The sequence below is a fragment of the Parasphingomonas puruogangriensis genome (assembly GCF_036663635.1).
Lineage (GTDB): Bacteria > Pseudomonadota > Alphaproteobacteria > Sphingomonadales > Sphingomonadaceae > Sphingomonas.
Genome location: NZ_JAXOJI010000002.1, coordinates 114698 through 172368 on the forward strand (window position 1 = coordinate 114698; position 57671 = coordinate 172368).

The 57671-nt window shown below is 64.2% G+C and carries 43 protein-coding genes and 2 pseudogenes (2 of these 45 running past the window's edge); 26 read left to right on the forward strand and 19 right to left on the reverse strand.

Annotated elements, in window-relative coordinates; translation table 11 throughout:
* Positions 1 to 1491, forward strand: partial view of a TonB-dependent receptor gene (locus U1739_RS06120; RefSeq protein WP_332705155.1) — the 3' portion only. 885 nt of this gene lie to the left of the window's left edge; 1491 of the gene's 2376 nt are visible here — the last part of the coding sequence; its start codon lies beyond the left edge, outside the window; its stop codon occupies positions 1489 to 1491.
* Positions 1492 to 1815: 324 nt separating this feature from the next.
* Here the strand turns inward: U1739_RS06120 and U1739_RS06125 are convergent, their stop codons facing one another.
* From U1739_RS06125 to U1739_RS06130, 3 genes and pseudogenes are all read right to left on the reverse strand, one after another.
* Positions 1816 to 4305, reverse strand: a complete 2490-nt coding sequence (locus U1739_RS06125; RefSeq protein WP_332705158.1) for an ATP-binding protein — start codon at positions 4303 to 4305, stop codon at positions 1816 to 1818.
* 72 nt (positions 4306 to 4377) lie between these two features.
* A pseudogene (locus U1739_RS21140) lies at positions 4378 to 4785 on the reverse strand (winged helix-turn-helix domain-containing protein); the annotation flags it as partial.
* Positions 4786 to 5105: 320 nt separating this feature from the next.
* The gene (locus U1739_RS06130; RefSeq protein ID WP_332705161.1) at positions 5106 to 5462 is read right to left on the reverse strand and encodes a response regulator; all 357 of its coding nucleotides are present in this window, start codon (positions 5460 to 5462) and stop codon (positions 5106 to 5108) included.
* A gap of 415 nt (positions 5463 to 5877) precedes the next feature.
* On the opposite strand from U1739_RS06130, the gene U1739_RS06135 reads away from it, so the two are divergent.
* The 4 genes from U1739_RS06135 to U1739_RS06150 all read left to right on the forward strand — a co-directional run bounded on the left by U1739_RS06135 (position 5878) and on the right by U1739_RS06150 (position 16042).
* A complete protein-coding gene (locus U1739_RS06135; protein WP_332705164.1) occupies positions 5878 to 9021 on the forward strand; it encodes an autotransporter outer membrane beta-barrel domain-containing protein in 3144 nt (1047 codons plus the stop codon).
* A gap of 826 nt (positions 9022 to 9847) precedes the next feature.
* Positions 9848 to 12070, forward strand: a complete 2223-nt coding sequence (locus tag U1739_RS06140) for an alpha-galactosidase (protein WP_332705167.1) — start codon at positions 9848 to 9850, stop codon at positions 12068 to 12070.
* A 112-nt stretch (positions 12071 to 12182) separates the two neighbouring features.
* Positions 12183 to 14978: a TonB-dependent receptor gene (locus tag U1739_RS06145; protein ID WP_332705170.1), complete on the forward strand. Its 2796-nt coding sequence runs from the start codon at positions 12183 to 12185 to the stop codon at positions 14976 to 14978.
* Positions 14979 to 15037: 59 nt separating this feature from the next.
* Complete coding sequence (locus U1739_RS06150) at positions 15038 to 16042, forward strand: aldose epimerase family protein (RefSeq protein WP_332705173.1); 1005 nt, start codon at positions 15038 to 15040, stop codon at positions 16040 to 16042.
* On the opposite strand, the gene U1739_RS06155 is transcribed toward U1739_RS06150, so the two are convergent.
* The 5 genes from U1739_RS06155 to U1739_RS06175 are packed head-to-tail and all read right to left on the reverse strand — an operon-like array spanning position 16039 to position 21388.
* Complete coding sequence (locus tag U1739_RS06155) at positions 16039 to 16737, reverse strand: SDR family NAD(P)-dependent oxidoreductase (RefSeq protein WP_332705176.1); 699 nt, start codon at positions 16735 to 16737, stop codon at positions 16039 to 16041. The two genes, U1739_RS06150 and U1739_RS06155, sit on opposite strands and share 4 nt — an antisense overlap.
* A 17-nt stretch (positions 16738 to 16754) precedes the next feature.
* On the reverse strand, positions 16755 to 17900 hold the full coding sequence (gene dgoD / locus U1739_RS06160) for a galactonate dehydratase (protein ID WP_332705179.1): 1146 nt from the start codon (positions 17898 to 17900) through the stop codon (positions 16755 to 16757).
* Complete coding sequence (araH, locus tag U1739_RS06165) at positions 17893 to 18882, reverse strand: L-arabinose ABC transporter permease AraH (protein ID WP_332705182.1); 990 nt, start codon at positions 18880 to 18882, stop codon at positions 17893 to 17895. Before araH ends, dgoD begins: the two co-directional genes overlap by 8 nt.
* The gene (gene araG / locus U1739_RS06170) at positions 18879 to 20393 is read right to left on the reverse strand and encodes an L-arabinose ABC transporter ATP-binding protein AraG (protein WP_332706566.1); all 1515 of its coding nucleotides are present in this window, start codon (positions 20391 to 20393) and stop codon (positions 18879 to 18881) included. Before araG ends, araH begins: the two co-directional genes overlap by 4 nt.
* 5 nt (positions 20394 to 20398) lie before the next feature.
* Complete coding sequence (locus U1739_RS06175) at positions 20399 to 21388, reverse strand: substrate-binding domain-containing protein (protein WP_332705185.1); 990 nt, start codon at positions 21386 to 21388, stop codon at positions 20399 to 20401.
* Positions 21389 to 21480: 92 nt separating this feature from the next.
* Between U1739_RS06175 and U1739_RS06180 the strand changes: the two genes are divergently transcribed.
* On the forward strand, positions 21481 to 22341 hold the full coding sequence (locus tag U1739_RS06180) for an SMP-30/gluconolactonase/LRE family protein (RefSeq protein ID WP_332705188.1): 861 nt from the start codon (positions 21481 to 21483) through the stop codon (positions 22339 to 22341).
* A gap of 52 nt (positions 22342 to 22393) precedes the next feature.
* Entirely contained in the window at positions 22394 to 23179 is a 786-nt protein-coding gene (locus tag U1739_RS06185) for a FadR/GntR family transcriptional regulator (RefSeq protein WP_332705192.1), read from the forward strand.
* A gap of 6 nt (positions 23180 to 23185) precedes the next feature.
* Here the strand turns inward: U1739_RS06185 and U1739_RS06190 are convergent, their stop codons facing one another.
* Complete coding sequence (locus U1739_RS06190; RefSeq protein WP_332705195.1) at positions 23186 to 25402, reverse strand: penicillin acylase family protein; 2217 nt, start codon at positions 25400 to 25402, stop codon at positions 23186 to 23188.
* A gap of 78 nt (positions 25403 to 25480) precedes the next feature.
* On the opposite strand from U1739_RS06190, the gene U1739_RS06195 reads away from it, so the two are divergent.
* Positions 25481 to 26842, forward strand: coding sequence for a M24 family metallopeptidase (locus tag U1739_RS06195; protein WP_332705198.1), 1362 nt, complete (start codon positions 25481 to 25483; stop codon positions 26840 to 26842).
* Between the two features lie 613 nt (positions 26843 to 27455).
* On the opposite strand, the gene U1739_RS06200 is transcribed toward U1739_RS06195, so the two are convergent.
* A complete protein-coding gene (locus U1739_RS06200; protein ID WP_332705201.1) occupies positions 27456 to 28109 on the reverse strand; it encodes a DUF2726 domain-containing protein in 654 nt (217 codons plus the stop codon).
* A 262-nt stretch (positions 28110 to 28371) separates the two neighbouring features.
* Between U1739_RS06200 and U1739_RS06205 the strand changes: the two genes are divergently transcribed.
* On the forward strand, positions 28372 to 28779 hold the full coding sequence (locus U1739_RS06205) for a hypothetical protein (RefSeq protein ID WP_332705204.1): 408 nt from the start codon (positions 28372 to 28374) through the stop codon (positions 28777 to 28779).
* A gap of 548 nt (positions 28780 to 29327) precedes the next feature.
* Here the strand turns inward: U1739_RS06205 and U1739_RS06210 are convergent.
* Complete coding sequence (locus U1739_RS06210; RefSeq protein WP_332705207.1) at positions 29328 to 29540, reverse strand: DUF7336 domain-containing protein; 213 nt, start codon at positions 29538 to 29540, stop codon at positions 29328 to 29330.
* Positions 29541 to 29984: 444 nt separating this feature from the next.
* Between U1739_RS06210 and U1739_RS06215 the strand changes: the two genes are divergently transcribed.
* Entirely contained in the window at positions 29985 to 31901 is a 1917-nt protein-coding gene (locus U1739_RS06215; protein ID WP_332705210.1) for a beta-propeller domain-containing protein, read from the forward strand.
* Positions 31902 to 32057: 156 nt separating this feature from the next.
* Here the strand turns inward: U1739_RS06215 and U1739_RS06220 are convergent, their stop codons facing one another.
* The gene (locus U1739_RS06220; RefSeq protein WP_332705213.1) at positions 32058 to 32765 is read right to left on the reverse strand and encodes an acyl carrier protein; all 708 of its coding nucleotides are present in this window, start codon (positions 32763 to 32765) and stop codon (positions 32058 to 32060) included.
* A gap of 55 nt (positions 32766 to 32820) precedes the next feature.
* Here U1739_RS06220 and U1739_RS21145 point away from each other — a divergent pair, with 55 nt between their 5' ends.
* Entirely contained in the window at positions 32821 to 33111 is a 291-nt protein-coding gene (locus U1739_RS21145; RefSeq protein ID WP_443025513.1) for a DUF6980 family protein, read from the forward strand.
* 278 nt (positions 33112 to 33389) lie between these two features.
* Positions 33390 to 34139, forward strand: a complete 750-nt coding sequence (locus U1739_RS06225; RefSeq protein ID WP_332705216.1) for an SDR family oxidoreductase — start codon at positions 33390 to 33392, stop codon at positions 34137 to 34139.
* Between the two features lie 527 nt (positions 34140 to 34666).
* Here the strand turns inward: U1739_RS06225 and U1739_RS06230 are convergent.
* Positions 34667 to 34745, reverse strand: a pseudogene (locus U1739_RS06230).
* Positions 34746 to 34943: 198 nt separating this feature from the next.
* A complete protein-coding gene (locus U1739_RS06235; protein ID WP_332705219.1) occupies positions 34944 to 35309 on the reverse strand; it encodes a hypothetical protein in 366 nt (121 codons plus the stop codon).
* A 535-nt stretch (positions 35310 to 35844) separates the two neighbouring features.
* On the opposite strand from U1739_RS06235, the gene U1739_RS06240 reads away from it, so the two are divergent.
* Genes U1739_RS06240 through prfH form a run of 3 tightly spaced genes read left to right on the forward strand, consistent with a single transcriptional unit; the run spans position 35845 to position 38050 of the window.
* On the forward strand, positions 35845 to 36348 hold the full coding sequence (locus tag U1739_RS06240) for a hypothetical protein (protein ID WP_332705222.1): 504 nt from the start codon (positions 35845 to 35847) through the stop codon (positions 36346 to 36348).
* Positions 36345 to 37436 (forward strand): RNA ligase RtcB family protein, encoded by a 1092-nt coding sequence (locus tag U1739_RS06245; RefSeq protein ID WP_332705225.1) that lies wholly within the window; start codon positions 36345 to 36347, stop codon positions 37434 to 37436. The genes U1739_RS06240 and U1739_RS06245 overlap by 4 nt, the downstream gene beginning before the upstream one ends.
* Entirely contained in the window at positions 37433 to 38050 is a 618-nt protein-coding gene (prfH, locus tag U1739_RS06250) for a peptide chain release factor H (RefSeq protein WP_332705228.1), read from the forward strand. The genes U1739_RS06245 and prfH overlap by 4 nt, the downstream gene beginning before the upstream one ends.
* 192 nt (positions 38051 to 38242) lie before the next feature.
* Here prfH and U1739_RS06255 read toward each other — a convergent pair whose 3' ends face one another.
* Positions 38243 to 38821 (reverse strand): RNA 2'-phosphotransferase, encoded by a 579-nt coding sequence (locus U1739_RS06255; RefSeq protein ID WP_332705231.1) that lies wholly within the window; start codon positions 38819 to 38821, stop codon positions 38243 to 38245.
* 120 nt (positions 38822 to 38941) lie between these two features.
* On the opposite strand from U1739_RS06255, the gene U1739_RS06260 reads away from it, so the two are divergent.
* Genes U1739_RS06260 through U1739_RS06280 form a run of 5 tightly spaced genes read left to right on the forward strand, consistent with a single transcriptional unit; the run spans position 38942 to position 45529 of the window.
* Positions 38942 to 39373, forward strand: a complete 432-nt coding sequence (locus tag U1739_RS06260; RefSeq protein WP_332705234.1) for an AAA family ATPase — start codon at positions 38942 to 38944, stop codon at positions 39371 to 39373.
* Positions 39327 to 40226 (forward strand): hypothetical protein, encoded by a 900-nt coding sequence (locus U1739_RS06265; RefSeq protein ID WP_332706568.1) that lies wholly within the window; start codon positions 39327 to 39329, stop codon positions 40224 to 40226. Before U1739_RS06260 ends, U1739_RS06265 begins: the two co-directional genes overlap by 47 nt.
* Positions 40226 to 40675: a hypothetical protein gene (locus U1739_RS06270; protein WP_332705237.1), complete on the forward strand. Its 450-nt coding sequence runs from the start codon at positions 40226 to 40228 to the stop codon at positions 40673 to 40675. Before U1739_RS06265 ends, U1739_RS06270 begins: the two co-directional genes overlap by 1 nt.
* Positions 40672 to 42627: a hypothetical protein gene (locus U1739_RS06275; protein WP_332705240.1), complete on the forward strand. Its 1956-nt coding sequence runs from the start codon at positions 40672 to 40674 to the stop codon at positions 42625 to 42627. Before U1739_RS06270 ends, U1739_RS06275 begins: the two co-directional genes overlap by 4 nt.
* A complete protein-coding gene (locus tag U1739_RS06280) occupies positions 42620 to 45529 on the forward strand; it encodes a hypothetical protein (protein WP_332705243.1) in 2910 nt (969 codons plus the stop codon). The genes U1739_RS06275 and U1739_RS06280 overlap by 8 nt, the downstream gene beginning before the upstream one ends.
* Before the next feature lie 593 nt (positions 45530 to 46122).
* On the opposite strand, the gene U1739_RS06285 is transcribed toward U1739_RS06280, so the two are convergent.
* Entirely contained in the window at positions 46123 to 46371 is a 249-nt protein-coding gene (locus U1739_RS06285; RefSeq protein WP_503647077.1) for an ACT-like domain-containing protein, read from the reverse strand.
* A gap of 2 nt (positions 46372 to 46373) precedes the next feature.
* Positions 46374 to 47435 (reverse strand): Glu/Leu/Phe/Val family dehydrogenase, encoded by a 1062-nt coding sequence (locus U1739_RS06290; protein ID WP_332705249.1) that lies wholly within the window; start codon positions 47433 to 47435, stop codon positions 46374 to 46376.
* A 124-nt stretch (positions 47436 to 47559) separates the two neighbouring features.
* Here U1739_RS06290 and U1739_RS06295 point away from each other — a divergent pair, with 124 nt between their 5' ends.
* On the forward strand, positions 47560 to 48021 hold the full coding sequence (locus U1739_RS06295) for an Lrp/AsnC family transcriptional regulator (protein ID WP_332705252.1): 462 nt from the start codon (positions 47560 to 47562) through the stop codon (positions 48019 to 48021).
* Position 48022: 1 nt separating this feature from the next.
* Here the strand turns inward: U1739_RS06295 and U1739_RS06300 are convergent, their stop codons facing one another.
* Together U1739_RS06300 and U1739_RS06305 are read right to left on the reverse strand one after the other, a co-directional pair.
* On the reverse strand, positions 48023 to 49270 hold the full coding sequence (locus U1739_RS06300; protein ID WP_332705255.1) for a dipeptidase: 1248 nt from the start codon (positions 49268 to 49270) through the stop codon (positions 48023 to 48025).
* On the reverse strand, positions 49267 to 49956 hold the full coding sequence (locus U1739_RS06305) for a helix-turn-helix domain-containing protein (RefSeq protein WP_332705258.1): 690 nt from the start codon (positions 49954 to 49956) through the stop codon (positions 49267 to 49269). The genes U1739_RS06300 and U1739_RS06305 overlap by 4 nt, the downstream gene beginning before the upstream one ends.
* Positions 49957 to 50076: 120 nt before the next feature.
* Here U1739_RS06305 and U1739_RS06310 point away from each other — a divergent pair, with 120 nt between their 5' ends.
* The 5 genes in view from U1739_RS06310 to U1739_RS06330 are tightly spaced (at most 56 nt apart) and all read left to right on the forward strand, a layout consistent with a single transcriptional unit that may run on beyond the window.
* Positions 50077 to 52071: a serine hydrolase domain-containing protein gene (locus U1739_RS06310; RefSeq protein WP_332705261.1), complete on the forward strand. Its 1995-nt coding sequence runs from the start codon at positions 50077 to 50079 to the stop codon at positions 52069 to 52071.
* Positions 52071 to 53084: a dipeptide epimerase gene (locus U1739_RS06315; RefSeq protein WP_332705264.1), complete on the forward strand. Its 1014-nt coding sequence runs from the start codon at positions 52071 to 52073 to the stop codon at positions 53082 to 53084. Before U1739_RS06310 ends, U1739_RS06315 begins: the two co-directional genes overlap by 1 nt.
* A complete protein-coding gene (locus U1739_RS06320; protein WP_332705267.1) occupies positions 53081 to 54358 on the forward strand; it encodes a peptide MFS transporter in 1278 nt (425 codons plus the stop codon). The genes U1739_RS06315 and U1739_RS06320 overlap by 4 nt, the downstream gene beginning before the upstream one ends.
* Before the next feature lie 56 nt (positions 54359 to 54414).
* A complete protein-coding gene (locus tag U1739_RS06325; protein ID WP_332705270.1) occupies positions 54415 to 56670 on the forward strand; it encodes a TonB-dependent receptor in 2256 nt (751 codons plus the stop codon).
* Positions 56671 to 56692: 22 nt separating this feature from the next.
* Positions 56693 to 57671 carry the 5' portion of an N-acetyltransferase DgcN family protein gene (locus tag U1739_RS06330; RefSeq protein ID WP_332705273.1) on the forward strand. Its footprint extends 59 nt past the window's final position, so only the first 979 of its 1038 coding nucleotides appear in the window; the start codon lies at positions 56693 to 56695; its stop codon lies off the right edge, out of view.

Below are 57671 nucleotides of genomic sequence, written 5' to 3' on the forward strand. Positions count from 1 at the left end.
TTGCGCGTCGTCGGCTACGGCCTGTCGGAAGGTGGCTACGTCGACAACCCATTGCTCGGCCGCGACGACATAAACCGCGTCCGCATCGCCGGCGGACGCGCCGGGCTGCGCCTGGACGCGGGAGAGGGCTGGACCATCGACATCGGCGGCGTCGGTCAGTGGACCCATGGCGCGGACAGCCAGTATGCAGACCGCTCCGGTCCACCGCTCACGCGCGCCAGCGCGGTGGTGCAGGGCTTCGATGCGAGCTACGTCCTCGGCCAAGCCGTGCTCACCGGCGAGATCGGCGACGTGCGCATCAAGTCGTCGACCGGCATCGTCGGCCAGACGCTGCGGGAGCGCTACGACGCGACGGAGGCGGGCGGCACGCCCCGGGTCTTCGCGCAGCGGAACGACACCGCGCTGATCACGAACGAGACGAGGGTGTGGCGGCCGGTGCACGGCGGCGTCGGCTGGGTGGTCGGCGGGAGCTTCACGCGCAACCGCACCAGCCTGGCCCGGACGCTGGGCCCCGATGGCGCGCCCGAACCGGTCACCGGCGTGACGAACCGGATCGACGAGACGACGCTCTATGGGGAGGCGAGCCTGCGCGTGATGCCGGGCGTGACCGTCACCGGCGGCCTGCGCGCCACGCATGCGGCATTGTCGGGCGTCGCAGACGACGTTCCCGCCGCCGTCGCCGTCGCCCTCGCCCGCGCCCGGGTGACCGCCGACCGGAGCGAGACAAGCGCCCTGCCTTCCGCCTCGCTGATCGCCGCCATCACTTCAACGCTGTCGCTCTACGCGCGCTACCAGCAAGGCTTCCGCCCCGGTGGGCTTGCGATCGAGCGGGATTTCGTTCGGCGCTTCCGCAACGATCGGGTGAGCTCGGTCGAGGCTGGACTGCGCTACGGCGTCTCCGGGGTGGACCCGGTCCACGTCTCGGCCAGCCTGTCGCACACCCGTTGGCAGGACATCCAGGCCGACTTCATCGACGGCTCCGGCCTGCCGAGCACCGCCAACATAGGCGACGGGCGGATCTGGACGGTCAGTGCGACAGCCGGCTGGCGTCCTGTAACGGTGTTGAGCCTCGACGTGGGCTTCACCTACAACGACAGCCGCGTGACCAGCCCGACCGAAGCGTTCTGGCAAGCGTTCTCGCGAATGGGCCAGGTGCCGAACATCGCACGTTATGCCGGGCGCGTCGGAGCGGTCTACCGACAGCGGGTCGGAGGCGAGCTTGAGCTGCATGTGGATGGGTGGGCGCGCTACGTGGGACGCTCGCGGCTCGGCATCGGGCCGGTTCTGGGAGAGGCGCAAGGCGACTACTTCGACAGCGCCATCACTGCACGCCTGGGGCGCCCGGACCTAGGCTTGACGATTGGAGTGACCAATCTCACCGACAGCGTCGGCAACCGCTTTGCGCTTGGAACGCCGTTCCAAACCGGAACCCGCCAAATCACTCCGCAACGACCACGAACGGTCCGGCTTGGGGTCGATGCCTCTTTCTGATGTTGGCTTCGTTCTGATCCACAATCGCTGGAACTTCACATGATATGGCCGGCGGCAGCCGAGCGGCGAGGTCCAGTCGTCAACGGCCATGTCCCTACATGCCTCCCCAATGCCGGCCGGTCATCAATGCACCAGGAAGGCCATCACCGGCTGCCTACCGCAGCGTGGCCCACCTGCTTCCTCCCAGGCACCGTCAGCGCCTGCACGGCCAGCCGTTTCGCCTCGAGACGGATCGGCCAGCGAGCCCGCTCGATCGACACTGGATCACACGCTTCTCAACCGGACCGGCTCAGAGGCGCGGCGGGTCGTGGTAGCAGCTCATCATCAGCAGTGCAGTTGATTTAAAAGCGCCCTCGCCTCGATCAGATCTCCTGTATCGAAGCCTTCTGTGAAACGATCGTACGTCTCGCGGAGGAGTTGAACGCCCCGCCCGGATCCATCTGCCATCCCGAGACGGGTGAGGCTGGTCGCCACACGAATCTTAAAACCAAGAGCACTCTGACGTTCAGCGAGACTCATCGCCGCATCAAACCTATCCAGCGCCATTGCAGAACATCTAGCTCCCCCCTCCAAGAGCAAGACTTCTCCTTCAAGGCGCAGCAGCTCGACATAAAACCAACGCTCGTCCTGTTGATCGCATATCGTCAGCGCCCTCCGAATGTTAGCCAAACCGGCGCTCACATCCCCTGCCTGCGCAAGCGCGTAGCCAAGCTCGCCGAGGAATCTGGTGTGGTGTAAGCCGAAGGATCCCTCCGGCACTTGCTGCAAGGCGTTGGACAGGTGCTCACTCCCGGCATGGGCATCCCCTTGCCGGCTCAGCAAGGTGCCTTTCCAGCATTGCGCAAACAGACCCCATTGCAAGCCGGGGTCGGCGGCCGAGAGTTGCGACAACTCCTCTATGTAAGCCGCTGCTTTCGAAAACGCTCCGGTCATGATCGCAATACGGATTGCTCCGAAACCCAGCGTATAATTAATGGAGAAGTCCTGCTCCAGGCTTCTCGCATGTTCAAGACCGCGTTCCGCGGACTTCTTCGCTTGATCAGCAAGTCCCAATGACCAGAGCGTCTTCGCAATTATCGTGTAACCCATTACACTTTGATCAAGCTGAAATCGGACGACATCGGATCCCCGAGATGTACGCAGCGAACTATGCAAGGCCGCCTGCTGGTATGCCGCCGCTTCCTCAAAGCGACCTCGATAAAACAAGGCCATCCCACGCATGCGGGCGAGGACCATTGCGTCCTCCAATGAAGGGGTTGCCCCAACCAGTTCATGGTACTGTTGCTCAAACACCTCCGCTGCCTTGACGTCCCCTGCCCTGAAGAAGGCGGACCACTGACCCCGCAGAGCGCTTACCTGATAATCAACATCCCCGATCTCCTCAGCCACTGATAAGGAATCGTTCAAGGTGGCAGCCGCTTCGGCAAACCCATCATGGGTGAACAGCAACAAGTTGCCGAGAGCGTCGAGTAGCAGCGTTTTCGTGTGGCTGTCAGGTGCCGCCCAGGATGGGCGCACTGCCAGCGCGAGGCTGATCCTCTCCCGACATTCCTGCGTAAGTGAGAGGCTCGTGAGAAGAGGAATGGCCGCGACGGTCAGCGCATCTCGCAGTCCGAACTCCCGGACCTCATTTGCCCAGTCAATGGCGCCGCGGATATTGTCCAGCTGCGGCCTTTGCGCCTTCGCCCATTCCAGACTTGGCCAATTAGAGCGATCGATGTTGGCCTGCGTGAAATACTGCAGGAAGTAATCGGCATGCCGCCGCAAGGTCTGGTAGCCCTCTTTACACTCCAGTACCCTTTCACGTCCAAATGCGCGAGCCGAGTCTAGCAGGCGGTAGGACGGCTGCCCGCTGATCACATCCGCGACCACAAGCGACGCCGAAATCAAGTGATCGAGTTGCTCCGCCACCTGCGACGCTGGAGTTATGCCGTCAGTCGCTACCGCTTGAGCCGCTTCCAACGAAAAGCCGCCGGCGAAAGCGCTCAGGCGGCGGAAAACGCGTTGCGACGCTTGCGGCAGAAGCCGATAGCTCCAATCAAAGACAGCGTGCAGGGTCCGATGGCGCGGTGTTGCCGTACGTAGCCCTTTGGTTAGTAGCTGGAAGCGATCATCGAGCTGCGCCGCGACGCCTCTCACTCCGAGCATACTCACTCGGGCGGTGGCCAGTTCAATCGCCAACGCAATGCCGTCGAGCCGGCGGCAGATCTCCCCTACCGCCTGAACGTCATCGTCCGAAAGAACGAAATCGTCGAGCAAGGCCTGGGTGCGGTCTACAAATAGCTGAACGGCCGAAAAGCCCATTGCCGCTTCGGCGGACAGGCCTGGTTGGTCAGGCGGGACGTCCAGCGGCCCGAGGCGATAAAGAAACTCTCCGGCTACACGGAGCGGTTCACGACTTGTCGCTAGAACCTGGACATGCGGAGCTTCCGCCAGAATGGTCGATGCCAAAACCGCGACCGAATCGAGTAGATGCTCGCAATTGTCGAGAAGGAGAACCAGCTGTTTTTCGCGTAGCAGGGAAATCAAGTCGGGGGTCGGATCGGACGACACCACAGCAAGCCCGAACACAGATGCAACAGCACTGGGCACGAGAGCAGAATCGCTGATCGGTGCTAGATCTATGAGCCAGATGCCATGTTCATAGTTCGGCTGCATCCGTCGCGCGGCAGCTACAGCTAGAGTGGTCTTTCCGATACCACCAGGACCCACAACTGTTATCATCCGCCGATGGGGCAATCCTGCTTCGATCGCATCCATCGAACTCTGACGGCCGAAAATGCGGGCCACGCTTGCAGTCAGGTTGCCGACCACGACGTCTCGAGCGCCCACGACCCGTTGCCGCCCCTGACCACTCCGCGTTACGGGAAAGGTAAAGCGGTATCCGCGACCGGCGTCGTTAACGATGTACCGACGCTTGTCTCCCCCGTCCCCGAGACACCTCCTCAATCCGGCAATCTGAACTCGGAGGCTACCTTCCTGCACGAATATGTTGGGCCAAGCGGCTACAAACAACTCCTCCTTAGTCACGACGCGCCCAGCTCGCCGGATCAGTGCTTCCAGTATGTCAAACCCACGGCCGCCTAGCGACAAGGGAAGGTCGCCCTTTAGAAGAAGCCGTTGCGAAGCAAGAAGTCGGAACTCACCGAACGTGAAGACCTCCTCGTCGCCTTCCACCGGATCCTCAAGGCTATACCCTCGCTCTGCACCTTTGCTCACGGTACGCAGCCTGGACCTGATGGCACGGCGCGTTCGCTGCTGACACGGTAGTGCGGCGAGCGACTGGCGCCGCACTGATGCTCGTGAAGCGTCAGCCTCGGATAGTACGGCATTGACGCACGGGTATCGAGCATTGCTACATCCACCTTGCCATCAGCCGGAACATACCCCCGGAGAGGCTGATCATCAACCAATCGCCGGGCGCTGAGAGGTGGTCATGGCTCGCGCGCCGATCGACGGTGACGTTCGACAGCGAAATCCTCGTGCGTATGCCAAGGCAGCTAAGCCGGTGCTGGGCTAGACTCTCGGATTTCGCCCTGCCCTGCCCTCTCGCGCCGGATGATATATGCTCCGCCGCCACAGGTCGCGAACAGCGCGATGGAAGAGGTTGTGCGCTAGCCGGACGTGCCCCCAATCTTTTCGAGAACCTGCACGAGGACGTCCTTCGCCACTGGCCTGTGGATTAGACCGTTCGCTCCGAAACAGACGCAGAGCACGCGCATCCCGGGCGAGACGGTCGGCGAGAGCGCGTAAATGACGGTCCGCGGCACGCACCTGCTCCTCAATTGGGCCAGTCCTGTCAGTCCAACGACCCTCATGTCGACAAGCAACAGCTGGACATCGACGTTTTCGAGGATGGCGATACCATCTTCGAGCGTCTCCGCCTCGATCAGGCGTTCACCTGCGGTCGCGAGGATGTCCTTGACGGCCGAGCGGACAGCCGGTTCGCGGTCGAGATAGAGAATGTTCATTCTGACCCGACGGACTCGGCGCTGCGATGCCTTAGCCTCGCCTAAAAAATTCGGGCGCGGCTCATGGCAGGCCGCATGTCCAGTCCCATCTCGGATCGTCGGACGCTTCTCTCTCTGCTCATCGTCCTGCGGTGGCCGATCACAGCCAAGGGTAGGTGGCGTGCGAGACCAGGCTTGTCCCCAGGGTCGGAACGGCGCGCGAACCATTCGAACGGCGTGACGTCTGACGACGGCCGGGGCCCTCATCGCCCACGTGCTTTGAAGTCTGGCGCGCCGCGAGCAAAGAGAGCCCGCCTTCAAACCGCTGCTATCTCAGCCCGGACGAATAAAACCGCAGCCTTGGAACTGCCTATTCAAGGCCCGACGGCCTTGCCTCCGTCTGGGTGTCAGAAGACATCCAAAGGGGATCCGATTCGTGCACCGTCTGCTTCTCGCCTCATCCGCAACACTCGCCCTTGTCGCCGCTTCATCCGCTTCCGCGCAGACGGTGATCGATACCAAGCGGACGACCGCCGTCCGCACCTCCACGGTGAAGAACGGCGCGCCCGACAACATCAGCATCGCCGCCTCGGGTAGCGTCGTCCCCGTCAACGGAACCGCGGTGACGATCGATGGTAACAACACCGTCGCCAATGCCGGCACCATCCAGGTGACCGATGCCAACGGCGCGACCGGCATCCTCGCCCAAGCCGGCGTGCAGAGCACGATCACCAACACGGGCAAGATCATCATCGACGAAAGCTACGCGCCGACCGATCCGGACAAGGACGGCGATCTCGACGGCCCCTTCGCGCAGGGGACGGGTCGCACGGGCATCCGCACCGCCGGCGCGTTCGTCGGCACCATCACCAACGGCGGCGAGATCACGGTCGAAGGCAACGATTCAGCCGGCATCCGTCTCGGCGGTCCACTGACCGGCGCTCTGGTCCATTCCGGCAGGACCACCGTCGTGGGCGACCGCTCCGTCGGCGTGCGGGCGGAGGCGGTGACCGGCAACGTCACGCTGGGGGGCACGATCACGGCGCAGGGCCGTGACGCGATCGGTGCCCGTCTGGACGGCAACATCGGCGGCGCGCTGGTGATCGAAGGGGTGATCGGTGCGACCGGCTACCGATCCACCACCGTCCCCGCCGACGTCTCCAAGCTCGACGCCGACGATCTGCTGCAGGGCGGCCCGGCCTTGCTCGTCGCAGGTGACGTGGCCGGCGGCATAACCCTGTCGAACGCGACCGGCAAGGTCGCCGACGTGATCTCGTACGGCTCCGCGCCGGCATTCCAGATCGGTGCGGCCGACCGCGCCGTCACCATCGGTGCGGTCGCCGGCACGACGCCAGCTGCCGGGCTTGTCGTCAACGGTAGGGTGACCGGCATCGGCGTCTACAGCGGCGTCAACGCGACCGCCCTGTCGATCGGCGGGCTGGGCGGCCGCGTCACCATCGCGCAGGGGGTCGCGGTCGGCGGGACAGTGCAGGCGTCCGCCTCAGGCGCTGCAGCCACAGGCATCCGCTTCGGTGCCGGCTCCGCCACGCCGGAACTACGTGTGAGCGGCAGCGTCACGGCGGCCGGCGGCGGCGGCCAGGCGACGCAATCAGCTGCCGTGCTGATCGATACGGGAGCGTCAGTCCCGACGATCCGCAACACGGGCACGATACGCGCTAGCGCGACAGGCGCCACCGCGGTCGCGATCCTCGACCGCACCGGCACGGTCACGCTCATCGAGAACAGCGGCACCATCGGCGCGATCGGCGCCGACGCCACCCGCTCCGTCGCGATCGACCTCTCGGCGAACACCAGTGGCGCCGTCATCCGTCAGACCGCGGCCACCGGCGGCGGCGCACCGGTCATCAGCGGCGCGATCCGCTTCGGCTCGGGCAACGATCGCCTGGAGGTTGCGGCCGGCACGGTCGCCGGAGAGGTGACGTTCGGCGCGGGCAGCAACCGGTTCGACCTGAGCGGCGCGAGCGCCTTCGCAGGCACGGCGACCTTCGGCAGCGGGGGGGACACGCTGGCGATCGGCGGCACGGCGCGGTTCGATGGCACCGCGGACTTTTCGGGAGCGGGGCAGGACGTGCTCGCCATCACCGGGAAGGGCGTGTTCGCCGGCAAGCTGACCAACGCCGGCCATCTCGTGGTGACCGTGGCGCCCGGCGGCGGCACCTTCGCGGCGACCGGAGGTGCGACGATCGGCTCGCTGGCGCTTGGCGAACAGTCCATCCTGAGCGTCGCGCTGGACAAGGCGAACCCCAATGCGAACCTCATCCAGGTGACGGGCGCCACCACGATCGGGGCGAACAGCCAGCTCGCGTTGCGCGTCACCGGCGGCGCCGACGTCGCCGGGCGCTACGTCGTGCTTCGTTCGGGGACGTTGACCGGTGCAGCCAATCTGACGCTGGGCGCAGCGACTATGCCGTTCCTCTACAAAGGGGCGCTCGTGGCGACCACGCCCAACGAGATCGCGATCGACGTCGCACGCAAGGCCAAGACCGAGCTGGGGCTCAATCGCGCCTCCACCAGCGCCTTCGATGCGATCGACGCGGCGATCGGCAGCGACGCGAAGCTCGGTGCCGCCATCCGCGGCATCTACGACGGCGCGGCCTTCCGCGCTGCGGTGGATCAGATGCTGCCCAACTATGCGGGCGGCGTGTTCGAAAGCGTCACCCTGGCTTCGCGCGCGGCGGCGGCGCAGCTGAACGAGCCGGCCGGCGAGTATAGCGAGGAAGGCTCCTGGGGCATGTGGCTGACCCCGGTCGGGTGGGACGCATCGAAGGCGCAGCGGAGCAGCACCAGCTACGACGTGCGCGGCTGGGGGATCAGCGGCGGCCTCGAGCGCAAGTCTGGCATCGGCAACTTCGGCGTCTCGCTCGGCTATCTCAGCGGCCGCGCCAACGAGGGGCTCGCGGTCAATCGCGTCGATCATAGCCAATATGAGCTAGCCGGTTCCTGGCGGGGCCATTGGGGCGGGGTCGCGGCGCAGCTGCGCGGCTCCGCGGCAATCGTGTCGTTCGACGCCCAACGCCAGTTCGACGGCGTCGTCGGCACCGAAAAGGTCCAGCGCCGGGCGACATCGGACTGGAACGGCGTGCTCTATTCGGGTTCCGGGGCGGTCTCATACGAGCACGTCGTGAACCAGTTCAGCCTGCGCCCGGTGCTGGCGTTCGACTATTACCGGCTCAACGAGGACGCCTATAGGGAGGCGGGCGGCGGCACCGGCTACGACCTGACCGTGCGCAAGCGGACCAGCGACGAACTGGCGCTGACCACCAGCCTAGCCGTCGGCATGAACTTCGGCGGCGACCATCGCTACGACCTTTGGAGCCGCATCGAGGTCGAGGGCGGCCGACGCGAGCGCGTAGCCGGAGCGCTCGGGCGCACGACAGCCAGCTTTGGCAGCGGCGCCGCGTTCACGATCGATCCGGAAGCGCGCGACAGCGGTTGGACCGGCAAGATCCGCGCGATCACCGGCACCACAGAGGGCCGACTGAGCGGCGAAGTGGGAGCAGAGCAACGGCTTGGAGACGTTGCGTTCACCGCGCGCGCCGCCCTTCAGATCGCCTTCTAGACCAAGCGCACGCGCGTGCGACGCTTCGGAGCTCCACCCGGCCCCCGGGTGGGGCTCCTTCTCCCACGATCACGGTACGGCTGATGGCCGATCGTCAGCCCGATGCGCGCTCATCGGTCCACCGCCCGCCAGTCGCGCTCTGAATAACCCGTCATCATGGTTCGTCACCTGCCTGGTATCGTCCGGACTACGCCAGCCACTTGCCAGTTGACGCTTGCCGTGCGGTATCGTCGAGGATGAAAGCACGCTGCTGATGGCGTCGGTCGACGGCCTTCTCGCCAAGCCCCGAAGCAGCGCCCGCGGATTTGGCGGCGCGAACCGGCCCATCTCATTCGACCTGCGCTTCGAGCCGACAGCGGCGCTTCGAGCTGCGATCGAGATCCTCGCAGCTACCTCACTCTTCCCATAGCGGCCCTAATACTTCGGCACGTGATCAATCGGATTAAGATAGGCAGCTATGCGCCATTTGTCGTCGTTCGTGGCAGACCAGACGGATCCTGAAAGCTGCCGTACATTCAGACGCGACATCGACATCAAAGACGACCTACATTTGGGATTAAGCGCCGTCACCACCCCGTGAGCGAGAGCCGATCGGTGACGCACTTGGTGCGATAGCTACCAGCATGCGTCCGGGGCAATTGGCAGCCTCATACAGAAGGATGGATTTCCAAGCCACGCCGTCTTGCTGATTGCCGACGGCTTCAAAAATCACGTCACTGGTTTAGTGGCCCAGGCAAATGGATTCGGGTTAAGACCACCTGTCGCTTGCGAAATTAAATATGACTTTATAGGGTGGGTCATTGAATGTGTTTTCAGAGGAAGCAACATGGATAAGCGCCAGGGGTTCAATGCTTGGATGCGGGCGCTCTGCGCACTCGGCGCGTTGGGCGCCCCGGCAACTGCCTTTGCCCAAGCACGCTACGACACGGAGAACAAGATCTTCCGGCTGGATGGTGGGGACGTCACCTACGCGTTCAAGGTCAATGTCGCGGGGATCCTCCAGTCGGTCTATTGGGGCAAGCGCTTGCCGGATCGCGCGCCGCTCGCCGCGCCGGAGCTTTCGGGATTGAGCGGCTTCGACGTCACTACCAACGTGGTGCCGCAGGAATATGCCGGCCAGGGCGGCGGACTCTATGCCGAGCCGGCGCTGAAGGTCACCTATCCCGACGGCAACCGCGATCTCGTCCTCTATTATCGCAGCCACGAGGTGTCGGGCGATACGATCCGCGTAACGCTCAGCGATCTCGACCGGCCGTTGTTCGTCACGCTGATCTACACGATCGACCGCGCCACCGGGGTGATCGCCCGCTCCGCTGTGATCGAGAATCGCGGCGCCGGCGACGTGCGCGTGGATCAGGCTTCCGCGGCGGGGCTGACGCTGCCGGTCGCCTATGATTATCGCCTGCACTATTCCACCGGGCGCTGGGCGGCGGAATGGACGCTGCAGGATCGCCCGCTGACCGCCGGCTCGACCGTGCTGGAAAGTCGCCGCGGCTCGACCGGCAGCCAGAACAATCCGTGGTTCCAGATCACCCGCGCCACCACCACCGAGGAGGACGGCCCGGCCTGGATCGGCGCGCTGGCGTGGAGCGGATCGTGGCGGCTGAGCTTCGATCAGGACGTGACCGGGCGGATCCGGATCGTCGGCGGCTATAACCCGTTCGACTTCGCCTATCGCCTGAAGCCGGGTGCCATGCTGGCCACGCCGACCTTCTATGTCGGCTTCTCCGATCACGGTCGCGGCGGCGCCTCGCGCCTGTTCCACGCCTTCCAGCGCGAACGCATCCTGCCCCGGCACGACGGCCGCGTGCCGTTGCGCAAGGTGTTGTACAACAGCTGGGAAGCGACCGAGTTCGACGTCAACGAAGCAGGGCAGATCGCGCTGGCCGAACGCGCCGCAACACTCGGCGTAGAGCGCTTCGTGATGGACGATGGCTGGTTCGGCGCACGCAACAACGACAAGGCCGGGCTCGGCGACTGGACCGTCAACCCGACCAAATTCCCCAATGGCCTCACCCCGCTGGTCAGCCGCGTCAAGGCGCTGGGCATGGATTTCGGCCTTTGGGTCGAGCCCGAAATGATCAACGAGGATAGCGACCTGTTCCGCGCGCACCCTGATTGGGCGATGCAGTTTCAGGGCCGGCCGAAGACCCAGGGGCGCAATCAGCTGGTACTTAATCTGGCGCGCACCGACGTTCGCGATCATGTCCTCGAACAGCTCGACGCTTTGCTGACGAAGAACGACATCGCCTTCCTCAAATGGGATTATAACCGCAATTGGTCCGAGCCAGGCTGGCCGGATGCCGACGTGAACGACCAGCAGACCATCTATGTGGCCTATGTCCGCAACCTTTATTGGATCATCGACGAACTGCGGAAGCGGCATCCGGGGGTCGAGATCGAAAGCTGTTCCGGCGGCGGCGGTCGAGTCGATCTCGGCATCATGGCGCGCACCGATCAGGTATGGCCGTCGGACAATACCGATCCGCTCGATCGGCTGTCGATCCAGGACGGCTATACACAGGCCTATGCCCCGGGCGCGATGATGGCGTGGGTGACCGACAGCCCGAACTGGGTGAACAAGCGCCAGACCGCGCTCTCGTTCCGCTTCCTTTCGGCGATGCAAGGGGGGCTCGGCATCGGCACCAATCTCAACAAATGGCAGGATTGGGATTTCCTCGTCGCGCGGCGCTACGTGCAGTCATACAAGCGGATTCGGCAAACGGTGCAGCGGGGACAGCTCTATCGCCTCAACCGCGCGAACGAGGCCGATCGGCGCTGGACCAACCTGTATGTCGCCGCCGATCGCAGCCAGGCGGCGCTGTTCACGCTGATCGGATCGACGCAGAAACTGGATGTCATGCCGACGATCGCGCTGCGTGGTCTCGATCCGGACGCGCAATACCAAGTGGAGACGATGGATGGCGCTCCCCCGCCGGTGACGATGCCATTGCTGGCCAGTGGCGCGTATTGGATGAACCACGGCGTCGATGTCACGCTGCAGGGTGACTTTCAGGGCGTCGGCTTCATCCTGACACGGACCAAATAGGCAGCGCCGGGCGCCCCGCCGAAAGATTTCAGCGTGTGTCTTTTTTCACTAGACAGCATTTAATGTCATATTTATTCTGCTCTCAACTACAAACGTTCAGGGGAGAATCATCGTGCAAAGGTTGCGCCGTCCAATCGTCGCTCTGTTGTCGGGGGTGTGTCTCACCGTCCCCGCTTTGCCTGCCTTCGCCCAGTCCGGCGCTGCCGCGTCGAGCCCCGAGGGGCAGGCTTCAAATCCGGATACCGGCGCGCAGATCGATCCGAATGCGGCGTCGACCGACGAAGGCGGCGACATTGTCGTCACCGGCATCCGCGCCAGTCTGGCTAACGCGTTGGAGATCAAGCGCAACACGATCGGCGTGGTCGACGCAATCTCGGCCAAGGACATCGGCGACTTCCCCGATGCCAATATCGCTGAATCGCTGCAGCGCATCAGCGGTGTGTCGATCGACCGCGTCAACGGCGAAGGCCGTGGCATCACGGTTCGCGGGCTGGGGCCGGAATTCAACACCGTCCTGCTTAACAACCGCCTGCTGTCGACCGAGGCCGGTGGCCGATCCTTCTCGTTCGACATCCTGTCGTCGGAGCTTATCTCCGGCGCCGAAGTCTACAAGTCGTCGGAAGCGCGGCTGCAGGAGGGCGGCATCGGATCGACCGTAATCCTGCGCACCGCCCGCCCGACCGACCGAGCCGGCCTGCATTTCGCCGGCAACGTCGCCGGCCGCCACGACAACACATCGGACAAGGTCACGCCGTTCGCCTCGGGCGTGTTGAGCGGATCGAACGAGGATCGTACGTTCGGCGCACTGGTTAGTTTCGTCTATGACAAGCGCAAGTTCAATCTCACCAACATCAGCACCGACGGATGGATCACCAATCAGACGATCGATACAAATGGCGACGGGATCAAGGACCGCACCGGCGTCGCCCTGCCCCGTACGACCAACTTCACCGCCACCAAGAGCGAGCGCGAGCGGATCGGCGGGACCTTCGCCGTCGACTGGAACGTGTCGGATACGCTGAAGCTTAAGCTCGATGCGCTCTACACGCAGCAAAAGGTGGAAAGCCGCACCAATCAGCTGGGTTATTATACCGATCCGGATCGCATCACCACCGCAACGGTCAATGACAACGGCACAGCGACGCAGTTTGCCGTGCTCCCGGCCACCGCGACATCCGGTCTCGCCTCGGACAATATCGTATCGACCGCGCCACAGGACGCCCGCACCTACCAGATCGGCTTCAACGCCGAATGGAAGCCGAGCGAGGATCTGACGCTCGTGTTCGATGCCGCACATTCCAACTCGCGCGATGCCGCCGACCAGCTCTTCTACGTCGTTGGCACGCGCCAGGTCGGTGTCACGCCGACCTTCACGCTGGATGGCCCAGGCGGATTGCCGTCGATCACCAACACGCTGGCGACCAACGACAAGTCGGCGCCGCGGCTGCACTGCTGCTCGGAACGCGGCGGGCGCAATGGCGATACGGTCAATCAGGGCACGTTCGATGTGACCTGGGATCTCGGCGGGCTGCTCAACAAACTGCAGGGCGGCGCGTTGTTCACCAACCGCAAGAAAATTACGGTATCGCGTGAATCGCCAGAGCCGCTCGGCTGCTTCTATTGCGGTTATCAGGCGCTGGCTCCTGCAAGCCTGTTTACGGATTTCAGCTCCAACGTGCAGGGGCGCAACTTGACGTGGCTCGATTACGATGGCGCCGCGCTAGCACAATATTACGGGTCGGCTGCCGCCGTGAACCAAGTTGGCGACAATTCACCGGAAGCAATCGCCGCGCGCAACCGTTTCCTCGCCGTCTATGCGGGCAACAATAACAGCCTCGATCCGATCGATCGTGACCGCGGATCGGGCACGGTGCGCGAGAATACCTATGCCGGCTATCTGCAAGCGTCGTTTGGCGGCGATATGGGTAGCAGCCGTTGGTCGGCGATGGCGGGCGCGCGGTTGATCCACACCGACCTGTACGCCACCGGCTTTTCGGTCACGTTGACCAATATCATCCAGAACCCGGCCGATCCGACGTCAGCGGTTCCGGTCTACAGCCCGACGGTCGCGGTCGATGCCAAGAATTCCTACACCTATCTGCTGCCGACACTGAACTTCCGGCTCGACGTAAACGACGCCTTGTCGCTTCGGCTGGCCGGATCGCGAACGTTGACCCGTCCGACGCTGAGCCGACTTGGCCTGTCGCAGGACTTCACCTTCCGTCCGCCCAATTCGAATACGATCAGCGGCGGCAACCCGTATCTGAAGCCGTTCCTGGCATGGAACGCGGATGCCTCAGTCGATTATTACCTGAGCCGCACCAGCTATGTCAGTCTGGCTGGCTTCTACAAGAAGCTGGAGAATTTCATTATCTCCGGGCAGCAACCGGAAGAATATTTCGGGCTGACGTTCCTGGCCAATCGCCCTTTCAATTCGCAGAAAGGCGAAGTCTACGGGCTCGAAGCTTCGGCGCAGAGCACATTTGATTTCCTGCCCGCACCATTCGACGGCTTAGGCGTAACAGCGAACTACACGCTGGTGAAAAGCTCGATCCGTTTCGATCCTTCGCTCAGCAACCAGACCTTCAACGTGGAGGGCCTGTCCGACACCGCAAACTTCGTGATGTTCTTCGAAAACAATCTGCTGCAGCTTCGCGGTGCATATAACTGGCGTGCGCCGTTCCTGCGCCAGACGTTCGGGCCGCAAAGCGAGCCAGAGAACATCTTCGGCTATAGCCAGGTCGATCTCAGCGGATCGATCAAGGTCACGCCGAACGTGTCTCTCTATGCCGAAGCGCTTAACGTGACGAACGAGAAGTTCCGCAGCTATTCGCGCTTCAAGGAGCGGTTGATCACCGTATCCGACCAGGGACGTCGCATCACGGCCGGCGTGCGCTTCAACTTCTGATCCCTGATCGGCCCGCATTTGCGCAGACGCGTGGATGCGGGCCGGCTACGGCGTTCGATATGCCCGATGCTCACCTTGCGGCGGCAACCGCCCTTACCCTGCGTGCGCCGACCGGGGTCACTGTCCGCCTGACCAATCTTGGCGCGACGCTGATGGCTATCGAGACACCTGATCGCGCCGGGCGGTTCGCCAACATCCTGCTCGGCTACGACGATCCTTCCGATTATCCGGCGGCCGGCGGCCCCGATCCCGACGCCTATCTCGGCGCGACCTGCGGCCGGTTCGCCAATCGCATCGCCGGCGCGGCATTCGTGCTAGACGGCGTCCACTATCCGCTAAGCGCCAATGAGGCGCCCAACCACCTTCATGGCGGCGCGCGCAACTTTCACCATGCAGTGTGGACGATCGTAGCGGCTGACGATCGACACGTCGCGATGACGCTGCGCAGCCCGGATGGCGATCAAGGCTATCCCGGCGCGCTCGACGCGGTCGCCGACTTCAGCCTGGCCGACGATGGCGAACTCGCCATCGTCTACACCGCGACGACCACGCGACCGACGCACGTCAATCTCGTGTCGCACGGTTACTTCAATCTTTCGGGCAATCCGCACGCGTCGATCCTCGACCATCGGTTATCGATCGATTCCGCTCGGATCCTGGCGATCGATGCGGCCAACCTGCCGACCGGCGAACGGCGGGCGATCGCCGGCTCTCCATTCGACTTCACGGTGGCGCGACCGATCGGATCGCGGATCGACGACGATCAACTGCGCCACGCCAGCGGCTATAATCACAACTATCTGCTCGACATCGCCGGGGTGCGGCCGGTGGCGCGGCTCGACCATCCGGCGAGCGGGCGGACGCTGACCGTTTCGACGGACCAGCCGGGATTACAGCTCTACAGCGGGAACTTCCTCGGCGGCCGGTTCCCGCCGCGGTCGGGAGTATGCCTCGAGGCGCAGCATTGGCCCGACAGCCCCAACCGGCCGGATTTCCCCACTACCCGGCTCGACCCAGGCGACACCTATCGCAGCGAGACCCGGCTGCGCTTCGGCGTCGGCTAAAGCCGCGCCATCCGGCCGCCATCGGCGACCATCTCCGCGCCGGTGACGAACCGCGCCTCGTCTGAGCCGAGGAACAGCGCCAGCGCGGCGATATCCGCGGGCTGGCCGATATCGGCGGGATCGATGACTTCCACGCCCGACCGGATATTCGGGCTGTCGCGCAGCAACGCGGTGTCAATCGCCCCGGGCAGGATCGCGTTGCAACGAATACCGCGCTCCCGGCCCTCGATCGCGGTCGATCGCGTAAGGCTGGCCATTGCCGCCTTGGACGCGGCGTAGGACGACACCATCGCTGAGGTTCGCCACGCATGGACCGAGGCGATGTTCACGATCGCGCCGCCAGGCGGCAGATGACGCAGCGCATGGCCGGTCAGCAGCGCCGGCGCGATCAGATTGACCGCCAGCAGATGCTGCCAATCGGCCACATCATGCTCCTCGATCGGCTTGAACAGCATGATGCCGGCGACGTTGACCAGCACGTCCCACCGCCCGAAGCGATCGAGCGTCGCGGCGACCGCGGCGTCCAGCGCGGCAGCGTCGGCGAGGTCGCACGCGATCGGCAAGGCGTCACCCAGCCCGTCGAGAGACATCTCCCCCGCCGCGCGATCGACCAGCGCCAGCTTGGCGCCAGCATCCGCGAAGGTTCGCGCCACGGCGTGGCCGATGCCGCCGGCGGCACCAGTGATTAGCGCCACCTTGCCTGCGAACGGCTCTACCATTCGCGCAACGACCCGTCCCACCCGCGCCATACCGGGTTGCGCCAGCGATGGGGCGTGCGCGCGGCGTCGCGCACGCGCGCTTCGTCGATCGTGACGCCCAGCCCCGGCCCTTCCAGCACGGCGACACTGCCCGCCGTCACCGTCAGCACCTCGGGATTGGTGATATAGGTGAGCAGGTCCGCATCCGGCTGGTTGTAGTGAATGCCGAGCGACATTTCCTGGATTACGAAATTGGGCGTCGCCGCGGCCAGTTGTAGACAGCTGGCCAGCGCCAGCGGTCCAAGCGGACAATGCGGCGCAATCGCCAAATCATACGCTTCCGCCATTGCCGCGATGCGCCGGCCTTCCGAAATGCCGCCGGCATGGCTGAGATCGGGCTGCGCGATATCGACCGACGCTGCCTCGAAGAACGGCTTGAAGTCCCAGCGCGAAAATAGTCGCTCGCCCAGCGCGAGCGGAACGCTGGTCTGCGCCGCCACCTGCGCGATCGCTTCGGGCTGCTCGCTGAGCAGCACTTCTTCGATGAACAGCGGCGACAGCGGTTCGAGTGCGGAAACGATGCGGCGCGCCATCGGTTTGTGTACCCGGCCGTGGAAATCCACGCCGACGTCCATCCCGGTATCGCGCACCAGCCCGAGCCGTTCGACCACGGCGTCGACCGCGGCCGGGCCCGACAACCAGTCGATATCCTCGGTGCCGTTCATCTTGACGGCATCAAACCCCTGCTCGCGCCGCACCAGGGCGGCAGCGGCAACGTCGCTCGGCCGATCCCCGCCGATCCAGGCATAGACGCGGATCCGGTCGCGCACCCGGCCACCCAGCAGGTCGGCGACGGGCACGCCGAGAGCGCGGCCGCGCAAATCCCACAATGCTTGGTCGACCCCGGATATTGCCGACATGAACACCGGGCCACCGCGATAGAAGCCCAGTCGATACAGCAATTGCCAGGCATCCTCGATGCGATCGGGGTCGGCCCCGATCAGCCGGTCGCGCACCGCTTCGAACGCGCCCACCACGGCCTCGGCATGGCCTTCCAGACTGGCCTCGCCCCAGCCGACCGCGCCATCGCTGGTCTCAATCCGCACGAACAGCCAGCGTGGCGGCACAAGGAAGGTTTCGATCGCGACAATCTTAGACATTCTGGGTTTCGCTCCGGTCGGTCTTCGTGAAGCGGATGGGGATCCGCGGAAGTCGCCCGTCCTGTCGCAGCCGATCGGCCACAACGGCGAGCAACAAAATTCCCCCGCGCACGACATATTGGTAAAAGGTCGGCACATTGAGTAGGTTGAGCGCATTCTGCGCCGCGCCCATGATAAACACGCCAATGATCACGCCGCCGATCGTGGCCAAACCGCCGGACAGCGATACGCCACCCAGCACGCAGGCGGAGATGACCGCCAGTTCAAGCCCGATGCTGGTGTTGGGCTGGCCGCTGGTGATGCGCGCGGCGAGGATGATGCCAGCCAGCCCGGCCACCAGTCCCTGCAGCGTGAACACGATGATCCGTACGCGGGTTATCGGCACGCCGGCCAGCCGCGCCGCTTCGGGATTGCCGCCGATCGCCAGAATGTTGCGGCCGAACACGGTAGCCTTGAGGATCAACCCGAAGATCGCGAAACTGCCGATCATCGACCAGATCGGCCAGCTCAGTCCGAGCATGCCGCCCGATCCGAGTGCGTAGAAGTCCTGTAACGGGATCGCGACGCTTTCCCCGCCCGAGGCGAGGAAGGCGAGGCCGCGCACCACCTCCATCATCGCCAGCGTCACGATCAGCGAATTGACCTTGAACCCCGCCACCAGCACGCCATTGACGAAGCCGACCATCGCACCGCCGGCAAGGCCTGCCAGAACGCCGACCGCGATGCTCCCCGTCGCGCTCATCCCGACTGCGGCGAGCACGCCGGACAGCGCGACGATCGAGCCGACCGACAGATCGACCTCGCGCATCGCCAGCACGAGCATCATCGTCGCCGCGATCGTGCCGACCAACGTGACCGACAGCAGCAACCCGCGCAAATTGCGCAGGCCGAGGAAGTCCGGCACCAGCAGCGACAACAGGCCAACCATCACCACCAACGCCAGCAGCGGTACGAGACGTTTGAGGATCGTGCGCAAAGTCATGCTGGGATCGCATCCTGGTTTGATGAAGTCTGATTGGCCTGCGGCAGCGCAAGTCGGAGGAGCCCCGCCGGTGTCGCCTCGTCACGCGACACGATGCCGGCCAAGGCACCTTCGCGCATCACGACGATCCGGTCCGCGACGCCGAGCACTTCGGCCATGTCGCTCGACGCGAACAGCACCGTCCCGCCGTCTTCGGCAAAGCGATAGATGAGCTCGTAAATTTCACTGCGCGCGCCGACATCGATCCCGCGCGTCGGCTCATCGAGCAGCAGCACGCGTGCGCCCGCCCACAGCCAGCGCGCGATTACGGCCTTCTGCTGGTTACCACCAGACAGCGATCCGATCGCGGTCTCCGCGCCGGCCGTCTTGATGCGCAGCCGGCCGATCAGCTCGTCCGCGCCTACTTGTTCCTCATGCCGCCGCAGCAGCGCGGTCGCGCCGGCCATGTTGCGCCACGCCAGCGCCAGATTTTCCCGCAGCGGCGCCAGCGGCACGATGCCGTCCTCCTTGCGGTCCTCAGGGCACAAAGCGAGGCCCGCGGCGATCGCGGCGCGCGGGCTGCCCGGCGGGATCGCCTGGCCATCGATCCGTACCGCGCCGGCATCGGGCATCGTCGCGCCGTAGATCAAGCGGAACAGCTCCGACCGCCCCGCGCCGACCAGGCCGAACAGCCCAAGAATTTCGGCGCGCGCGACGGCAATGCTAACCGGCGCGGCGATGCCCGGCCCGACAAGCGCCTCCACCTCGACCATCGGCGACCCCGCCGCCCGCGGCCGATAACCGTAGACGTCGCTGATCGTACGCCCCGCCATCGCGCCGACGAGGCGATCCGCGTCGGCCGCCGTGACCGGCGCGAGATCGAGCATATGCCTGCCGTCGCGCAGCACGGTGGCGCTGTCGGCGAGCGCATAAACCTCGTCCATGCGATGGCTGACATAGATGATCGCGCAGCCGCTGGCCTTGAGATCGCCGATGATCGCCATCAGCCGCTCGGTTTCGCGAACGCTGAGCGAACTGGTCGGTTCGTCGAAGGCGATCACTTTCGCCTCCCGCAGCAGCGCGCGCCCGATCTCGACCATCTGCCGCCGCCCGATCGACAGCGCGCCGAGCCGCATATCGGGGTCGATCACCTCGCCGAGCCGCTCGAGCACGGCGATCGCGCGGGCGCGCAATGCCGCGCGATCGACGAAGCCGGCCCGTGCCGGCAGCATGCCGAGCATGAGGTTTTCGGCCACGCTGAGCTGCGGGAACAGCTGCAGTTCCTGGTGGATGATCGCGATGCCGGCGTTCTGGCTGTCGCGCGGCGAGGCGAAGCGCTGCGCCACGCCATCGATCCGCAACTCGCCGCTATTTGGCACATATTGCCCTGCCATGATCTTGAGCAGGGTAGATTTGCCCGCACCATTCTCGCCGATCAGCGCACGGACTTCTCCTGCCGCGACGGTGAAGCTCACTCCATCCAGCGCGACGACGCCGGGAAAGGTCTTGCCGACCTGGTCGAAGGCGATCATCGCACTCAAGCCCTCGCCTCCCGCGCCAGGACGGCGCGAAAATTGTCGCGCGTCATCAGCGTACCACTGGTCAGTGTGACGTCGGCCGGGCGCTGCCCGCGCGCGATCCAGCGATACATCGCGGCGCTCGTATCATAGCCGTGCCGCCGCGGGCTGAGCAGCACGGTAGCGAAGAAACCGGTGGCACGCGGCTTACCGAGTTCGGCGATGGCCGCTTCGGATCCGCCGATGCCGATCCCGATCAGGCTCGTCTGCGCCAACGACAGGCCTTCCGCCGCACGCACCCCGCCGACTACCGTTTCGTCGTTCAGCCCAATGATGATCCAGCGATCGATCCGCGACTGCGCGGTCAGCACCGGCGCGGCCGCCGTGAACGCCCCTTCGGTGTCGGTGGTGCGCTGCGGTGCATCGAAGACTTGGCTGTAGCCCTGGCGGCGCAGCGCGGTCACCGCGCCGCCGGTGCGCTCTCGCCCGGTTTCCAGACTGTCATAGGCGATCCGCAGGATGCCGGTCTCGGCCGGCGCCCAGCCGCGCCGTCGCGCCTCGGTCGCCGCCGCCGTCCCCGCCAGTTCGCCGATCGCCAGCGCCGAAATGCCGACATGCGGGATGCCCGCGATCGGCGCTCCGCCCGCGGCCGACAGGCGGTCGTCGACCGACATCGCCCTCATCCCGCTGTCGCGCGCGAAATCGGCGATCGCCGGCCCCAGCCGCGGGTCGGGCGCGCAGATTACGAACCCACCGGCGTAGCGCGCATACAAGGTGTTCAAAGCCGATAAGACCCGATCGCCATCTTCCGCGCCGATTTCGATCAGCGAGAAGCCGAAGTCCCGTGCCGCGGCGCGCGCAAAGCGCCATTCGTCCTGGAACCATTGCTCCTGCGGCATCTTTACGATGAAGCCGATCCGCACATCCTGCGGTGGCCGCGCGCAGCCGGCGACAGCGAGACCGCCTGCGGCCACCGTGCCGCCAAGCATGGATCTGCGCGTAATCGGCATTGCCGTAGTGCCCCTCGCTATACGCGGGATTAAAATCATCCCGATCGACAGATGCTTTAAGTCATATATATTCGTTGAAAAGAGGAAATCGCATGGACGCGTATATTATCATCGACCGCAGGGGCATCGACCAGCTCGGCGAAGGCCCGACTTGGAGCCCCTCGACGCAGAGAGTGTATTGGGTGGATATCGTCGGGCAAGCGCTGAATGCGCTCGATCTGTCGACACTGAACGTGACACGCTGGCCGATGCCCGAACGGATCGGCTGGGCGGTCGAGCGTTACGATCGCGGCGATTTGCTCGCCGGCTTCAAGAGCGGGATCGTCGAGCTGTCGCTCGATCCGGTAACGATCCGCCCGCTCCTGTCGCCTGAACCGGACCATCCGGGCAATCGGCTGAACGACGCAAAGGTCGATAGCGCGGGACGCTTGTGGTTTGGATCCAAGCATGACGAGGATCGCGAACCATCGGGGGCGTTGTACCGTCTCGACGCCGATGGCCGCCTGACGCAGGTCGACGACGGCTATGCCGTCACCAACGGCCCCGCGTTCAGCCCCGACGGCCGGTATCTCTACCACGCCGATAGCGGGCGCCGGGAAGTCTATCGTTTTGCGGTCGATGCGGCGGGCACGGTGGGCCCACGCGAACTGCTAATTACGTTCGAGGAATCATGGGGCTATCCCGATGGCATGACGACGGACGCCGATGGCGGCCTGTGGATCGCGCATTGGGGAGGCGGTCGGATCAGCCGCTTCGACCCCGCCGGGCAACTGGTTCGATCGCATATGCTGCCTGCGGTCAACATCACCAGTTGTACCTTCGCCGGGGACCGTCTCGATCGGTTGTTCGTCACCTCCGCCGCGCTCGATTCGCCGGGCGGGGCGGCTGACGGCGCGCTGTTCGAGATCGACCCCGGCGTTCACGGACTACCGCCCACGCCGTGCGCCGTCTGATCGGATCAGGCGCGCATGGCGCTTTGGCCGCGATGGGGATATTCGTTGCGGTATGTTGAAGACCGACAAGATCCCGCGCAACGACGCCGGCGACGATGCATCGTTCGAAGACGCAGCGCGTCCGCCGGCCGATGATGGCCGCAACCTCACCTCGAGCATCGTCAACGATCTTGGGCTGGCGATCGTCACGCAGACCTACCGCCCGGGCGAGCCCTTCCCGACCGAGGCCGAATTGTGCCTGAGCTATGCCGCCAGTCGGCCGGTGTTGCGCGAGGCTGTGAAGATGCTGACTGCAAAGGGGCTTTTGCTCGCGCGCAAGCGTGCGGGGACGTTGGTGCAGCCGGAGGAGAGCTGGAACCTGCTAGATCCGGACGTGCTGCGCTGGATGCTGCAACGCGCGTTTTCGATCGACCTGCTGATCGATTTCACCGAGATCCGCATGTCGATCGAGCCGCGCGCCGCGTCGCTCGCGGCACACTCCGCTAGCGGGCCGCAGCGGCGCGCGATCATTGATGCGATCGACCGAATGTATGCCGCCGACCGCGGCGAGGAGGACGCACTGGAGGCGGACATCGCGTTCCACATCGCCGTTCTCGAGGCGAGCAACAACAGGTTCATGCGGCAATTCACTGGCCTGGCCGAGACGACATTGCGCTTCTCGATCCGGCGCACCAACGAATATAAGGGCGTGCCGCGGGCCAGCGCGCTCGATCACAAGAAGGTCGCCGACGCGATCGTCGGCGGCCGCGCGCAGCTGGCAGGCACGCTGATGAGCAATCTCATTCGCGGCGCGCTCGATCTGCTGCTCGCCGCCAGCAACCATCCGCCGCGACCCTAGACGCCGTTACGGAACGCCGCAGGGTGTGCCGGGCGGCGGATCGGTACGGGTCGGTGGGGTCGGGCGGGCGTCGCCGGGATGATAAGGCCGCCCAGCCCGAGCGGAATCGAGGATGATCGGGCGCAGATCGCCGCCGGCATAGCGCCTTGCCTGATCGTCGAAATGCGGCGAGGCGGGATCGCCGCTTTCGCCCCCCGCGGACACGGCCCAGGCGCGCACGATCGGGCCGAACTCGACCACCGCGACGAAGCTGTTGCCGCTGGTGCCGTACAGGCAGCGCTGCCCGGGCTGACGATCGACGCCGAATGCCGCAAGCGAGCCGAAATTGCCCGAGGTGAAACCGATCGGCAGACTCGGCGCGCGATCGTCGAAGTGTGGGGCAATCGCGCCGTCGTGTCGCTGAAAGCGGTTGATCCGCCCCCAGGCGACACGCCAGCTGCCGAGATCGCGCTGCATGCGCGTGACCGCCGCATCGAGCGCGGCGACGCGATCGCCATCCGCCGTGCGGGTGGCGAGATAGGCGAAGATCGGCACATTGGCGGCGGCCGCCTTCGGTCCTTCGCTCGCCCACAACGCCTCGCCCCAATGCACCGCGAGCGTGGTCGCTTCGGACTCGGTGCCCCAGCGGCGGTCCCAGCCCGTCAACAGCGCCAGCGGTGCGGCCAGGCGCCGGCGCAGGGCATCGCGAGGCGGCAGTGCATCGAACCCTTTCTGCAAACGCGGGATCTGCTGATCGAACAACGGCAGGAAACTGTCGAAGGCTGTGCGCATCAACGACTGCGGTGAAAAGAGCTCGCCACGAGACAGCAACGCGGTGGCATGGTCGCCGCGCGGATTGTCGCCCAGCAAATCCATATAGCGCGGGAAATCAGCAGCCTTAGGGCTGTCGACGCCCGCTGCGGTCCACGGCGCGTTGTTGGTGTTGACCACCCAGCCAGTGGCCGGACGCAACACTTGGGGGAGGTCCTTCAGCGCATGCAGGCCATGCCAGTCTGTCTCCGGATCACTGCCATCGACCGGACGCGTGTAGTCAAACCGATCGTCGCGAATCGGCACGAATTGCGGGTGCAGATAGGCGATCGTGCCATCGGCCGCGGCGAGGATCGTGTTGTTCGACGCATTGGCCTTACGATCGGACACTGCAAGATAATCCGCCAGCGACCCGGCGCGGGTACGCAGATAGCTCTGTTCTAGTGCGGCGCGCGGGCGGTTGAGCATCGCCACCGCGATCCAGCGCCCATTTTCCTGCCGGATGATCGGCCCGTGATGCGTCGCTAGCACGGTGAACCGGCGGGTGGCGATCGTGCCGTCCGGCTGGCGCACGCCAAGCGCCACGATCCGCTGCCGGATCGGCCGCCACGCGCGGCCGTAGCGATAGGATAGCCGACCGCCGCGCCGCGCCACTTCCACCGCAAACTCGTCGATCGTGTCCACGCCGCTCGACGTGTGCATCCAGCCGAGATGCTTGTTGAAGCCCTGATAGACGAAAAACTGCCCCCAAGTTGCAGCGCCATAGACGTCGAGCCCTTGCGCGCTGGTCACCTGCTGTTCGGCGCGAAAGAAGAACGAGGTGTGTGGATTGATCCACAACAGGGGATAGCCGCTGGCGCTGCGCGACGGGCCGATGGCGATGCCGTTCGAGCCCTTGGGCTCGACCAGACGCCCGGCATCCGCCAGTCGCGGCGGCGCGGCGCTATTACTGCCGCCATAGAAGGTTTCGAGCGCGGCGAGGTCCACGCCCCGCTCGATATCGCCGCCGATGCTGCCTTCGGAGAAGGCCAGCGCCATCCAGGGCTCGAAATTTGTGATCCGCTTTGGCCGCACCGTCGGGTGAGTCGCCAGATAGTGGTTGAGCCCACCTGCCCAGGCATCCATCAACGCGCGCAGCCATGCCGGACTGCGGCGATAGTCGGCCTGTAACGCATCGAGATCGAGAAACAGCCGCTGGCGAAGATCGGCCCACAGCGCCGGCCCGCCCTCCGCTTCGGCAAGACGTCCCATCGCGGCGAGATAATTGTGCTCGATGCGCGGAAAGTCGTCCTCGGCCTGCGCGTACATCATGCCGAACACCGCATCCGCATCGCTGCGGCCACGGACATGGGCGATGCCGAACGCGTCGCGCGCGATCGTCACGTCGCGCAGGTTCGCCGCCGGGCTGCGCTCGGCGGCGCTGGCTGCGGTCGACAACACAACGAGGCCCAGCAATGCGGCCAACTTCCCCATATCATGCTCCTTTGACACCAGCATAAGTCATATATATTTGCCGACGACAATAGCCTTGTCGCCAAGAGGACCACGACCATGAGCATTGCCCTTCGCCCGGTTGCGATACCCGATTTCGGGCCGATCGCAGCGCCGCCGCCGCTGCCGGCCGAGACCTATGCCGCGCGCTGCGACGCGGCGCTTCGTGCCGCCGGGACCGATTGGCTGGCAGTCTATGCCGACCGCGAGCACCTTGCCAATGTGATGTTTCTGGCCGGCTTCGAACCGCGCTTCGAAGAGGCATTGCTGCTGCTCGGCCCGGGCGAACGGCGCGTGTTGATCACCGGTAACGAGTGCGAATCCTATGCTGCGCTGTCGCCCTTGCCAGGTGTCGAGGTGATGCTGTCGCAGACGATGAGCCTGTTGGGGCAGGATCGCAGCACCGCGCCGCAAATCACGGATGTGCTGCGAAGCGCAGGCCTCAGCCGCGGCGACCGCGTCGGCGTGATCGGCTGGAAGTATCTCGAAGCGCAAGAATGGGATGGTCCGGCGCCGAGCTTCGTGCCGGCAATTTATCTCGACGCGCTGCGCAGCGTTGTGGGGGGAAAGCACGTCAGCGACGTCACGCCGGTGATGCTGCACCCCGAGACCGGGCAGCGCTCGATCATCGACGCCGATCAGATCGCGATCTTCGAGGCGGCGGCAGCGCGCGCGTCCGACATGGTGTGGAGCGTCGTTCGCGGTACGCGCCCCGGTGACCTTGAGCGCGATGCAGCGCTCAACCTGAAGTATCGCGGCGAACCGATGAACGTGCACGCGATGCTCGCAACCGGCGACGCCGCGGGCGGCGCGGTGATCGGTCTGGCTAGCCCAGGCTGGCGGCGGATCGCCAAGGGCGACGGGGCGTCCACCGCGGTCGGGCTATGGGGCGGGTTGACCGCGCGTGCGGGGCTGATCGACGATGCCAACGACGAGTTCGTCGCCACTGCCTCGGCCTATTTCGCCGGCCTGATCCGCTGGTATTCGCTGGCCGACATCGGCGTCGCCGGCGGCGATCTGTACGCCGGCGTCAGCGAGACGCTGGCCGCGGGCGGTCTGCGCTCGCTGCTCAATCCTGGTCACCTGACCGGCCACGAGGAATGGTCGAACACCCCGATGCGGCCAGGCTCGACCGATCGCATCCGTTCCGGCATGCACATGCAGGTCGACATCATCCCGACGCCGATGCGAGACGGGTGGGCGCTGAACTGTGAAGACAGCGTGGTCTTCGCCGACACTTCACTGCGCTGCGATATCGCTGCGCGCTACCCGGATATGTGGGGACGCATGAACGCGCGCCGCGCGTTTGCCGCAAACGTGTTGGGCGTGCCGATGCACGATGCCATTCTGCCCTTATCCTCGATTCCCTTGTGCCTGGCACCGCTGTGGCTGCGAAGCGATCACCTGCTGGTTCGATCCTAACATTCCATCGGGGCTCGCCCATTCGCCGCCAAAAAATGGTGTATGGCGGCAGCTGCTTTTCGAGAGCGGATGAGATTGCGGCTCCTGCACGTACCATGCTTGGATCGAGGTCGACCTGATCTCGTGCAGCGAGGGAGCGGCGCATTTTGTGGGGCTGGACTTCTCGGTGTAGGAGACTTCAGTGTGCGTGGTGGCTGCAGCCCTTTCGCCAGTGGCAAGTACGTCCAAAAGATTGATCCATGCCGCTTTTCTAACCCCATCATGGGGCGGCCAGGTGCCGCCCCCCCCCCGAGCGAAGCGCGAACCCCGTGTAACGATCTCGAGCTCGGCATGAAGGCTTTTGGTATTTCCTCGCCTACCAATCCGTCAAACCGGCGATCTCGCAGCGGCGGAGAGCAGCCTGCGCCTATTGGCTCAAGCCGCGATAGAGAAGCAGCCATTCCGCTTTCCAGCGTCCATCGCCGTCCTAGACGGTAATACCGATTGCCATCAGCTATGGCAGCTATTGCCCTGTCAGCGTCGAAAGCCGCCGGTCGGCTAACGGCCCTTTTAAGCCATCCAAGCCCCTTATTGCACCGCCCGAATGCGGCACATAACGCGATGTTGAGCCGTTTCAGTTTCGGGTCACCGTCAGCATCCCGTCTGGCGGAACTTGGCGGGCGAATTTAGCGATGTTCGCGCGGACTTCGAGCGGAGTGTCGCCAGGCAGCACCTCGACAAAGCCGATGCCAGCGCGGCGCAGTGCCTCCTTCTTGATCGCATCTCGGGTAGCGGCAGCGCCGAGGTGGTGGCCACTCCCCTGTAATTCGACGGCATACTGAGGAGCGCCCTTCGCATTGATGATCAGAAAATCGACCCGCTTAGTGTTAATCGCTCGGAACGCCGGCTCCTCAGGGCTCGCGAGGACTTCGCCGAGGCTGACCTGCGCCATAACGCGCCAGCCCTTATCGTCGGCCGAACAGACGGCGTCGAGCACATCCAACAACCGCAACTCGCCTTTGTTAAGCAGGTTGCGGCTCGTGAATGGGGAGCGTTCAACGGCGCGGAGCTGCTCGGCCGGGTCGAATTTTACAGGGTTTGGTATTGGTGCCGGCTTCGCGACGGCGGAGCTGCTGCTGCTGTGCCAGGTTGTACGCCGCTTCGCGTACTTCAGCTTGAGCTGCCACCGCCGCCAGGCTCGCTCGCTTGCCGCGCCGGTAAGGAAGCAGACTGAGAGCGCAGCGATCAGCGGCCAGTCAGACATGACCCAGGCAGTGAAGGCGTCCATGCATGCGACTATAAGCGCCTGTTGCTTTCCAATCCGTCAACCGTGGCGGCTTTTCCGCAGTCACCTGAGAAGCTGGCCAGAATAATCGACCTTGCCAACGGAGGGCCGTCCACACGGCGGCGCAAGAACGGGAAAAAGTGGTGGAGTGCAGACCGACTGCTTCTGAACAAAAGTCGGAAAGGCTGCCGTTGAAGACGGGGGCCTCTCGTGCAATTCTAAGCGGATGCACACATCTCCCGCGATCGACGCAGCACGACAGTTCTTGGCTGTTGTATGGGACGGCCCGGTCCCAACAGACGCTGCTCTGACGGCGGCTCTGGATCGCCTCGTTGCTGCATATCACGTCACCCTCGATGCGGAACCCTCGGACGGCGATCTGGACGCCCCACGCGACGGCGGCCCTGCTTTATTTCAAAGGGTTGGCGCTCGATTTCCGGATTACGGGTTATATCCGCTTGCAGACCCGACCGATGGTCCCGGCGCCACATTGGGTTGCGGCGACGCAATTGATGATCTTGGCGATCTCACGCTTGATATGAGCGAGGTGGTGTGGCTTGCCGACAATGCGGGACCAGATGACGCGCACTGGTCATTCCGCCTTCAATTCTTCCATTGGGGCACGCACGCTCGGGATTTGTTGCGATATTTGCACGGTCGCCAGTTCGGCTAAGCGTCCGCTATCGGGACGCCCAATCCCGGCGTCAGCGTCGACAGCCGGCCGATTTTTGCCGGGCAGCTTTGTCACCAAGTAGCGGCCAGTCGGCTATCAGGCAGTCCACGTGCCTCGCGCCATCTTGAACAGCGATCCAGGGTGGTTAGCGGACAAACCCTTATGAGATCAGCCCTGCGACTTCTCCAACGATACCGCTGTCCAGAAGCACCTTAATTGCAGGAAGTGCCCCGAAGAAATACGCGGCGGCCCAGGTCGCTGTCGATGGTCGTTCAGACCTCCATAACACTACGGCAGTGCAAGCGGCCCCCACACCGTAGGCAAGCGGCATACCTATTATATAGCGCCAGTTTAACTTCAGCAATTCGATTCCTGCCCAAGCCAAAAGTGCGCTGTCGAAGACGGAGAGGCCAAGAAACATCAGGGTCACGTTCTTGCGTGTCATCCACTGATTGAGGCGCTCCTCCACAGAGCCCGGCTTTGCAGTCCATCCCATGTCAGAAGCGTGCCCTAGCCGGTATGATCGTGCAAGGTCCGCTGATGATGCGTTAGCCGCCGAAGCCTTCGCGCCAATGATCCTCGTCTACCAGGTAGGGATCGATGGTGAAGCCGTCAGGATGGTCACAAAATCCCGGCGCCCGCCGCAGCCTCCTCGCCGCCGCCTCCGCTTGCGAAGGAGAACTGTAGACGCCGATCAGCTTGGCGTCCTCGGCGTGCTCGTCCTCAGAACGAACGTGGTGCAAAACGTAAGCGGTTTCCATCACGCCAGCTTACGCGCTGATCCGTACGGCCGCTATCGGGAACAGCGGCAGTGAGCGTGAACGGCTAAGATTGGGCGGAAGCCGACCCGCAACTCTCGCCCAATTTTAGAAATGCTCGCCTTCGCACCACGCTTGCGCTCCCGCAGCAGGACGCTAGCCTTCCAACCGTACCGGGGGAGTGTGCCGATGCGTTTTTCGCTAATTGTTGCAACCGTGATGTTGGCGGCGACGCTCGCTCTCTCGCAAGGCGTCAGTACTACAGCGCAAGCGCGACCCGAGCCTTGGCCATTTCCAGCGGTTCACGACGATCCGCTACTAGACCGTTTGACTGCTGACAAGCTCGTGCCTTTTGCCGGCAGCGCCGCATTTCGCGACTGGCTCGAAGCGGTGCAGGCTTATTCGCGGGATCGCCAAAAGCGGTACCAAGAAGAATGGCAGCGCCGAATGCGTCAGCCGAAAATCGGATTTCTGCGCATCGCCTTCAACGTCGCACCCCAGGTCGAAGAGCTGTGTACTGAACCCGAATGCCTGATGCCGGACAACGGCGGCGACGACATAGTCGTGACTGCTTCGCGCGCTGGCACGTCTTCGTCGTCGCGCGCCAAAGCAACGCGACCAACCGCAGGCCCCAACATCACGAATGTCCAGACTGCGGGCGTCGACGAAGGCGATGTCGTCAAGCAGGTCGGCGACTTTCTGGCCGTGCTGCAGGATGGGCGCATCTTCGCCGTCGATATCCGCGACAGGCGGCTGCGGCTCTCGGACCGGATCAACGTCTACACCGACAAGCAGGATTTGTCCTGGTATGACGAGATGCTGGTCGAAGGAAATCGCATCATCGTCACCGCCTATAGCTATGGACGGCAGGCGACCGAAATTTCGGTGTTCAAGCTCGATCAGTCGAACGGCAAGCTCGCCCGCGAAGGCCGCTTCTTTATCAACTCATGGGACTATTACAGCGGCGACAACTATGCGAGCCGCATCGTTGGCGACAACCTCGTCCTCTACACGCTATACCCAGCGGCGTTGATCCTGAGCGATCGCGCGGCGCCGCGCCTGTGGCGCTGGATGAGTGAGGACGAACGCCGTGCGAGCGGCCGCAATCTTCCCGAGGAGGCCCGCGACCATGGCCGGTCGCTGATCGATGCGGGCGCCGTTTATCGTCCGGTGCTGCGCACGACGGACACGATGGTCCATGCCGTGACCGTCTGTCCGCTAGGACGCTATCGGCCAGGCATGACGCCGGAATGCCGCGTGACCGCCTTCGCGGGGCCACCAGAGCGCGAATTCTTCGTATCGCCCACCGCGATCTATCTGTGGACGGGGAAAAACCCCTGGGCGTGGGATACCGCTTATGCGACGGCTGGTGACCGCTGCACGCACCAAGACACCGGTTACGCCGCCGTTGCGCCGGCAGCAGTCTATCGCATCCCCATCAATGGCGGCGCGCCAGGCGTCGTCGGCCTGCGCGGCCAGCCGATCGACCAGTTCTCGATGGACGAGACCAACGAGACTTTCCGCATCCTGACGCGCTGGCAACCTTCCGGTTGCTCGGCTGGCGGGCCGCAGCCGACGCTGACATACGCCAATATACCGGTGGGTCAGTTCGGCACAAGCTTCAGGGCGATCGACGCCGCACGTCATATCCGCGTACCGGCGCCCTCGGCCGGTACGCTCGAAAACCGCTTCGCCGACAATTGGCTGGTCTATGGCGGTAGGCTTGAAGGATATGGCGCGGTGCCCGATCGGAACAGGCAGCCGGGTAGCCCGGTATTCATCCTTCCGGTTGATCGTCCGCAGGCGACGCAGACGCTCGTCCTGCCCCACAACATCATCCGAATCGAGCGGGTCGGTGAAACCCGCATGGCGATCGGCGGCTATCGCGACGTCCGTGGGCTTGATCTCTCGCTGCTGCAACTGGGCGGGCAAGCGTCCGTGCTCGATACCACGCGCCTGGCCGGCAGGTTCGAAAGCGAGGGGCGCAGTCACGCCTTCAACAGTCTGGTCGAGGAAGACGGCAGTGGCCTGCTTGGCCTTCCCACCGTCCTCAGGCGCGGCAGGGCGATGCGCTACGTCTGGAACAGTGAGGGATCAGACGTCTCTTTCCTGACGATGTCGCCGTCGGGTAAGCTCGGTAATGCCGGCGCACTCGAACAGTCCGCGACGCGGCCTGCCCCCGGCTATCGCTGCGAGGTTTCGTGCATCGACTGGTATGGCAATTCGCGACCAATTTTCGCCGGAGGCCGCATTTTTGCGCTGATGGCAACCGAGATTGCCGAAGGCCGGATGGGCAAACGCCGGATCGAAGAGGTGGACCGTCTCAACCTGACCGAAAAGCCGGGGCAGCAGCCTAGATGGTAGCTCAGAGATCAAAACGACCTGCGTTGCGCGAACAATGTCAGCGGCAACCGCTAGCTGCCTTTTCGGGCGGGCCACGATGGCAATGGAATGGCTACATCCGGGGAGTTTCCCGTCTGGCCGCCATGTCGTGAGATGGGTGGTCAGCCGCCCGTCCGCTTACAGCGCGGCCAAGCGATACCCGTGGATGAGCGTCTCTCGATTAATCTCACCAGCGGAAGATGCGGCGTGGTCGCTGCATAATGCCTGTAATGCCTGCCAAGCTTCTGCAGGACGCAGCCTGGCGCCTTGGGCCGAAAGCTCGCAGATGTTGAGTGCGGCCACGAGTTCGATGAAATCCCGAACAGTCTTGGCCTGTGGAGGTAAGCGCACGGGCGAGAATCGGTAGAGGATCACACCGAGCGCCAGCGCAGCACCCGCAAGCCACCAAGATGCGCCTGCGAACCGCAATCCGATAGGTCCCGCTATAGCGATGAGCAGGCTGAGCGCGCCCCATCGCGAGAGATATGGGTTCGGCGGTCTCAGTCCTTCGCCGATCTCCATAGCCTCATAGAGTGATCTCACGGACACAGTGCGAAGCGCGTCGATTGGTGTTGACGGTAGGAGTTGAATGCCGGGTGCGAGCCTCTGAACCACGCGGCGCAGACGATAGAAGCACATTGCGGTTGCACAGCGGTCGGCCGTGGCACCGCGATCAGGTAAGCGGGCTAGAACGAGATCAAAGAGGTCGCCAACGGTATCGCAGTTCGAGAGTTCGCCGTCGGGCAGGCGCACGCCAAATGCCTGTTCGATGTCCTCGACGAGTTCAACGTCGTCTAGGTCGCCAGCTAATCCAAGCGATGCCTTCATGTTAAACGCCTCTGTCATCACGGCATCTTAGCGTCTGCTTTCGCAGTCGCCAACGCTTGGCCGACGTTCTGTAGTGGGCGCTGACTGCCCCGCCGCTTCCGGTCCAGTTCCAGCCATTTCGCGGGCGGCGCGACTAGGACCGCTTCTGGGGCGGTTACCGCCAGGCAGCTTGCGAAGGGTTCATGCGGGTGAAGCTCGACAAAGCCTGTTTTACTGCCCGTGGAGCGGTGAGAAGCTGCCACCAACACAGCGCGACCGCTGGTTTGACGAACTGGAAGCGCTCGGCCTCGATCCGTGGCATGACGAAGTGCCGGAACGGTTCCGGTCAGACGCATGGCGGAAAGCTACCGGACCGGTCGCCTGAACGACGGGATGTGGGCGATTCCCGCCCGACCGCTTTCACGCACGGTTATACCGATTGGCCATCACGCTATGGCAGCTATTGCCCGGTCAGCGCCTGAAAGCTGTCGGTCGGCTACCGGCCAAATCCAGCGGTTTTTAAAAAGCCGACGCAATGTCCGAAAGCGGCCCGAAGGACGGGCGTCTCAGCGGTCGAGCGCATGACTGATTTGGCGACAAGAAGCGGGACGCGGTCGAAAGCGGGGCACCCTAACTGCCCGGCTCCATCGAAGGAGCAGAAGAATGAAACTGCTGGAAGGCAAAGTGGCGATCATCACGGGCGCCAGTTCGGGGATTGGGAGGGCGGCCGCAAGATTGTTTGCCGCCAACGGTGCGTCCGTGGTGCTTGTTGCTCGGCGACAAGGCCCGTTAGACCTGATGGTTGACGAAATTGAAGACAGCGGTGGCCGGGCGCGCGCGATCGCCGGAGACGTAGCGGATCAGCAAACGCATCAAGAAGCAGTCGCTGCCGCACAAGCATATGGCGGCGTGCATATCGGTTTCAACAATGCAGGGCTGGTCGGAACGATGAAGCCGTTCGCCGAGGTCGAGCCCCAACAATGGTCGGAAGTGCTGGCAGTCAACTTGACTGCCGCCTTTTTTGGCACTCGGGCGCAGATTCCCGCGATGCTGGAGCATGGCGGTGGTGCACTAGTCTTCACAGGTAGCTTCGTGGGCAGCAGTGTGGGGTTGCCGGGTATGGGGCCCTACGGAGCTGCCAAGGCGGGCCTCCTCGGCCTTGTCCGCGGAATAACGGCGGACTATGGGGCCGCGGGTATCCGCGCAAACGCCCTCCTGCCTGGCGGCACCGCGACCGACATGGCGGGCGATCCTGCCCAGCGTGAATGGGCTGCCGGTCTTCACGCAATGAAGCGGATCGCCCAACCCGAAGAAATTGCGCAGGCAGCGCTGTTCCTGGCTAGCGACATGTCGAGCTTCGTTTCAGGATCGGCTCTATGGGCTGATGGCGGCAACGCCGCAGTGAAATTGTAACCATCCTCGAGGACCGGCAGCTTTCAGGGGCAACCGTCCGAAAGCTGCCGGTCTGCAAACCACCCATCTATCGCCGTACCGAACGGCGGAACCTGGTGGATTGCTGACATGCAGCTTTCGGGAGGGACTAGCTAGAAAGCAGTCGGTCTTGGCGTTACGATACTCACTATGCGGCCAAATTTCGGCATCCAGCTAACTGCCATACTCTTGACCGTTCTGCCGGTCACGACGCTCACGTCGTGTGCAACGAACAGCTATCAGCGATCATCATTCGAACTTGTCGTTGAGGGAAACGAAACGAGCTACCCGGCCTTCGAAGCGGCAGCGAAAGCGTGCGGATATGCCGCTTACTGGCGTTTTTCGGGAGCCGTCGTCACACCAACTGTCGCTGTAGGCCCGCACTACAATCTATCGCGAACTGGAAGCCGTGCCGCGCGATGCGCGACAGGCTGGGTAGATCAACATCCGGAAACAGGTCTCACAATTAGCGGGGATTAGCTTCGACACTTATTAGATCACCGCCTTTTTGCCAGCGGCAGGGGATCGAACCCGCACCCGTTGCCGGGATCGCTGTAGCGATACGTCTACCAATTCCGTCACGCTGGCGTGGCTGATTTAGCGTGCGATAGGCCCCGCCGGCAATGTCCAGTCTCGGTAACCTTGGATTGACGACGGAACGGCAAGAAGTGGGCGATTCCTGCCCGGCAGCTCTTTCGACTAATAGATGCCGGTCGGCTTTCGCGAAGGTCCCTCGGGAGAGCAGGCCCTGAACGGCTAAAGGTGGTGGATAGCGGTCGTAGACGGTCAGCGGCGATGCTTTGATTTTGTTGCGCTTTCAGTCCCGGCATACTCTGACGACAGTCGATGCTTGTCGTGTCGATCGTATCTGCGGTCGCCTCGGATCGATGTCACGCGGAAGATGCGTATCCCGCGCCACGCAATGAAGGACATCCAGATTAGGCTCGCGCCGATCGCCAGCGCAATGACTGTCAAGGCACTTGGAGAGTAGGGCCGTTCGACAAACGGAAGTGGCCCGCAGGCAAGCAGCAGGGCAATCATTAGCGACCAACTGCCGGACCGAATATAGCCGGTGCCGCTCAAGTCCCAGTCGACAAACCTCCGCACTGCCAGATAGCTTCGCATGCCAGCATTATGGTGGAAAACGGTCATGTCTGCAATTGGGCGCGAGCCGACCGGCCGCTTGGCCGCCCGATAGCGGCCAGTCGGCTTTCAGGCGCTCCGAGCTTTTTGGCCCATCGTGAACGGCGAAAGATGGGTGGAAAACGGTCCTGCCCAAAAAATGGGCGGCCCGATCTGCATCCGCATACTTAGCATCTTTGTAAGAAATCATGAGCGTGTCGTTGGCAACCCAACTGACTTTTACGCCGCGAGCGCAGTCGCTGCGACCGACACCGTAGAAGATTGTGATTTGATGCCACTGCATTCGCGCCAGCCATTGATTGCTGCGCGCAGTTGGCATAGAGGCCGCCGCACTGTTTCTCGAACTGACGAAAGGAGTGAGCACATGCGAACCGCAACCGCACCCGTCATCACTCCCTATTTCCGAGTTCAGGAACATATCACATGGGCAAGTCCCTTGCGGGTGACTGCGGTCGCCTGACCCTTTTCTGCGGCCACCATGCCGCAATAATTTCTAATGTTGCTCGTCTGCCGATTGGCGCTTCCGCTCTGTGGGAGGTCCGCCATGCGCGCTGACATGTTCAAGGTCATTGTCGAGCGTCCCCGCTGGGGAGCTGGGCATGCGCCTCCGGTAAAACTCAAGAAGGACAAGAACGACTTCAAGCAAATCGGTCTCAAGCGGCATGCCAGGGAGCAGGCTGCGTACACGAAATCGCTCAACGAGAATCTCGCGCCGCTCGTCCGCTTCATCCAGCGGCGGGTCGGCCGGCGCTGGGACGATGTGTTCAGCGAAATCTGCGAGCATCTCGACACTGGCAGCACTGTGAAGATGCATGTCCGCCAGCATCTGCGCGATTTCGTTCTGTTCGGGATCTCGCACGGACGGCACGGCGAATTGCTGCGGGAGGGGCGCGTTCTGCGTCCCGACCGTCGCAATTGCCGTGGCCGCGAATTCTATGTCGATCCCCGCGACGGGGTGTTGAAGGACCGCGTGTGGTTCTGGCGCGATCAGGGCGAGATCGTCGCGCCGGGCAAACGGCACCTCGGATGGAGGGATGCTGCACTATGACCCGCGCAACCATCCACATCGTCGCCTCTCCCGAGAGCTGGATCGAGCAGGCCGCGGTGGACCAACTCCACCATACAGCGCGGCTCGAAGGCATCGACCGCATCGTCGGTCTGCCGGACCTGCACGCCGGCCGCGGCATCGCGGTGGGCGCTGCATTCTGGTCGCCCAGCCATGTCTATCCGCACCTTGTCGGCAGCGACATCGGCTGCGGGATGGGCCTGTGCCGCGTGGCCATGCCGCTGCGCAAGTTCCGGCTGGACGCGGCCGAGCGCAAGCTGCGGGGTTTGGAGGAGCCGTGGCCGGGCGATCATGCCGCCCGCCTGGCCCAAGCCGGGCTGTCTCCGGACCTTGCCGGTGAAGCGCTCGGCACCATCGGCGGTGGGAACCATTTCGCCGAACTTCTTCGGGTCGAGACGCTACACGGGGACACGGAAGTCGATCCAGCGGCGCTCTACCTGATGGTGCACAGCGGCTCGCGCGGGTTGGGCCACGCAATCCTTGAGCAGCACCTGACGCGGCACAATGTCTCCGGCTTGATCGCCGGCGAGGACTCGTGCGCCCGCTACCTCGCCGCGCATGACGATGCGATGGCCTGGGCCGTGCTCAACCGCGAACTGATCGCAGAGCGCTTCCTCGATCGGCTCGGCACCACTGGCGAACGCTTGCTCGACATCTGCCACAACAGCGTCACATCGCATCGCGGCGGCTGGCTGCACCGCAAGGGCGCGGCACCGGCGGACAAGGGGCTGGTGGTGATACCCGGATCGCGCGGCGACATGACCTATCTCGTCCGTCCCCGGCTGGAGCGAGCGGACGAGGCACTGCATTCGCTGGCCCACGGCGCAGGCCGCAAATGGAGCCGCAGCGAGGCCAAGGACAAGCTCGTCCGCCGCTTCAGCATTGCAGATCTGGAGCGCACCAAACTCGGGAGTCGGGTGATCTGCGAAGACCGCGACCTGATTTATGAGGAGGCGCCCCAAGCGTACAAGGACATCCACCGGGTCGTGCGCGATCTCGAGCAGGCGGGACTGATCGATCTGATCGCGACACTCCGACCGCTCCTCACCTACAAGACGAGGCGCACATGACCGAAATCATCCTGCATCTATCCTCGGGACAGGGGCCGAAGGAATGCGAATGGGTGGTTGCCGAATTGGCCCATGCCCTTTGCCGCGAAGGAGCGGCGGCGGGCGTGGCGTGCGAGCTGGTCGAGCCGATAACGGGGCCCGTGGCATCGGCGCTGCTGCGCGTTTCTGGAGCGGAGGCCGAAGAGTTCGCCGCGGCTTGTATCGGCACGATCCGTTGGGTCGGCACCAGTCCGTTTCGTTCGCTGCACAAGCGCCGCAACTGGTTCGTCGGGGTGCGACGCGTTCGGGCTGATGCGGAGACGCCTGACTTGCGCGACGATGACATTCGCTATCAGACGCTGCGCGCCTCGGGACCAGGCGGGCAGCATGTCAACAAGACCGACAGCGCCGTCCGTGCAACCCATCTGCCCACCGGTCTCGCGACGCTGTCGCAGGATCAACGTTCGCAATTCGCCAACAAAAGGATCGCGAAGCTGAAGCTAGCGATGCTGCTCGACGATCGGCGCCGCGCGGACGAAGCCGGAGGCAAGCGGGCGCTATGGGATCAGAACCGCGAACTCGAACGTGGCAACGCGGTGCGTACATATGAGGGAGAACGATTCAGGCGTCGCTAGCTGACGGCCGCGTTGTCAATGAACGGATGCCCGCTGGCGCGCATCAATGAGAAGATGCCTCTGTTTCTCCTTTGGACTAAGTGCGAGCGAACGGCTTCGGCGCAAACTGGTAGTCGGTAATGCGCGCCGAAGCTGGCCCTTGGTTGAGCCCCCAGAAGACCCCAAACGCCGATGTTCGTTCCGGTGGAACGGCTACCAACCTATGTGTTCTCTATCCCCGCTTTGAGCTGGCTCTTTGTACTCGAGGAAGCCTGGCGGCACTGCGCTCGTAAGCCACACCGCGTTGCTAGTTAGGAAGAATGGCTGGCCTGTTTTCGCCAGAGCGTGCGCCCGCACAGTCAGAATCGCCGGCGCGCCGCGCCTCTTTGCGACACGGGTCGCAGTGTCCTGGTCTGGGGAGAGGTGGACATGGTGCCGACGCATGGGACAGAGGCCCTCGGTCAGAATGGCAGGCAGAAACCGCTCGACCGTGCCATGATAGAGCAGTTCGGGAGGCAAAACCTGCGGCCAGCGGAGGTCAACAACGACCGAATGGCCCTGCCGCGCTCGGATACGCGAGGCGTCGCCGGACAACTCGAAGCGCTGCTTGTCGCTTTCGTCAACGACGCGCAGCAGGCTTAGCCAGTCACAGGTCAAATCCGCCCTTACGATCGCGGCAAGGACGTCGTCCACGTCCGTCCAACCCTGCGGGTCCAGCGTTATGCCGGCTTTCTCTGGATGGTGCCTCAGCCAAAGGGAGAGCATTTTCGACAATCGAACATCGTCGGACATCAACCGGGCTCCTCCACCAGCACGACCGCACGAGCCTCATCGCCCGAGCAAGCCCTAAAAGAATTTGCGCATTGCCAACAACATCTGCAAATCCCGTGTGAAGTCGGGGGGCACGAATCCATGAGTGGCGTAGAGGATCAGCCGGTCGACTTTGTCGAAACCGTGGCGGCGCTAAATGCGCATATCGATCGGCTGAGCTCACGCTTCGTCGCGCGGCGGGCGGTGCTCGAGCTGATCATGCTCGGGCTGGTCGCGCGCGAGCATGTGTTGCTAATCGGGCCACCGGGCACGGGCAAGTCGGCGGCGGTGCAGGCCGTGGCGGGGGCGATCGACGCGACAACATTCGAATATCTGCTCGGGCGCTTCACCGAGCCTTCCGAACTCTTCGGCGCGCTCGACCTCAACGCGCTGAAGGACGGACGGGTCGAGCCGGTGACGGCGGGCATGCTCCGAGGTCGCGTTCCTCGACGAAATCTTTCTCGGATCGACCGCCATCCTCAACACGCTGCTCAAGATTCTCAACGAGCGCACCTATCGTCGCGGGCAGTATAGCATCACAACGCCGCTGATTTCCTGCATTGCCGCGTCCAACGCGCTTCCTGAGGATGCGCAACTTGCCGCGTTTGCCGATCGCTTCCTGATCACGATGTTCGTCGATCCGGTGGGTGAGGATGAGCTGCCCGATCTACTGCGCACCGGCTGGCGGATGAATGCCGGCGGTGAGCCGAGCACGCCGCTCGATACCGCGACAATCGCCGCGTTGCACCGCGCGGCGCTGGCGATCGATCTGTCGCCCGTAATCGAAAGCTACGCGCATCTCGTTCGCAAGATGCGGCTGATCGGCGTGACGATGTCGGATCGTAAGATCGTCAAGGCGCAAAAGCTGATCGCCGCCGCGGCATTGCTGCGCGGCGCGGCGGCGGCGGGACCCCAGGATCTGTGGCCGATCACCTATCTGGTGCAGGACAAGGCGCAGCAAGCCGAGGCGAGCGAATTGCTGCATGCCGAACTCCAGCACAGCTTCAATCCTGTGCTGAGCGAAAGCGTAGTGCACGCGACTTACGGCCCGACCGCGCATGCCGCGCGGTTGACCACGCAAGCGACGCAGCTGCTCGACGCGCGCCCGGCGCTAGCCACAGACCGGCTGTACGAGATTTGGCTGGTGCGGCTGGAGACGATGTTGACGCGGATCGACGCGGCCTTCGCGGGCGACGACATGCCGCAGCAATTGCGGGTGCTGCGTACCAGTATCAAGAGTGTCCTAGATGCACCGGTTGCGGCACCGCAGGCGGAAGCCAAAGTTGCGACCGCAACTGGACCAACCTTCGTCGCTGCGACGTCGAGCGTCACGCCGAACGTAGCCCAGGGGCCGTGGGGTCCGAAGCCGCCAACCGGGGGTGGATGATGCACTGGCGTCGCGTCGCGGCGGTGCAGGAGGTAACGGCAACGATCGTGCGCGGGGTCGGCGTGGTCGAGGATGTGATCGCGCAGATGGCCCTTAAATCGGCGCTGTTCGACGAGGTGACGGTCGATCATGGCGCCAATTGGATCGTGCTTTTCGCGGCATCAGTGCACGATGGGAATGGCGCGGCGGACGCGATCCTGCCGGCGCTGGACGGCGTTCCTCTCTATGAGGAAGCCGCCGGGTGGTGGTTACCGGTCGGCGTCGAAATCGCCGCACCGACGCACGCACAGGCGTCGCTGCGTCAGGCTTTGGCGGCGGTTTATGCTTTGCGCGGCCTCGCGATCATCGTCCCCCACTTCGCCGAAGATGCGGCGCTGACCAGCCAGGCCGATCTATACGCGCTCGGCGCTCGCATGCCGCTGTCGCATTATCGTCTGGCCGCGGCGTGAGCGAGGCGGCGCGCGACGCGTTGCCGCCGGCTTATGCGGCGTTCGGTCCGGTGCTCGATCAACTGTCCGCACCGCTGCGGGAAGTGCTGCATGGGCAGCTTTCGCAATTCGAGCGTCTGATCGGTAGCTTCGATGATGTCGCGCTGCGTCCGCAGGGCGACTTTGAAGGGCTTGGCGGTCTCACCTTGCGCGGCGACATCGCGCATATCGTACAGAGTGAATTGCTACTGCGCACCGAAGCGCCGATCGAATTCCTGCGCCGGCTGGCCGAATCCGAAACGTTGTATCACGAGAAGGAATATGCCGATCCGGGGGCGACCCCGGTCTATCGCCTGACCGTGTCGGTCGGGCCTGGACTGCTGGGGCATGGCCGCGTTCTCGCACTGGCGGCGATCTTTTTCCTCGGGCGTGTGGCCGCTGAGCGTAATGCAGCGTTCCATTGGTGCTTCGTGCCACGCGCCGACGGGGCGGTCTGGTTTGATGCGCTGTCGATCAATACGATCAAGCGCTTCCTGCGCGCCGCCAGCCACCGCGAGGCCAGCGTCGAGGACGTGGAGGAAGCACACGCGCTGTGGGAGACGCTGGCGGAGGCGCCGAAGCGCGATGCCGATCGGCGGTTGGTCGACTGGACTATTGGTGCCGCCGATCGCCTGCCGACCGCTTTGTCGCAGCGTGCAGTCAGCCACGCGCCACAAGCGCTCAGCTTCGCTGTGCGCGCGCCGGTGGCGGATGAGGCCCGCATCGCCGATATCGCGATCCGGCGCAAAGGCCGCGAGGCGCGCCGCGCGGCGCTCGATTTCCCCGCCAACGCGATTTGCCTATCCGCGCTCAACACGCCGTTTACGCCGCTCAAGCCCGCGCAGGCTGAGCTCCCTAAATTGCAGCGCACGGCGCGGTCAGGGTGGGAACCGCTCTATCTGATCGCGCCGCATGGCAGCGGCAAGGTTCTGCGTGTCGCGCGCGGCTTGCTGGTCCTGATGGGTGTTACTCGGGCCGAGCGGACGGACGCGTTTTTTTTGCCGATCGCGCCGGATATGCGGCTGGCCGGCGTTCGGTTGCGGCAGGGTGGCGACCTCAGCGTGCTGGTGCAGCATGATCGAGCAGGTCGGGAAACCCTGACGCTGGCGATGATCAGCGTGCGCACCGGGATGAACCCGATCGGACCGTCCGATATCCGATCGTGCGATGCGGTCGCAGCACATCTGTTCCGTGGCCAGCATCGCTACGCGTTGCCGATGCTGTTCGACGAGGGCGGCGGCGTCGGATTCTACTCGACGCATGGCCGCAAGTTCGCCCTCGATTTCACAAAGGACAGCTCGGCGACCGCCTTCCGCGTGATCCACTCCCAGACGCAGATTTTCCACGGCAACGGCGCCCACCACGTCATTCGCGCGGTTGAGTATGGCAAACCCGTGCTGAAGGTGCGGCGGACCAACAACTCCGCCATCAGAGATTATGCCGAAGGCGACTCCCCGATCGACCCCGATACCCTGTGCGGCATGATCTATTCGGGATCGCACGCCAGCCTGGCCTATAGCACGCAGCCCAATCACTGGACGGTAGCCGGGGATGGCGGTCGCGATTTCTTGCTCGCCAATTACGAGACGCCGCTGATCGCCAAGATGGACGACGACAAGGTCGTCGCCACGATCTGGTCCGACGCGCGCTTCGGCGGTGACGGCACCGTGCGCGTTATCGCGATCCGGGGCGACGAGCGGCGAGTGCGCGAGACGGTGCTGCGACTGGGCGACGATGCAACGCGGGTGGGCGAGTTGCAGATCACTTATGACGGCATTCTGGCGGTGACGCTCGACGAGAGCGGGGCGCCGGCGGAGCTGCTAGCCTATCGGCGGCCGCGACGCGACGTGCCGTACGCGTGTACGCGCCTGGCCTTGGCCGATCTGATCGAAGAGGCGATCGATCTCGATGCGCAGGGGGTGCTCCGTGGCTGAGCGCAGTGCCGCCGCCACGCGCAGCCGGCGCGGACTTGGGCCGGCATTTCCCGAGCGACCGACCCATCCGCCGGACGTGATGTGCGACGGCGTTGTGATCGTCGGACATAATGACGCGGATCTCAGGCGGCTGCGGCCGCTCCGCGACTATATCGCAGGGATTTGGACAGGTACGCTGAGCGACACCAAAGTGCTGGTGGCGACATTCGTTGCCGAGCGCGTGGTCGATCCAGCGGTGCTGCCGACGGCGCTCCGCTTGGTGGCGGACAGCGCCACGCTGAGCAGTTACGTCGCCGAGCGGCATGTCGGCGCAAGACCGGTACCGCCAAAGGCGGTGCCGCAGAGGGTCGAACTGTGGTGGGGCGCGCGGTCGCGGACGATCGCGCTCGATGCTCTGGAAGCGCTTCCTCTGGCGGCTTTATGGGACATGCCAGCGGTCGTAGTGCATCGATCGGCCGCCACCCATTCTTCCTTTGCTCGCCCGGTGGATGGCGACGCGCCGATGCGGGTGTCGCATGCCCAACTGGTGATCGCCGAGGGCGGGATCGCCGCGTTCGACACTACCGAGGCGGCGTTGCGGGCGCTGCACGAGCGCACGCGGCTGGGTGCCATCGCTCGTCAAGCGTGGGGCAAGCTGTTCGGCGGCCCCGCGATCGGCGAGGGCGGTGACGGCACCGGTAGAGGTGGAGCGGGTACCGCGGCCGCTGAACCCGGCGTGCTCGAAAACCTAGCCGGCTGGGTGCGCTGGCACACACCGCTCGGCAAGGGGCTGATCGCGGCGTTCGGCAGCCGGATGCAAATGGTCGAGAAGCTGCTGCAATCAGGTGATGTGGACAGCGCGCTGAAACTGGCGCTGAAGCTCGGCGATCCCGGCCAGAAGACAAAGCGCTCCGGATTCCCCGCGCGCCTACCCGGCATCCGGTCGTCGCTCGATTTTAACATCGGTAGCGGTCTTTTCAGCATGCCGATCCTAGGGGGTGGCACTTTCGATACGATGCGCCAGCGCTATGCCGCGCTCGCCGCCACGCTCGAGGCGCAAGGCGATCACCGGCGTGCCGCCTATGTCCATGCGCAATTGCTCGGCGATCACCTGACGGCGGTCCTGACACTCGAAAAGGGCATGCTCTACTCGGACGCGGCGAAGCTCGCGCTCGACGCGAAGCTCGATCCAGTGGTCTATATCCGCTTGTTCTACAAGGCAGGCAAGAGCGATACCGCGCTTGCTTTGGCGCGCCGCACCGGCTGTTTCGACACGCTGGCAGAGGACAGCCGCAAGCACGACGCGGACTATCACACCGGCGTGGTCAAGGCATGGACCGACATGCTCATCGCTACCGACCAGCATCTGCGCGCGCTTCAGGTAACCGACGCGCTCGCCAAGACCGATAAGATACTGATCGAGCGGCGGCGCGAATGGTTGCAGGGTGCGCTTGAGCTCGCCGGCAATGCCATTCCGGCCGAGGTGCTGGTCCGCACGCTATTGACCGCACGCTGGACCGAGGAAGACATTGCGCGGCAGGGCTTCGCCGATTTTCCTATGATGGCCGATGGCGTCGCACCGTTCGCGCTGGCGCTGCAGCGTGTGCAATCGTGGGTCCGGAATGAGGGTGACGATGTCGGCGGCGATCTGCTCGCGCTGTTGCAAAGCATGGTGCGGCTAGCCGACAGTAAGCGGATCGAGCAAGCCGCATTCTGGCAGGGTCCTGCGCCGATCGTGATCGATGGGCTTGTGCGCGCAATCATCGAAGGGGCGTCGGCCAGTCTCGCGCAGCGCGATTTCGAGACGCTGACCGCGTTGCTCCGCCAAGCCCGGCAGGAGGTCTTCGCCACCGACCTGGCAAAATTGCGCAAGATGTATGCGGCCCCAGCCAAGCCGTCCGACAACTGGCATCTGCCACCACCGGCCGCACACGCCGCACCGGTGCGACATGCTTGCCTGCTGCGCAATGGCGATGCTGTCGTCTGGCGCGAGAATAGCCTCTTGCAACTGCTCGACCGCAGGGGACAGCCGCTTTGGCAGGGCAATGTCGGCGACGTCGTGGGGCTGGTCGCGGTCGGTAGCGGGGCGAACGTGATCATGGTGCAGCAGGTACCCGGAGCGACCGTGGACGTACGCCGGCTGACACGCTTCGCCAGCCATCGGCGCCAGTTCCACGAGATCGGCACGGTTCGGTTGATCGCGCATCATGACGTGACGTCGGACGGGGAATGGCTGGTGCAGATCGGCGGCGAAATCGGCGCGCTCGATCTCGTCAAGCTGTGCGCTGAAGCCCCCGCGATCGAATTCCTGTGGTCTTGCAAGCTAACCGAGCAATTGCGCGCCATTGGCTTCCTGCACCAGCCGCAATGCCATGCCTGGATCACGCGCACGACGCAGCCGGAGCGGTGCCACTTACTGGAAATGTTCCAGCTCAGAGATACGCGCACGCTCGAGACGCGGATCGGCAAGCCAGCGACCTCGGGCGGAAGCGTGCGTATTTTGCCGCCGGCGGACTGGTTCTGGGATCCGATGCGGGGGTTCAACTGGCTGGAATTGCCGACGTCCCAGGATGTGACGCTGCCCTTCGTCAGTTGGACCGATCAGGCCGAGCGGGAAGTGGTTCGCATGATGGCAGCGCGCGACAACAAGGACGGTACGCTCGATACAATCCAGAGCGGCGATTTCGGCCGGCACCGTATCGGCCCGCCCGCAGATGGCACGCCCGGTCTGATGATCGTGAACGGCGCATCGGGCACCAAGGCAATGCGGCTGACCCTGCGCCACGCGGCCGAAGACGCGTTACGCTGCGTCGCGAGAGCGCCCATAGCGGAGGATGATACGGCGGGAGGCGTGCTGCTTGCTGATGCCTATGGCCGTCTGTTGCACGTCGACCTTGCGCGACGTGCAGTGGCGATCCTTTGATCGATCGAACTGATGAAAACGCGGTTGATGGTCGGTGCAGCAAAGTCGCCGAGACGCCAAAGCGTGGACTATCGCGGCTTTGGAGGCCAATCGAACCAGTGATTATTCGCATCAGCGCTAAAGGAAAGTTGCGGTTCGGCTAAAGGCCCAGCTGCCATCATAGAATGGGAGCGAAGCCCCTCCCCCTTCAATCAATACCACCGTGGATCGTATCAAAGCACAGCAAATCATCCCGGCATCCTGATGGTATCTCTGATGGCACTAATAGGTGTAAACGATCTTTTATCGTTTTATACCAATAAGTTAACAAGGCGCATCCGCGTCCGTAGGGGTCACCAATCTTGCGATGGCTTTGCCGTTGTAATTTATCAGACAAAGAATTGCCCAGACGCGGCACACAGACTGTCGTGGCTGTCGGTAAATTTCTAGATCGGGCCCCCTGAGCACCCTAATCGCCGCCCGGCTCGGACGACCGTACAGTTTTGCAGAGGCACGGTAGGTTGCCCCCAAAGCCGGGCATAATCCTCAGCTTCCGGCATTCTGTTCGCGCCGCCGGTCGGCACGCGGCTGGATATGGTCCGAAGCCGGGATCTCTAGATGGCGCGCAACTCGGCGCTTGCGACCACCACCATGGCGCGCATCTTGTGAAGCAGGATGGTGGCCTGGTCCCACGTCAGACCACGCTGCCGGATGATCAGTGCGTACACATCCCCACGGTCGATAATCACCACGCGATCGAAACGCAGTGAACGCTGCGCAAACAAGTCGAGGACGCGCGACGGAAAGTCGGGAGACGCGCTGCCGCGGACGTCGAAACGATGCCCACTGGAACAGTCGACCATGCTCACGCGGCGGATCGCCGGTCGACGCTACCGGCCAAGATCATTTGCTGGGCAAGGCTTTCCGCCGCAGCGTGGTTCGATAGCCCCTGCCGCGCCGCTATCTCGAGCACATGGTGCAACGTCGCCGGGATCCGATCCATCAGCTCGGTGGCCGCTGCTACGGGCCACGCGAAATACTCTGCGGCAACGTTGATGATGCCGCCGGCGTTCACCGCGAAATCCGGCGCATATAGGATATCACGATCGGCCAGCCGCGCCGCATCGTCCGGCCCGCCCAACTGATTGTTGGCAGCGCCGCACACCACCGTCGCCGTCAATTTGCCGATCGTACGCCGGTTCAGCACGCCCCCTAACGCACAGGGCGCGAAGACGTCGGCCTTGCGCCACAGGATCGAGTCCGCAGTAGCGATCTCGGCACCCAGCGCCACGGCGACGCGCGCCGCCGCCGCAGAGTTGAGATCGGCAATGATCAACTTTGCCCCTGCCTTATGCAGCAGATTTGCGAGCGCCGCGCCGACATGGCCAACGCCCTGAATCGCCACGGTGCAGTCGGCAAGATCGCGCCCCAGCCGCCGACGCACGGCATGCTGCATGGCCAGCAGCACGCCGCGCGCAGTCCATGGCGAGGGATCGCCGCCCACCGCGCCGGCACGCAACGGCAGACCGGCGACGTGATGCGTTTCCCTCGCGACGATGCTCATATCGGCTACGCTGGTGCCGACATCCTCGGCGGTCACATAGCAGCCGTCCAACGCGCGCACGGCGCGCCCAAAGGCGGTGAACAACGCCGCTCGGTCGGCTGGATCGGCCGGCAGCTGCAGCACGGCCTTGCCGCCGCCAAGCGGCAGTCCGGCCAGCGCATTCTTGTAGGTCATGCCCTCGGCCAGCCGGCAGGCATCCTGGATCATCGCGCTGCGATCGGCATACTGCCACAGCCGGCACCCGCCCGCGGCAGGGCCGAGGGCGGTCGAATGCAACACGATGGCGCCGTCGAAGCCGTCGCGTGCCCGGTCAAACAGATGCACCTGTTCGGGTGATGGAATTGCCAACGTGCTCGAAACCATGATCGTCGCTCCAAATGCTGTCGCGACGTTATCTGCGGGCAGCGGCGGCAAATCTTGCCTCGTTCACCCTTCCCTAGTGCTCATCGGGGTAGAATTTGCCGAAAGACTGTCTAGATCGGTTAAAATGACCGATCTAGACCCCTTTGAGAAGAAGATACTGCGTGAATTACAGCGGGACGGCACTCAGACCATGGCCGAGCTTGCCGCCAAGGTCGGGCTGTCGGCGTCGCCATGTTGGCGCCGGGTCGATCGGCTCGAGCGAGAGGGGATCATTCGCGGGCGCGTCGCCTTGGTCGATCGCCGCAAGGTTGGGCTAAACGCGCATATTTTCGCGCAAGTGCGCCTCAACGCGCACGGCCGCGCCAATCTCGACGAGTTCAGCGCGGCGATTCGCGCTTTTCCCGAGGTGCTCGATGCCTATGTGCTGATGGGGCAGACGGATTTCATGCTGCGCATCGTGACGCCCGATATCGATGCCTATGAGCGCTTCTTCTTCGACAAACTGAGCAAGCTTGCCGGCATCCAGGAAATCACCTCGACCGTCGCCCTGTCCGACATCAAATCGACGCACGAACTGCCGATCTGAGCTACCGCTTGCCCGCCCCCGCCAGGCTCGCCTTGACCTGCTCCGCGCCACGCATCACGCGCAGCACATTGCCGCCGGCAAGCTTCGCCACGTCGCCATCGCTCCACCCCCGGCGCATCAGTTCGGCGAGCAAGGCGGGATAGGTTGACACGTCCTGCAACCCCTCGGGCAGCGTATCTCCCACCCCGTCGAAATCCGACCCCAAGCCGACATGATCCGCGCCCGCCACCTTGGCGATATGGTCGATGTGATCGGCAACCTCGGACAGCGTCACGCGCGGCGCCGGATGCGCCTTCGCCCACGCGGCATAATCCGCTGCTGCCTTGTCCGGCTGGCCGATGTCGAGCCCACCGAACGGCGGCGCGTTGAGCCGGGTCTTCTCCGCCGCCGCATCCGCCGACCAGCGGCGATAGGCGTCCGAGACATAGATCGGCGCATAATTGACCATCACCACGCCACCATTGGCGCGCACCAGCTTGAGCACGGCATCGGAGACGTTGCGCGGATGATCGTCGATCGCGCGGGCGCTGGAATGCGAGAAGATCACCGGTGCCTTGGTCACCGCCAGCGCATCGCGCATGGTTGCTTCGCTGACATGGCTGAGATCGACCAGCATGCCGAGGCGGTTAAGCTCCAGCACCACCTGCCTGCCGAAATCGGTCAGGCCCTTATGCTTGGGATCGTCGGTCGCCGAATCCGCCCATTCGATCGTGCGCGAATGCGTCAGCGTGAGATAGCCCGCACCAAGCGCCGCATAAGACCGCAACACGGAGAGGTTGCCGTCAATCTGTCCACCGCCCTCGACGCCGATCAGCGACCCGATCCGCCCCGCGGTATGCGCCCGCACCATATCGTCCGCGGTCCGCGCCAGCGCGAAGACCTGCGGATAGCGCGCCACGATCGATTTCACGAGATCGATCTGCTCGAGCGTCTGTTCGACCTGCTCCTTGCCCGGCAACTCCGCCGACACCCAGACGGACCAGAACTGCCCGCCGACCAGGCCTTTGCGCAACCGTGCGATATCGGTGTTGTAGCGCTCCGGCCGTCCCGACAGATCGTTGAGATTGGTAGTCCAGCGCGCCGCACCCTCGCGTTCGCGCAGCGCCTCGGGCCAGTCGTTATGCCCGTCGATCAGCGGCGTCGCGCGCAGCACACGCGCCACGCGCGCGGCATAATCGTCGGTCTTGGCGGCAGCCGGCGCGCCGACGATCAGCGAGGACGCCAGCAAGGCGAGCAGCACGCGCCTCATCGGCCACGCCCGGTAGTGCGCGCCGCGCTTGTCGGCATATTCTCGTTCACGGCGGTGGCCCCCTGGCGTTGTTCTTCGTGGATCGTCAGCAGCGATTGCATCAATTCCTCCTCGGGGCTGGACATCACCGCCAGCACCTCGGCTTCGTCGCAATCCTCCGCCGCCAGATAGGCGTGGCCCATGTTCGAATCGATATACAGCACTTCGCCCGGGCCGAGCGTGACCGGATCGTAGAATTCGGTCTGCACCACCACCTTGCCGCTCAGCACGTAGAGGAATTCCTCACCGCTGTGCCGCACCAGCTCGCCGAACTGCTCGGCCGTCCGGGCGCGGATCTTCGTGATCACCGGGATCATGCGTTTGCGGCGCAATTCGGTGCACAGATAATAATAATCGTAATTCGGTGTCTCGACCCGCACCGAGCGCGCGACATCACCCAGGCTGCGCCGTGCGGTGATCGGCTGCACGGCCTCGTCCTTGGTCTCGGCGAACAGATCGGATAGGCGCAGCCCCAGCCGCGCGGCCAGCGACTGCAATTTGTCATAGGTCAGCGTCAGCCGGTCATGTTCGATCTTGGACAGCGTCGACACCGGAATACCGCTTTTCGCGCTCATTTCTTTGAGGGTCCACCCCTCGCGCGAACGCAAGCCGCGCAACAGGGCGCCCAAGGTAGGCGGCGATGGCAAGACATTATCCTTCCGCGTGGATTGACAATTCTCTAATCGGGATCATCATGTCCCAATCAGATCAACGATACAGAATTTATAGAAGATCTGACGGCTGGGCAATGGCTGAGGAGAAATTCGATGCGGGTAGGAAAGCTGATCGCGATCGCGGCGATGCTGTTCGGCAGTATGGCGGTGGCGCAATCGCCCCAGCTGGCGACGCCATTGACGCCGCCCATGACGATCGCCGCGCCGCCGCCGCCCGCGCCGGTCGGCAGCCACGCGCTGACCGCCACGGATGTCGACGCCTGGCTTGACGGCTATATGCCCTATGCTCTGCATAACGGCGATATCGCCGGGGCAGTGGTTACGGTGGTCAAGGACGGCCAGGTCATCGCGGCGCGCGGCTACGGCTATGCCGATGTCGCCAAGCGCCGCCCGGTCGATCCGGCGCGCACCCTGTTCCGCCCGGGCTCGACCTCAAAACTGGTCACCTGGACGGCCGTGATGCAGCAGGTCGAGGCGGGCAAGCTCGATCTCGATCGCGACGTGAACGCCTATATCGATTTCAAGATACCGCCGCGCAACGGCCAGCCGGTCACCCTGCGCCAGATCATGACGCACACCGGCGGGTTCGAGGAGGTGCTCAAGAACATCATCTTCTACGATCCCAAGATCAACATGCCGCTGGAGGCGTATCTCAAGGCCTGGGTGCCGACGCGGATCTTCGATGCCGGGACCACCCCGGATTATTCCAACTGGGCCACCGCGCTCGCCGCCTATATCGTTCAGCGCGTGTCCGGCATGCCGTTCGACGACTATGTCGAACGCCGCATCTTCGCGCCGCTGAACATGCGCAACTCCAGCTTCCGCCAGCCCCTGCCGAAACAGCTGCGCGCCGATTCCGCGATTGGTTATGAGCGCGCTTCGCTGCCCGCCAAGGGCTTCGAGTTCGTCGGCCCGGGACCAGCCGGTGGCATGTCGTCCTCGGGCATCGACATGGCGCGCTTCATGATCGCGCATCTCGACAGCGGTCGCGGCATTCTGAAGCCCGAAACCGCGGCGATGATGCACGATAGCCCGCTCGACCGGGTCAATCCGATGTCGCTCATACCCCCGCTCAACCGTATGGAACTCGGCTTTTTCGAGACTAACATTAACGGCCGCAAGGTCATCGCGCATCTCGGCGACACCAACGAATTCCACACCTCGCTACACCTGTTCATGAACGAGCGTGTCGGCTTCTACGTCTCGTTCAACAGCGCCGGTCGCGACGGCGCGGCGCACGTCGTGCGCGGGCAATTGTTTCAGGATTTTGCCGACCGCTATTTCCCCTCGACCATCCGCGACGGCCGCGTCGATGCCAAGACTGCCGCCGAGCATGCGCGGATGATGGTCGGCCATTGGGAAGTCAGCCGGCGGTCCGTCACCAACTTCATCAATATCCTCAACCTGGTCGGGCAAGTCGAGATCAACGTCGACGACAAAGGCGCGTTGGTCATTCCGGCGCTGAAGGGCGCAAACGGCGCGGTGCAGCAATGGGACGAGATCGCCCCGTTCGTGTGGCGCGATCGTAACGGGCATGATCGCCTCGCCGCCAAACTGGTCGACGGTAAGCCGGTGCGCTGGAGTTTCGACCTGATCTCGCCCTTCATGGTGTATGATCGCGTGCCTGCCGCGCGTTCGGCCGGGTGGCTGATGCCCGCGCTCTACGCCAGTCTCGCGGTGCTGTTGCTCACTCTGCTCTACTGGCCGGCGAGCTGGTACGTGCGCCGCCGCTACCGCGCGAAAGCTGCCGTGGCAGGTCCCGCCCTGAAAGCGTATCGGGCAACCCGCATCATGGCAGGGCTGGTCCTGGCCATGCTGGGGGGCTGGGTAGCGCTCATTACCGTGCTGTTTGGCGATATCAGCACGATGACCGCCAGCGCCGACCTGTGGCTGTGGCTGCTCCAGATCCTGGGCGCGATCGTGTTCGTCGGGGCGGTCGGCATCGCCGCCTGGAACGCGTGGCTGACGTGGCGCGACGGGCGGCGCTGGACGCGCAAGCTGTGGAGCGTGCTGGTGCTGCTGGCGACCATCACCGTGCTGTATGTCGCCTCGACCTACAGCCTGCTTGCCATGACGGTGAACTACTGATGTCGCGCCTGTCGCTCGGCGTCGCCACCCAATCGCTGCGCCTCGCCCAGCCGTTCCGCATCTCGGGCTATGTGTTCGAATCCGCCGATGTCCTCGTCGTCACGCTCGACGACGATGTGCATCGCGGGCGCGGCGAAGGTGCCGGCGCTTATTATCTTGGCGACGATCTCGCACACATGCGGGCCGAGATCGAGCGTACCCGCGGCGCGATCGAGGCCGGGCCGACGCGTGAACAATTGCGCACGATCCTGCCCCCCGGCGGCGCACGCAATGCGGTCGACGCGGCAATGTGGGAGCTCGAAGCGGCGCGCGCCGGCCAGCCGGTGTGGCAGCTCGCCGGGCTCGACACCCCACCGCGCGCGATCGTCACCACCTTCACCGTGAGTGCCGATACGCCGGCGGCGATGGCGGCGATGGCGACCGGCTATGTCGGTGCCAAATCGCTCAAGGTGAAGCTGACCGGCGAGCTTGATCTCGATCTCGCGCGCGTCGCGGCCATTCGCGCCGCGCGCCCCGACGTGTGGCTCGGTGTGGACGGCAACCAGGGCTTCGCGCGGCACGATCTCGATGCGCTCGTGACGGGCCTGGTCCGCTACGACGTGTCGCTACTCGAGCAGCCCCTCGCGCGCGGCCATGATGCCGACCTCGAGGGCTTCCGATCCGCCATTCCGATCGCCGGCGATGAAAGCCTGTTGTCGCTCGCCGATCTCGCCACCGCCACGGGCCGGTTCGACGTGGTCAACATCAAGCTCGATAAATGCGGCGGCTTGACCGAGGGACTGCTGATGGCCGCGGAGGCGCGCCGGCTCGGGCTCGGCGTGATGGTCGGCACGATGATCGGCACCAGCCTTGCTACCGCCCCCGCCTTCGTGCTCGGCCAGATCGCCGATCTGGTCGATCTCGACGGCCCGACCTTCCTTGCGCAGGATCACATCCCCAGCGTCGTCTATGCCGACGGCACGCTTCACGCCGGGCCGGACGTGTGGGGGGCCGGCGCGGCGCTCGCGGCATGACAACCGGCGCCCCTGAGGAGCAGACCTGGTTTGGCCACCCGCGCGGCCTGACCGTGCTGTTCCTGACCAATATGTGGGAGCAATTCTCCTATTACGGCATGCGTGCGCTGCTCGTCTATTACATGACCAAGCAGCTGATGATGTCGCAGGGCTCGGCTTCCCTGGTCTACGGTGCCTATACCGCCTGTGCCTATTTCACGCCGATCGTCGGCGGGGTGATCGCTGACCGGTTCCTGGGCAAGCGCAACGCCATTCTGATCGGCGGATCGGTGATGGCCGCGGGCCATTTCATGATGGCGTTCGAACCACTTTTCTATCCCGCGCTGATCACCATCGCGCTTGGCAACGGCCTGTTCCTGCCTAGCCTGCCGAGCCAGATCGGCGATCTCTATGCGCCCGGCGATGCCAGGGCCGGCTCGGCCTATAACGTCTATTATGTCGGGGTGAACATCGGCGGCTTCCTTGCGCCGTTGATCTGCGGAACCCTGGGGGAGCTCTACGGCTGGCATTGGGGCTTCGGTGCCGCCGGCATCGGCATGCTTGGCGGCCTTGGTTTCTATATCTGGGGCCAGCGTTTCCTGCCCAGCCAAGCGCCACGCCAGCCGATTGCCCATGTCGAGGCGCCACGCGCCCGCTTCCCGCGCAAGACGATCCTGACGCTGCTCGCCATCGCGCTGTCGGTTACCGTCTTCCGCGGTGCCTATGAGCAGGTCGGCAACACGTTGGCGCTGTGGGCGGATGTCGGCATCGATCGCCGGGCGGGCGCGATGACCATCCCGATGACCTGGTTCCAGTCGCTCAATCCTTTGCTGGTGATGGCAATGACCCCATTCCTGCTCGCCTTCTGGCGGCGCCGTAGCGCGGCGGGCGCAGTCGAGCGACCTGCCCGCCGCATGGCCCTGGGCGCGGCGATCGTCGCTGCCGCCTATCTGATGCTCGCCGCGGTCGAAGCGGTGGGCGGCCCGGCGCACTGGCTGTCGCTGGTGCTGTTCTTCGTCATACTGACGCTGGGCGAACTGCACATCCTCCCCACCGGCCTCGGCCTGTTCGCCCGGCTCGCGCCGCGGGGATTAGGCGCGACCACGGTCGCCGCCTGGTTCCTGGCCAGCTTCGCCGGCAGTCTTGCCGCCGGCCTGGTCGGCACGCTGTGGAGCCGTACCGTACACAGCGGCTTCTTCGTATTGCTCGCGCTGGTTGCCGTCCTTGCCTGCGTGATGCTGTTGCTAATCGACCACAATCGCTCACTAACGATAAAAGAAGCCGAATTGGGTTGACAGTTCTCTAATCAGGACAATAGTCTGCACGATCAGCAAAAGGCGGGAGAGCTTCGGTGACGGCATTTCGGCGAGCTTTAGGTGTTTCCAGCGCAATCGCTGCAGTGTTGCTCAGCAGCGCTGCTACCGCGCAAGCGACGCAATCGGAAAGCGACGACGCCGCGACCGAGGCCGGCGAGCCACGCGACATCATCGTCACTGCGCAGAAGCGCGAACAGTTGTTGATCGACGTGCCGCAATCCGTTTCGGTCGTCAGCGGCGACACGCTCGAGCGGCAGCAGGCGACCAGTTTCAAGGATTATCTGAAACTCATCCCGGGGCTGCAGCTCAATCAATCGACCCCCGGCTTCGGCCGTCTGGTGCTGCGTGGCGTCAACACCGGCGGCGTCGCCTCTACCGTGGCGGTCTATCAGGACGAGACGATCTTCGGGTCGTCCACTGGCTTGGTCAATGGCGGTATCCTGGCCGGCGATTTCGATACGTTCGATGTCGCCCGGATCGAAGTGCTGCGCGGGCCGCAAGGCACCTTCTACGGCGCGAACGCGCTCGGCGGCATCCTGAAGTTCGTCACCAACAAGCCTGACACATCCAGGATCGAAGCGCGCGGCCGGGCCACCGTCGAAACCACCAAGGGCGGCGACGAATCCTACCTGGCGAGCGCCGTGGTCAACGTGCCGCTTAGCGACACCCTCGCGGTGCGGGCGTCCGGCTTCTACCGCAATCTGGGCGGCTTCATCGATTCGGTCGGGACTGACGGCGCAGACGTCGAGCGGAACATCAACAGTTCGAAAAGCTATGGCGGGCGGGGTTCGCTGCTGTTCCAGCCGACGACCGATTTTTCGATCCAGCTTTCCGCCTATATCCAGAACCTCGATGTCGACGCGCCCGACACGGTGGACGCCGATCCCCTGACGGGGCGCACGCTGTATGGACGGCCTACTCAGTCGCAGTTCGTTCCCAATGAAAGCAAGGTCCGCTACCGCGTGTATAGCGGCGTCATCAACTACGATTTTGGCTTCGCCAGCCTCGTATCGGCAACGAGCTACAGCACGCTCAAGCAGGACTTCCGGAGCGACCTGACCTATTTCTTCAGCCCGCAGCTGGTCGACGTCATCGGCCCGAACGAATTCTATCAAGGGCAAACGACCGAGGTGAAGCGCTTCACGCAGGAGGTACGACTGCAATCCCCGTCGAACGATCGGTTTGAATGGGTGGTGGGCGGCTTCTATACGCGCGAGCGGGGGCTGATCGACCAGGTCTTTACCGCGGTCACGCCAGGGACGGTGACGCCGATCGCCGGGCTGCCGGTGCTCGGCATCGCGCAGGTCCCCTCGCGCTACCGCGAGATTGCCGGTTTTGCCAATGCGACGGTCCATTTCGGGCCGCGCTTCGACCTGGATTTTGGCGGTCGCTACAGCCACAACAAGCAGCGGGCGAGCCAGAGCGGAGACGGTCTGCTAGCTGGCGGCCCGCTGGTCCTGCCGGAGGCGCGGTCGAGCGAGGGCGTGTTCACCTATTCGGTCGCGCCGAAGGTGAAATTCGGCGACGATGCATCGCTCTATGCGCGCGTCGCCAAGGGCTTCCGCCCCGGCGGCCCGAACGTGCAAGCCCCTGGCGCCCCCGCGGAGTTCCGCTCGTTCCGCTCCGACACCGTGCTCAGCTATGAAATCGGGGTGAAGGGCCAGACGAGCGATGGCAGTTTTTCGATCGACGTCGCGGCCTTCCACGTAGACTGGAAGGACATCCAGGTCTTCGGCCAGACACTCGCAAACGGTGTTCCCTATGGCGGCAATTTCAACGGCGGCAAGGCGAAGAGCGAGGGCTTCGAATTCACCGCCAGGCTGCGTCCTACGCCGGGCTTCACGACCTCGATCAATGGTGCCTATACCAACGCACGGTTGCAGGACGACACACCCGCTAACGCTGGCGGTCGCGACGGTGATCAGCTGCCCTATGTTCCGAAGTATAGCATCAGCGCCGACACCCAGTACGAATGGGCACTGACACCGGGGACACGGGCATATGTCGGCGGTTCGCTGCGAGCGCTGTCGCGTCAGGCGGCGGCGTTCGATGCCGGGCTGGTGGCCACGACCGGTCGGCAGCCGGCGATCGCCAGTTACCAGGTCGCCGACGCGCGGGCCGGCCTGCTGTTCGGCAAATTCTCGCTGGAAATCTATGCCAAGAACCTTGGCAATAGTGAGGGCAAGACCTCGCTCGATCTGCCGCCGGTGCCGACGATCCCATTTGGCGCGTCCGCGGCCGGGATCATACGCCCCCGCACCTTCGGCGTGACGCTCGGCGCCGGCTTCTAAGCTGGTGTTCAGCACTACGGTATTGGAAAGACAGGTCGGTATAGGTGCGCTTCGGGCACTGCCTGCGCCCTATCTGCTGTTCCTCGGCGACACGGTCGAGGCGGGGTTCGCCAAGACCGCCTTCGGGTTGCGCGATTGGGCACCAGAAAGATGCCTCGGCGAATGGAGCTTGGCCACCGCCACCGTGACGACCGGCCTGCCCCGCCTCAGCCCGGCGGACGCGGCAGCGCAAGGCGCGCGCGCACTGGTCATCGGCGTGGCCAATCCCGGCGGCATCATTCCCGACAGCTGGATGCCAGAATTGCTCGCCGCGCTCGCCTCTGGGCTGGATATCGTCGCCGGCATGCATGCGCGGCTCACCAGCATCGCGCCACTCGCCGCAGCGGCTGCCAGGCACGGCCGCCAGCTGATCGATCTGCGCGTGCCCCCGGCCGACCTGCCCGTGGCGACGGGGCTCAAGCGCAGCGGCCGCCGGCTGCTGACGGTCGGCACCGACTGCGCCTTGGGCAAGAAATACACCGCGCTGGCCATCGCCCGCGGCTTGGCCGCACGCGGCGTCGATGCGACGTTCCGCGCCAGCGGGCAGACCGGCATCATGCTCGCCGGCCAGGGCATCGCCATCGATGCGGTGATCGCCGATTTCGCCGCCGGCGCGGTCGAACTGCTCAGCCCTGCCGCAGCACCCGATCATCTCGACGTGATCGAGGGCCAGGGCTCGCTGTTCCACCCTTCCTATGCGCCGGTCTCGCTGGCGCTCCTGCACGGCAGCCAGCCGGATCTCTTTGTCGTCTGCCACCAGCCCGGCCGCAAAACGATCCTTGGCCATCCCGGCTTCCCGGTGCCTCCGATCGATGCGGTGATCGAGCAGACCCTCTTGCTCGGCCGCCTGACCAACCCGGCAATCCGCTGCGCCGGCATCAGCCTCAACACCGCTGACTTGGGGCAGGAGGCGGCCGAACGCCTGATCGCCGAAACGGAGGCGCGGCTCGGCCTGCCTACCG

What these genes read in the sequence shown, in the direction of transcription:
- U1739_RS06130 (WP_332705161.1), bottom strand. Translation starts at nt 5,462, where the DNA reads ATGAACATTCTCTATCTCGACCGCGAACCGGCTGTCCGCTCGGCCGTC.
- U1739_RS06140 (WP_332705167.1), top strand. Translation starts at nt 9,848, where the DNA reads ATGGATAAGCGCCAGGGGTTCAATGCTTGGATGCGGGCGCTCTGCGCA.
- U1739_RS06150 (WP_332705173.1), top strand. Translation starts at nt 15,038, where the DNA reads ATGCCCGATGCTCACCTTGCGGCGGCAACCGCCCTTACCCTGCGTGCG.
- dgoD (WP_332705179.1), bottom strand. Translation starts at nt 17,900, where the DNA reads ATGTCTAAGATTGTCGCGATCGAAACCTTCCTTGTGCCGCCACGCTGG.
- araH (WP_332705182.1), bottom strand. Translation starts at nt 18,882, where the DNA reads ATGACTTTGCGCACGATCCTCAAACGTCTCGTACCGCTGCTGGCGTTG.
- araG (WP_332706566.1), bottom strand. Translation starts at nt 20,393, where the DNA reads ATGATCGCCTTCGACCAGGTCGGCAAGACCTTTCCCGGCGTCGTCGCG.
- U1739_RS06175 (WP_332705185.1), bottom strand. Translation starts at nt 21,388, where the DNA reads ATGCCGATTACGCGCAGATCCATGCTTGGCGGCACGGTGGCCGCAGGC.
- U1739_RS06180 (WP_332705188.1), top strand. Translation starts at nt 21,481, where the DNA reads ATGGACGCGTATATTATCATCGACCGCAGGGGCATCGACCAGCTCGGC.
- U1739_RS06185 (WP_332705192.1), top strand. Translation starts at nt 22,394, where the DNA reads ATGTTGAAGACCGACAAGATCCCGCGCAACGACGCCGGCGACGATGCA.
- U1739_RS06190 (WP_332705195.1), bottom strand. Translation starts at nt 25,402, where the DNA reads ATGGGGAAGTTGGCCGCATTGCTGGGCCTCGTTGTGTTGTCGACCGCA.
- U1739_RS06195 (WP_332705198.1), top strand. Translation starts at nt 25,481, where the DNA reads ATGAGCATTGCCCTTCGCCCGGTTGCGATACCCGATTTCGGGCCGATC.
- U1739_RS06200 (WP_332705201.1), bottom strand. Translation starts at nt 28,109, where the DNA reads ATGGACGCCTTCACTGCCTGGGTCATGTCTGACTGGCCGCTGATCGCT.
- U1739_RS06210 (WP_332705207.1), bottom strand. Translation starts at nt 29,540, where the DNA reads ATGGAAACCGCTTACGTTTTGCACCACGTTCGTTCTGAGGACGAGCAC.
- U1739_RS06215 (WP_332705210.1), top strand. Translation starts at nt 29,985, where the DNA reads ATGCGTCAGCCGAAAATCGGATTTCTGCGCATCGCCTTCAACGTCGCA.
- U1739_RS06220 (WP_332705213.1), bottom strand. Translation starts at nt 32,765, where the DNA reads ATGACAGAGGCGTTTAACATGAAGGCATCGCTTGGATTAGCTGGCGAC.
- U1739_RS06225 (WP_332705216.1), top strand. Translation starts at nt 33,390, where the DNA reads ATGAAACTGCTGGAAGGCAAAGTGGCGATCATCACGGGCGCCAGTTCG.
- U1739_RS06235 (WP_332705219.1), bottom strand. Translation starts at nt 35,309, where the DNA reads ATGACCGTTTTCCACCATAATGCTGGCATGCGAAGCTATCTGGCAGTG.
- U1739_RS06240 (WP_332705222.1), top strand. Translation starts at nt 35,845, where the DNA reads ATGCGCGCTGACATGTTCAAGGTCATTGTCGAGCGTCCCCGCTGGGGA.
- U1739_RS06245 (WP_332705225.1), top strand. Translation starts at nt 36,345, where the DNA reads ATGACCCGCGCAACCATCCACATCGTCGCCTCTCCCGAGAGCTGGATC.
- prfH (WP_332705228.1), top strand. Translation starts at nt 37,433, where the DNA reads ATGACCGAAATCATCCTGCATCTATCCTCGGGACAGGGGCCGAAGGAA.
- U1739_RS06255 (WP_332705231.1), bottom strand. Translation starts at nt 38,821, where the DNA reads ATGTCCGACGATGTTCGATTGTCGAAAATGCTCTCCCTTTGGCTGAGG.
- U1739_RS06260 (WP_332705234.1), top strand. Translation starts at nt 38,942, where the DNA reads ATGAGTGGCGTAGAGGATCAGCCGGTCGACTTTGTCGAAACCGTGGCG.
- U1739_RS06270 (WP_332705237.1), top strand. Translation starts at nt 40,226, where the DNA reads ATGCACTGGCGTCGCGTCGCGGCGGTGCAGGAGGTAACGGCAACGATC.
- U1739_RS06285 (WP_503647077.1), bottom strand. Translation starts at nt 46,371, where the DNA reads ATGGTCGACTGTTCCAGTGGGCATCGTTTCGACGTCCGCGGCAGCGCG.
- U1739_RS06290 (WP_332705249.1), bottom strand. Translation starts at nt 47,435, where the DNA reads ATGGTTTCGAGCACGTTGGCAATTCCATCACCCGAACAGGTGCATCTG.
- U1739_RS06295 (WP_332705252.1), top strand. Translation starts at nt 47,560, where the DNA reads ATGACCGATCTAGACCCCTTTGAGAAGAAGATACTGCGTGAATTACAG.
- U1739_RS06300 (WP_332705255.1), bottom strand. Translation starts at nt 49,270, where the DNA reads ATGAGGCGCGTGCTGCTCGCCTTGCTGGCGTCCTCGCTGATCGTCGGC.
- U1739_RS06310 (WP_332705261.1), top strand. Translation starts at nt 50,077, where the DNA reads ATGCGGGTAGGAAAGCTGATCGCGATCGCGGCGATGCTGTTCGGCAGT.
- U1739_RS06315 (WP_332705264.1), top strand. Translation starts at nt 52,071, where the DNA reads ATGTCGCGCCTGTCGCTCGGCGTCGCCACCCAATCGCTGCGCCTCGCC.
- U1739_RS06320 (WP_332705267.1), top strand. Translation starts at nt 53,081, where the DNA reads ATGACAACCGGCGCCCCTGAGGAGCAGACCTGGTTTGGCCACCCGCGC.